This is a genomic window from Deltaproteobacteria bacterium (assembly GCA_020848745.1).
GTDB lineage: Bacteria > Desulfobacterota > Binatia > UTPRO1 > UTPRO1 > UTPRO1.
Genome location: JADLHM010000054.1, coordinates 1 through 57,383, shown reverse-complemented (window position 1 = coordinate 57,383; position 57,383 = coordinate 1). Strand labels below are relative to the sequence as shown.

Sequence of the window (57,383 nt, the reverse complement as noted above, 5' to 3'; positions counted from 1 at the left end):
CGGCTGACGATCGCGAGCGGGAAGGGCCGCGTCGCCGGCGGCGGCACCGCGCGTCTCGGCGCCGGCGGCGCCACCATGGATGCGCGCTTCGAAGCGAAGCGGTTCCCGTTGTTCACCAACGAATACGGCCGCGGCGCCGCGAGCGGCTGGCTCTGGCTGTCGGGCACGACGGCGGCGCCGGTCGTCGAGGGATCGCTCGAGACCGACGGCCTCGTCCTCCAGATTCCCGAGGCGCTGGCGGGATCGGCGCGTCCGCTCGATCCGACGATCGTGATCGTCGGTCCGGGCGCGCCGCCGCCGCCGCCCGCCGTGCCGAGCGCGCCGCCTCCCCCGTCGGTGCCGACGATCTTCGAGCGCGCCGCGGTGACCGTGCAGCTCGCGGTGCCGCGCGATGCCTGGGTGCGCCGCTCCGACGCCAACGTCGAGCTCCAGGGATGGATCACCGCGTGGAAGAAGCCCGGCGAGGAGCTGCACCTCGCCGGAGACGTGCGCGGCGTGCGGGGCTGGTATGCGTTCCAGGGGAAGAAGTTCACGCTCGAGGAGGGGAGCGTGCGTTTCAGCGGCCAGGGGTTCGATCCCGCGCTGGACATCACGGCGACGCACCGGACCGGCGAGTATCTGGTGCGTCTCGAGGTCGGCGGCACGGTCACCCGGCCGACCCTCGCGCTCGCGAGCGAGCCCGAGCTCGATCAGGCCGATGTGCTCGCGGTGCTCCTCTTCGGCGCGCCCGCGGATCGGCTGAGCCGCTCGCAGTCCGTGGGGCTCCGCGAGCAGGCGCTCGGCATCGCGGGCGGCTACGTGGCGTCGGAGCTCCGGGAGTCGGTCGCGAACGCGCTCGGCGTCGACGATCTGCAGTTCGATGCGGGCACGAGCGGGCTGCAGGACGCGCGGGTATCGGTCGGGAAGTACGTGGCCGACGACATCTTCGTGAGCCTCGCGCATCGGTTCGGGCAGAGCGTCGAGGAGCTGCGGATCGAGTACGTCATCCGTCCCGGGTGGAGCCTCGAGACATCGACGGACACGGTCGGACGAAGCGGCGTCGATCTGCTGTGGAAACGCCGCTACTGATGCGCCGGACGCTCGACACCCGACCCGATACCGGTCATAAGGCCCGGACGATGGCGACCAAGACACCCGCCAAGAAGGCGACCGCGCGCGGGAAGAAGACCGTGGCGCGAAAGACCGCGGCGCCGCGCGCCCGCAGGGCTCCCGCCGCAAAGACCGCGAAGGCGACGAAACCCGCACCGACCGCCGGCGATGCCGTGCGCGGACCGCGGCGCGCCGTCTTCATCGACGTCGAGAACACGAGCAGCGAGCACGAGCTCGCGCGCGTGCTCGACGAGCTCGAGATCGATCTCGCGGCGGGCAACACGGAAGTCACCGCGATCGGCAACTGGCGGGTGGTCGGCCAGCAGCTCGGGCGCTCGCTCGCGCAGCGCGGGGCGCATCTCGTGCACAGCGCGCCGGCGACCCGGGTCTCGGACTGGAGCGATCTCTGGATCGCCGTCCAGGCGGGCATCTGGCTCGGGCGCTCGCGCCCCGGCGACGCGATCGACATCGTGTCGCACGATCGCGCGTTCGACGCGGTCGGCGACGCCGCCGCGCGGCTCGGGGTGGCGTTCAACCGCATCACGTACCGCAGCGCGACGCCGAGCGCCGCCGCGGCCGAGCGGGCCGGCGAGGGAACCGGCGAGCGCCGTCGTCGCCGCCGGCGGCGTGGGGGCAGCGGGCGCGGAACAGGCCCGGCGTCGGCGTCGGCGCCGTCCACGGCGCGGCCGGCGAGCGCGCCGCCCCGGGCGGCCGCGCCCGCGGGGGACGAGCCGCACGCCGCTTCGCAGGAGCAGTTGCAGCACGTGATCGCGCGTCTCGCGGCCGCCGATCCAGCGCACACGGTGACCCTCGACGCGCTCACGGTCGCGTTGAAGGCGGCCGGGTTCCAACGGCCGCCGGGCTCGCCGCGACTCGTCACGCGCTTGCGTCGCATGAAGGACATCGCGGTGCTCCCGAACGGCCGGGTGCAAATGGTCGGCGGCGCGGCGTCCGCGAGCGTGGCGCCGCCCGGGTCGAAGGCGGAGCCGGAGGCCGCGGTGGACGAGCTCGAGGCCGTGGCCGATGAAGCGGAGGAATCCGCGCTCGACGAGGACGCTTCGGCGCCGACGAACGGCGAGAACGGGACCGCCGAGGGACCGGCGCGGCGCCGGCCGCGGCGGCGCGGCGGGCGGCGCCGCGGGGGCCGCGGCCGCACGGGCGGCGCCGCGACGCCGGCGCCCGCGACCGAGTAGCGGGCACCGCGGCGCGGGACGTTTCGCGCGACTACTCGGGGATGCCCGGCTTCGTCATGCGGAGCGGGTCGAGGAGGCGCGCGAGCTGATCCTCCGGCAGCACCCGCCGCGCCCGCGCGACCTCCCGGACGGTGCGGCCGGTGGCGTAGGACTCCTTCGCGATCGCCGCGGCCGCGTCGTATCCGATCACGGGCGCGAGCGCGGTGCACATCGCGAGGCTCCGCTCGATCGCGGCCGTGGCGCGCTCGCGCTCGGCGCGAATGCCGACCACGCAGCGCTCGGTGAACGCGCGCGCGGCGGCCGCGAAGATGCGCAGGCTCTCGAGCTGCTGGTGCGCCATGACCGGCATCATCACGTTGAGCTCGAAGTTGCCGGCCTGTCCGCCGAGCGTGACGGTGAGGTCGGCGCCGATCACGAACGCGGCCGCCTGGAGGAGCGCCTCCGCCATCACCGGGTTCACCTTGCCGGGCATGATCGAGGAGCCCGGCTGCGTCGCCGGGAGGGTGATCTCGCCGATGCCGCAGCGCGGGCCCGACGCGAGCCAGCGCACGTCGTTGGCGATCTTGGTGAGCGCGACGGCCGCCGTCTTGAGCGTGCCGGAGAGCTGCACGACCGCGTCCTTCGCGCTCTGCGCCTCGAAGTGGTTCGCCGCTTCGCGGAAGGGCAGGCCGGTGCGCTCCGCGAGGCGCGCGATCACGCGGCCGGCGAACTCGGGGTGCGCGTTCAGACCGGTGCCGACGGCCGTGCCGCCGAGGGCGAGCTCCTCGAGCCCGCGGCCGGCGGCGTCGAGCCGCGCGATCGCGAGCTCGACCTGCCGCGCGTGGCCGCCGAGCTCCTGGCCGAGGCGAACGGGGGTCGCGTCCTGCAGATGCGTGCGCCCGATCTTCACCACCCCGTCGAGCTCGCGCGCCTTCGCGGCGAACGCCGCGGCGAGGGCGCGGAGCGCCGGCAGCAGGTCGGACGCGAGCGCCTCGGCGGCGGCGACGTGCATCGCGGTCGGGATCACGTCGTTCGACGACTGGCCCATGTTGACGTGGTCGTTGGGATGCACGGCCACGCCGTTCGCCTTGGCGCGGTTCGCAATCACCTCGTTGACGTTCATGTTGGTGGAGGTGCCCGAGCCGGTTTGGAACACGTCGACGACGAAGTGCGCGTCGTGCGCGCCGGCCGCCACCTCGTCCGCGGCGGCTCGGATCGCGTCGGCGACCTCGGGAGCCAGGAGGCCGAGCGACCCGTTGACCTCCGCCGCGGCCGACTTCACGAGGCCGAGCGCGCGGACGAAGCCGCGCGGGAAGCGCCAGCCGCTGATCGGGAAGTTCTCGATCGCCCGCTGCGTCGACGCGCCCCAGAGCGCGTCGCGCGGCACCTGCACCTCGCCCATCGAGTCGCGTTCGATCCGCGTCGCGTCGTCGCCCATGTCGTGTGCTCCCGTTGGCGATCGTTTTGACACGGCGGGCGGACGATTCATATAAGCTCGGTCCGTGATCGCGCCCCGATCAGCACGTGTCGTCGCGATCATCCCGGCGCGCTACGCGTCGACGCGTCTCCCCGGCAAGCCGCTCGCGCCGATCGCCGGCAGGCCGATGATCCAGCACGTGTACGAGCGTGCGGCGCGCGCCGCGGGCGTCGCGCGCACGCTCGTCGCGACTGACGACGAGCGCATCGCCGCCGCCGTGCGCGCGTTCGGCGGCGACCTCGTGATGACCGGGACGCACGCGACCGGCACCGATCGGCTCGCCGAGGTCGCCCGCGGCCTCGACGCCGAGATCCTGGTGAACGTCCAGGGAGACCTGCCGCTCATCGATCCGGCGGCGCTGTCGGCGTGCGTCGCGGCGTGCGCCGACGATCCCGACGTCGAGATGGCCTCGCTCATGACGCCGATCCGCGACGAGGCGGAGCATCGCAATCCGAACGTCGTGAAAGTCGCGGCCAGGGCGGACGGATGCGCCCTCTACTTCTCGCGCAGTCCGCTCCCGTACTGGCGGGGCGCGCGGCCCCACGAGGCGCCGCTCGGGCGGCGCCACATCGGGCTCTACGCCTATCGCCGCGCGGCGCTGCTCACGCTCGCGGCGGCGCCGCGCTCGCCGCTCGAATGCGCCGAGGAGCTCGAACAACTGCGCGCGCTCGAGCGCGGCATGCGCATCCGGATGATCGAAGTTGACAGCGCGCCACCCGAGGTGGATACACCGGAAGACCTCGAACGGGTGCGGCGCTTGGTGGAGGGTCAGCGGTGAGCGCGAAGAAAGCCAAGACCAAGTTCATCTTCGTCACCGGCGGCGTCGTGTCCTCGCTCGGCAAGGGTCTCGCGTCGGCGTCGCTCGGCGCGCTCCTCGAAAGCCGCGGCCTCAAGGTCACGATGCTGAAGATGGATCCGTACATCAACGTGGATCCCGGCACGATGAACCCGTTCCAGCACGGCGAGACGTTCGTGACCGACGACGGCGCCGAGGCCGACCTCGATCTCGGGCACTACGAGCGGTACGTCTCGACCCCGATGACGCAGAAGAACAACATCACCACCGGTCGCGTGTACCAGAGCGTCATCGAGAAGGAGCGGCGCGGCGACTATCTCGGCGGCACGGTGCAGGTGATCCCGCACATCACCGACGAGATCAAAGCCCGGATCGCCGCCGCCGCCGAGGGCTTCGACGTGCTGATCGGCGAGGTCGGCGGCACCGTCGGCGACATCGAGAGCCTGCCGTTCCTCGAAGCGGTGCGGCAGTTCCGCGCCGACTACGGCCGCGAGAACGTCATCTACGTGCACCTCACGCTCGTGCCGTACATCTCGAGCGCGCACGAGCTGAAGACCAAGCCGACGCAGCACAGCGTGAAGGAGCTGACCGGCCTCGGCATCCAGCCCGACGTGCTGCTCTGTCGCACGGATCGCGCGCTCGACCAGAAGCTGAAGGCGAAGATCGCGCTCTTCTGCAACGTCGAGGACAACGCCGTGATCACGGCGCGCGACGTCGAGTGCATCTACGAGCTGCCGCTGGTCTTCCACGACGAGGGCTTCGACGACCGCATCGCCGAGCGCTTGAACATGTGGACGGGCGCCCCCAAGCTCGCGCGCTGGAAGAAGATCGTCTCCATCGCGAAGAGCCCGAAGGAGCGCGTGCGGATCGCGGTGGTCGGCAAGTACGTCGACGTCGTCGACTCCTACAAGAGCTTGAACGAGGCGCTCGCGCACGGCGGGCTCGCGAACGAGTGCGCCGTCGACCTCGACTACGTCGACTCCGAGGTGTTCGAACAGAAGGGCCTCGGCCTCTTGCGGGACGCCGACGGCATCCTCGTGCCGGCGGGCTTCGGCCAGCGCGGGACGGAGGGCAAGATCACCGCCGTCCGCTACGCGCGCGAGCAGCACGTGCCGTTCTTCGGCATCTGCTTCGGCATGCAGATGGCCGTGATCGAGTTCGCGCGGCACGTCTGCGGATTGGGCCGCGCCAACTCGGCGGAGGTCGATCCCGACACGCCGCATCCCGTGATCGATCTGATGACGATGCAGAAGAGCGTCGACCGGAAGGGCGGCACGATGCGTCTCGGCGCGTACGCCTGCGTGCTCGCCGACGGGTCGCTCGCGGCGAAGGTGTACGGGAAGAAGAAGATCTCGGAGCGTCATCGCCACCGCTACGAGTTCAACAATGCCTACCGCGACACGATCGAGGCGCACGGCATGCGCCTCTCGGGGCTTTCGCCGGACGGGTCGCTCGTCGAGGTCGTCGAGATCCCCGACCATCCGTGGTTCATCGGGTGCCAGTTCCATCCCGAGTTCAAGTCGAAGCCGCTCGACTGTCATCCGCTCTTCCGCGGGTTCGTTCGCGCCGCGCTCATGCGCCGGACCGCGGCGCGCGACACGCTGCCGCTCGGCAACCTGCGCGCGGCGCGCCGCTGACCCGTCGTCGCGGAGGAGGAACGGCGTCGTGAGCGAACGCACGGTCGCGGTCGGGTCCGTCGTCTTCGGCAACGCGCGGCCGTTCGCGCTGATCGCGGGCCCCTGCGTCATCGAGAGCCGCGACTCCGCGCTGTGGCACGCGGAGCGCATCCGCGACGTCGCGCGCGCGGCCGGCGTGCCGTACGTCTTCAAGGCGTCCTTCGACAAGGCGAATCGGACGTCGGGCGCGGGGTTCCGCGGGCCGGGCATGGACGAGGGCCTCGCCATTCTCGCGGAGGTGCGTCGCGATATCGGCGTGCCGGTCCTGACCGACGTGCACGAAGCGTCGCAGGTGCCGGCGGTCGCCGCGGTGGTCGACGTCATGCAGACGCCCGCGTTTCTCTGCCGGCAGACGGATTTCCTCGTGGCGGTCGCGGCGGCCGGGAAGCCGGTCAACGTCAAGAAGGGGCAGTTCCTCTCGCCGCCGGAGATGGAGCACGTCATCGCGAAGACGGGCGCCGGCGGCAATCAGCGGATCCTCGTCACCGAGCGTGGCGCGAGCTTCGGCTACAACAACCTCGTGGCCGACATGCGCTCGCTCGCGATCATGGCGCGCTTCGGCTACCCCGTGATCTTCGACGCCACCCACAGCGTGCAGCTTCCCGGCGGCGCCGGCGCCGCCTCGGGCGGGCAGCGCGAGTTCGTGCCGACACTGGCGCGCGCGGCGGTCGCGGTCGGGGTCGCGGGCGTGTTCATGGAGGTGCACGAAGATCCCGATCGCGCCAGGAGCGACGGACCGAACTCGCTGCGTCTGGACGACCTGCGGCCCGTGCTCACGACCCTCGTCGCGATCGACCGGATCGTGAAGGGGACGCCCGGCGCTGGAGCGCCGCGATGAAGCGGGCCGCCCGGACGCGTTCGGCCGGGCGTGCGGCGCGGAGCGCGCCGGCGCCGGCGAGCATCGAGCACGGCCGGCGCGTGCTCGCCGTCGAGGCCGAGGCGCTGTCGGCGCTCGCGGCGCGCCTCGACGCGCGGTTCGACGCCGCCGTCCGGTTGATCGCCGAGCGCGGCGGCAAGGTCGTCGTGACCGGGATGGGCAAGTCGGGGCACGTCGGCCGGAAGGTCGCGTCCACGCTCGCGAGCACCGGAACCCCGGCCTTCTTCCTCCACGCCGCGGAGGCGCTGCACGGCGATCTCGGGATGCTGGGACGACAGGATCTCGTGCTGGCCGTGTCGAACAGCGGCGAGACGTCCGAGATCCTGAAGCTCGTGCCGCACATGAAGCGCCTCGGGGTGCCGCTGATCGCGCTGGTCGGCCGCGTCGAGTCGACCCTCGGGCGGACGGCGGACATCGTCCTCGACGCGAGCGTCGGCGAGGAGGCGTGCCCGCTCGGTCTCGCGCCGACGGCGAGCACCACCGCCGCGCTCGCCATGGGGGATGCGCTCGCGGTGGCGCTCCTCGAGCACCGCGGCTTCCGGCCGGAGGATTTCGCGGCCCTGCATCCGGCCGGCACGCTCGGCCGCCGGCTCCTGCGCGTGTCGGACCTGATGCACGTCGGCGACGCGGTGCCGCGCGTGACCGTCGACAGTCGCATGGCGGAGGCGCTCGTCGAGATGACGGCCAAGCGTCTCGGGGTGGCGGCCGTGGTCGAGGACGACGGCCGGCTGGTGGGCGTCGTGACCGACGGCGACCTGCGGCGGGCGCTCGGGGCGGGCGAGGCGTTGATGACGCGGTCCGTAGGCGACGTCATGGGCCGCCGTCCGAAGACCGTCGCCGCCGACGCGCTGGCCGCGCTCGCCGTCGCCACCATGGAGCGACACGCGATCACGGTGCTCTTCATCGTCGACGCCCACGATCGCTTGACGGGCGTGATCCACCTCCACGATCTGCTGCGCGCCGGCGTGGTCTGACCCGTCGGGTCGGGCGTCGAGGCCGCGCGCCGCGAGCCTACAACCAAATCAAGTCTTTACTATCCCGCCGCGCATGGTATTTTTCTTGCATGCATCAAGGGTCGGCCTCGACTTTCAGCCGGCGGCGGGTACGCAGCCTGCTCGCGGTCCTCATGGTCGTCGCCGTCGGAGCCGTGGTCGTGCAGCTCGCCCGGAGCCAGTGGGCGCAGCACCTGCGCAGCCTCCGGACGCGTGAGCTGGATTTCCTCCCCCAGGTCTCGCAGCGCATCCAGAACTTCCGCCGGGTCAAGATGGAAGGGGAACGGAAGGTCTGGGAGATCGCGGCCCGCGAGGCCCAGTACTTCGAGGAGGACAAGCAGATCGTCGTCGACGACCCGGAGGTGAGCTTCTTCGTGAAGGACGATCAGGGGGTGGTGTCGGTAAAGGGGAAGCAGGGGAAGATCCTGCTCGACGGGCGCGAGATGGATCGGGTCGACCTCGAGGGGGGGATCGAGCTGCGCTTTCGCGACTACCTGGTCCAGACGGATCGGGCCGTCTATCAGCGCGCCGACGATTCCGTGGTGTCCCCCGGGACGGTTCGGGTGACCGGCGACGGTCTCTCGCTCAGCGGCGACCGCATGACGCTCGAGATGGGAACGCAGCGCGCGCGGTTCGAAGGCAACGTGCGCACCGTTCTCGAGCGGACGCCCGAGGAGACGGATGCGAATCGGTCGTGACGTGACGGCGGGCGCCGTCGCCTTCCTCGTGGCGATTGCCGGACCTGCGGCGGCCGAGGACGCGAAGCCGGCGGCCGCGGTCGCCAACCCGACCGGAGGCCTGTTCCAGAGCCTCTCGCTCGGCTCCGGCAAGGGGCCCGTGCGCATCGACTCCGACGTCCTCGAGCTCGACTACAAGGGCAGCAGCATCATGTATCGCGGCCACGTGCAGGTGACGCAGGGCGACGTCACGCTCAACAGCGACACGCTCTCGATCAGCTACGATCCGCGGGCGGTCAAACGGACGACCGAGCAGGAGCCGAAGACCCCCAAGGCCGCCGGATCCGGATCCGGGGCCGGAACCGACGCCGATCGGATCAAGGAGATCATCGCCGAGGGCAACGTGCGGATCCGGCAGGGGACGAAGCTCGCCGAAGGCCGGCGCGCGGTCTTCGACCAGGCCAAGCAGACCTTCACGTTGAGCGACGGCGCCGTCCTGCACGATGGTCCGAACCAGGTCGCCGGCGAGCGGGTCATCGTCTACCTCGAGGAGGAGCGCAGCGTCGTGGAGAGCGGCACGAATACCCGCGTGAAGGCCATCCTCTACCCCGGGAAGGAAGACGCCGCCGGGGACAAGGCGACGGCGCTGCCGATTCAAGCGGTCGCGACGCCTCCCCGAGTGGCGGGGACGCCCCCGCGCGCCGCCGCCACCCCCGCGCCGGCCCGGCCATGACCGAGTCCCTCCTCACCGCCGAGCGTCTCGACAAGTCCTTCGGGGGGCGCCGCGTCCTGCGCGACGTGTCGGTCCGCATCTCCGCCGGCGAGGTCGTCGGGCTCCTCGGTCCGAACGGCGCCGGTAAGACGACGACCTTCTACGTGATCGTCGGCCTCGTCCGCCCCGACGCCGGACGCGTCGTGCTGAACGGCGTGGACGTGACCGATCTCCCGATGTTCCAGCGTGCCCGCGCCGGGATCAGCTACCTGCCGCAGGAAGCGTCGGTGTTCCGCAAGCTCACGGTCGAGGAAAACGTGCTCGCGATACTGGAGACGTTGCCGATTTCTGCCGAGGAACGCCAGGGACGGCTATGGCGCCTTCTGGAGGAGCTCAGCATCGCGCATCTCGCAAAGACGAAGGCACACGCTTTGTCTGGTGGCGAACGTCGGCGCCTCGAGATCACGCGGGCGCTCGTCATCTCGCCCGCGTTCATGCTGCTCGACGAGCCGTTCGCGGGCATCGATCCGATCGCCGTGATCGACATCCAGAACATCATCCGACAGCTCAAGGAGCGGGGCATAGGCGTGCTGATCACTGACCACAACGTGCGCGAGACGCTCGGCATCTGCGATCGCGCCTACATCCTGAACGAAGGCTCGATCCTCGAGGAAGGGATCCCGTCGCACATCGCCCAGAGCCGCCAAGCGCGGGAAATCTATCTGGGCGAGCGCTTCAGTCTCTGAGCCATGGCCCTCGAAACCAAGCTCTATCAGAAGCTGACGCAGCAGCTGGTGATGACGCCCCAGCTGCGGATGGCGATCAAGATCCTCCAGGTCGGACGCATGGAGCTCGAGGCGCTCATCGTCGACGAGATGTCGCAGAACCCCGTCCTCGAGGAGATCGCGGAGACGACCGAAGAGCCGCAGAAGGTCGAGACGGCGTTCGAGACGGCCGAGGTGCCGACGGTCGACGGAACCGTCGCCACCACGGGCGCGGAAGAGTGGAAGCCGACGGAGGACGCGGCGCCCGAGGTGACGGCCGCGAACGCGCTCGGCGAGATCGACTGGAAGGACTACCTCGACAACTACGGCAACGACTTCCACAACGCGCCGTCCGGGTCGTCCAACGACCACGACGAGGACAAGCGTCCGGCGCTCGAGAACACGTTGGTGCGGACGAGCTCCCTCGTCGACCATCTGATGTGGCAGCTCCGGCTCTCCGACCTGAGCGAGCAGGAGCAGACCATCATCGGCGTCATCGTCACCAATCTCGACGGCGACGGGTACCTCCGGTTGCCGATCGAGGAAGTGGCGTTCATGGCCGGCGCGGACCTCGAGGAGACCGAGCGGCTCCTCAAGATCCTGCAGGGATTCGATCCCCCCGGGGTCGCGGCCCGCAGCCTTTCGGAATGTCTCCTCTTGCAGCTCGCGCAGCTCGGACAGGGCAATTCGCTCGCGGCGGCGCTGGTGCGCGACCACCTGCCCGCGCTCGAGGGCAAGCGCTTCGACAAGCTCGCGCGCGAGCTCAAGGTCACCACGAACGACATCGCCGAGGCGCAGAAGGTGATCGCGACGCTCGAGCCCAAGCCGGGACGCGACTACGGCGACGGCGACGTGCGCTACGTGACGCCCGACGTCTACATCCAGAAGGTGGGCGACGAGCTCGTGGTCACGCTGAACGACGAGGGCTTGCCGCGTCTGCGCGTGAGCCAGTTCTATCGGCGCGTGCTCGGCCAGGGGGACTCGACCGAGGCCAAGGGTTACATCCAGGACAAGATGCGGGCGGCCGCCTGGCTCATCAAGAGCATCCACCAACGCCAGCGCACGCTGTACATGGTGACGCAGTCGATCATCAAGTTTCAGCGCGAGTTCTTCGAGCACGGGGTGTCGCATCTGAGGCCGCTCGTATTGAAGGACGTCGCGAACGACATCGGCATGCACGAGTCGACCGTGAGCCGCGCGACGGCCAACAAGTACGCCCACACGCCGCAAGGCATCCACGAGCTCAAGTACTTCTTCACCTCGAGTCTGCGCGGGGCCGACGGCGAGGACGTGTCGGCCGAGAGCGTGCGCAAGAAGATCAAGGAGATCATCGGCGGCGAGGACCCGTCGAGCCCCTTCAGCGACCAATCGATCGCCGAGAAGCTCGCGAAGGACAACATCGACATTGCGCGGCGGACGGTGGCGAAGTATCGGGAGCTGATGGGAATCCTGCCGTCGTCCAAGCGCCGTCAGTTCGTCTGACGGCGGGGCGGGGCCGCGCCTCCGTCGGTGGAGGCTTCGGGAGGGAGCATGCGAATCAACGTCACCTTCAGGCACATGGAGGCGACCGACGCGCTCCGCGAGCATGCCGAGAAGCGCGTGCGGCGGGTCGCGAAGTACGTGCATCGGCCGATCGACGCCCACGTGATTCTCTCCGTGGTGAAGCGGCGGCACATCGCCGAGGTCATCCTGAAGGCCGATCGGACCACCATGACGGCGAAGGAGGAGACCGGCGATCTCTACTCGGCCATCGACCTCGCCGGCGACAAGCTCGAGCACCGCGCCCGCAAGCACACCGAGAAGATCTCGGATCACAAGCGCCCGCCGCGCTCGCGCCGCGCGCAGATCGCCGTGCGCGACGTGCCGCCGGCGTCCCCGGTCCGCGATGTCCCGGGCCTGCGCATGCACGTGCTGCGCGCCGACAGCTTCGGACGCCGCAAGGGTCCGGAAGTCGCACACACCAGGCGGCTGCCCGTGAAGCCGATGTCGGTCGAAGAGGCCGTCATGCAGATGGACCTCATGAGCAACGAGTTCCTGGTGTTCCGGAACGCCGCGACCGAGCGGCTCTCGGTCGTGTACAGGCGCAAGGACGGGGACTACGGCCTCATCGAGCCAGAAGCCGATTGACTTTTTGCCCGTGAGGTCGGGCTGCGGTATACGCACCCGAGTCGCCCATGAAGATCCTCGACATCCTCGCGCCGGACGCGATCCTTCCCGTGATGAAGGCGACGACGAAAAGCGAAGCGTTGCGGGAGCTCGCCTCCCTGCTCGCGACGCTCCACCCGGAGATCGACGGGGCGCGCTTGATGCAGGTGCTCCTCGACCGCGAAGCCCTCGGCAGCACCGCCATCGGGGAGGGCATCGCGATCCCGCACGGCAAGATGCCGGGCGTGACCAACGTGGTAGCGGCCTTCGGGCGCAGCGCCGCCGGCCTGCCCTTCGACTCGCTCGACGGGAGTCCGACGCGTCTCTTCTTCCTGCTGGTCGCGCCCGAGGACTCGGCCGGCATCCATTTGAAGGCGTTGGCGCGCGTGTCGCGTCTCCTCAAGGACAAGAGCTTCCGGGACCGTCTCGCGAGCGGCGGGTCGCAGGAGCAGCTCTTCGCGATCATCAAGGAAGAAGACGAGAAGTACTGAGCGCGGCGACGACGCGTCGGCTCGACGGAACGCCGAGGGTACGAGGCTCCGGCCAATGGTGACGATCAGCGAGCTGCTGCAGGCGCGTGGCGAGGCGTGGAAGCTGACGTTGGTCGCCGGCGCCGCCGGGCTCGGAAACGGGGTGGCGATCCCCCGCATCCAGAAGCCGGGCCTCGCGCTCGCCGGGTACCTGCCGCAGATCCACCCCGAGCGGGTTCAGGTGATCGGCCGGACCGAGCTCGGATATCTCGCGACGCTCGGTGACGAGGCCGCGCGCCGCGCGGTCGACCGTGTGCTCGGCGAGCGGCTCGCCTGTCTCATCGTCAGCAACGGCACGCCGCCGCCGGCGTACTTCGCGGAGGCCGCCGAGCGCCATCGCGTGCCGCTCGTCACGAGCGAGCTGAAGAGCTCCGAGCTCATCCGGAACGTGACGGCCTGGCTCGAGGATCGCCTCGCGCCGCACACGCTCATCCACGGCGTGCTCGTCGAGGTGTTCGGCCTCGGTGTCCTGCTGCTCGGCAAGAGCGGCATCGGCAAGAGCGAGGCGGCGCTCGACCTCGTGACGCGCGGGCACCGTCTCGTCGCGGACGACGTCGTCGAGGCGCGCGTCGTCGGCGCGGGCCGGGTGATCGGCTCCGGCGCCGAGCTCATCCGGCATCACATGGAGATCCGGGGCCTCGGCATCATCAACGTGCAGGATCTCTTCGGCATCATGGCGACGCTTCACGAGAAGGCGATCCAGCTCGTCGCCGAGATGTTCGATTGGAGCAAGGAGGAGCGCGCGGACCGGCTCGGGCTCGAGGACGAGACCCACGCCATCCTCGACGTCACCCTGCCGAAGGTCCGCATTCCCATCCGCCCGGGCCGAAGCGTGGCCACGATCATCGAGGTCGCTGCGCGCAACCACGTCCTGAAGCGTCTCGGGCGCCACTCCGCGCGCGAGGTCGCGGCGCGCCTCGACAGCGAGATCGCGCGCCGCCGACGTCGCGCGGCGCCCGACGAGACGGGCCCGCGCGCATCGGTCGCCAACCCGCTCGAGCGTACTCCGGGGGAGGGTCCGTGCACGTCGTGATCGTCACGGGCCTGTCGGGATCCGGCAAGAGCACGGCCATCCGCGTGCTCGAAGATCTCGGGTTCTACTGCATCGACAACCTGCCGGTCGTGCTGACGCCGAAGTTCATCGAGCTCTGTCAGAATTCGGAGGAGGACATTCCGCGAGTCGCGCTCGGGATCGACCTCCGCGAGCGCGCCTTCCTCGGCGACTACGCGACGGTTCTCGACGAGATCCGGCGCGCCGGCCATCGCGTCGAGATCCTGTACCTCGACGCGGCCGACGACGTCCTGGTGCGACGGTTCAGCGAGACCCGCCGGCCGCATCCGCTCGCCGACGGCTCCAACGTGGCGGCGGGCATCGTCCGCGAACGCGAGGGCCTGGCCGGCCTGAAGGCCCTCGCCGACCGGATCATCGACACGTCGGCCTTCACCGTGCACCAGCTGCGCGACGAGCTGCGACGATTGCTCGGGGACCTCTCCGGCGGCGAGGCCGTGATGCGCGTCCTCCTCCTCTCGTTCGGCTACAAGTACGGCCTCCCGACCGACGTCGACATCGTGCTCGACGTACGGTTTCTGCCCAATCCGTTCTTCGTCGAGGAGCTGCGCGCGCTCGACGGGACCGATCCGGCGGTCGCGCGCTACGTGCTCGAACGCACGGAGACCCAGGAGTTCCTGGCCCTCACGACGGCGCTGCTGGACTTCTCGCTGCCGCTGTACGTTCGCGAGGGCAAGCGGTATCTGACGGTGGGTCTCGGCTGCACCGGAGGCAGACATCGTTCGGTCGCGCTCGCGTTGGAACTGGAGCGGCGATTGGCGGGGCACGGATGTCCGGTGCGGGTGCAACACCGGGACGCGAATCGCTCGTCATGATCGGCATCGTACTCGTCGGACACGGGACTCTCGCTCCCGAGGTCCTGCGCAACATCGAAAGCGTGCTCGGCTACCCCGTCCCGAACATGGTGGCGGTCGGCGCCACCCTCGACGACACGCTCGAGACGTTGAAGGCGAAGATCGCGGCGGCGGCCGCGTCGGTCGAGCGGGGGGACGGTACGATCATCCTCACCGACATGTTCGGCGACACGGCGACCAACGTCAGCATGGCGCTTGCCCGCGAAGCGCGGATCCAGGTGGTGACGGGCTCGAACCTGCCGCTGATCGTGAAGGTGATCTCGGCGCGTCACGAGATGCCGATCGAGCAGCTCGCGACGTTCATCGTCGACTACGGGCGCGATCACATCCTGCGCGTGAATCCCCTGGACGGCGAGGGGCGCGCCGCGCCGACCCGACGATGACCCTGCTCCGCAAAGAGCGCCTCGACGCGGACACGGTGCGCGCCGACGTCGAGATCATCAACCAACTGGGGTTGCACGCGCGCGCCGCGGCCCGCTTCGTCGAGACCGCGAGCGCGTTCACCGCCGAGGTGACCGTGGCGAACGGCGACGAGTCGGTTTCGGGCAAGAGCATCCTCGGCTTGATGATGCTCGCCGCCGGCCAGGGGACGCAGCTGGCGCTCGTCGCCACCGGGCCCGACGCCGAGGAGGCGATCGATGCCCTGGCGGACTTGATCGCGCAGCGATTTCACGAGAGCGCGTGACCCGTGCGGGGCGCGCAGGCGTCCCGCGCCCGGCTTCCGCCGCATCCGCCGCTTCCCGCCTTGACGCTCCGCGAAACGCCTCGGTATAAGATCCCACCCACCTCAGGAGGATTTTCGCATGCCACTCAAGGATTTCATGTTCACCTCGGAGTCGGTGTCCGAGGGGCACCCCGACAAGATGTGCGACCAGATCTCGGATGCGATTCTCGACGCGCTGCTGACCGAAGATCCGCAGAGCCGGGTCGCGTGCGAAACGCTGGTCAAGACGGGGATGGCCGTGGTGGCGGGCGAGATCACCTCGAAGGCGGTCGTGCCGTATTCCGACATCGTGCGCGGCACGATCAAGGACATCGGCTACACCTCCTCGGACATGGGCTTCGACGCGGAGACCTGCGCCGTCCTGATCGCGGTCGACCGTCAGTCCCCCGACATCTCCCAGGGCGTCACCGAGGGCGAGGGCCTGCACAAGGAGCAGGGCGCGGGCGACCAGGGCCTGATGTTCGGCTACGCCTGCAACGAGACCGACGAGCTCATGCCGTTCCCGATCCAGATGGCGCACCGTCTGGTCGAGAACCTCACGGCGGTCCGCAAGTCCGGGAAGGTGGACTATCTGCGGCCCGACGCCAAGTCGCAGGTATCGGTCGAGTACAAGAACGGCCGGCCGGTGCGCATCGACTCGGTCGTCATCTCGTCGCAGCACTCGCCCGACGTCGCCCACGAGAAGCTCTCCGCGTTCGTTCTCGAAGAAGTCATCAAGAAGACGATCCCCGCGCAGTACCTCGACGCCAAGACGCGCTACCACGTGAACCCGACCGGACGGTTCGTGGTCGGCGGACCGATGGGCGACTGCGGCCTCACCGGCCGCAAGATCATCGTCGACTCCTACGGCGGGTACGGTCGGCACGGCGGCGGCGCCTTCTCGGGCAAGGATCCCTCCAAGGTCGATCGCAGCGCCGCCTACATGGCGCGCTACGTCGCGAAGAACGTGGTGGCGGCCGGCATCGCGACCCACTGCGAGCTGCAGCTCTCGTACGCGATCGGTCTCGCGGAGCCGCTCTCGGTCCTGGTCGATACCTTCGGCACCGGCGTGCTGCCCGACGACAAGGTCGCGGCGCTGGTGCGCGAGGCCTTCGACTTCCGCCCCGCCTCGCTGGTGAAGACGCTCGATCTCAAGCGACCCATCTACCGGTCGACCGCCTCGTACGGCCACTTCGGCCGCAAGGCCGACAAGGGCCTCTTCCCGTGGGAGCGCACCGACCGCGCCGAGGAGCTGCGCAAGGCCGCAGGGCTCGGCGCCGCCAAAGCAGCGGCGGGCGGCCGGTAGACAGGGTAAACGACTTCGAACCGTGTCGAAAGCCGGCGGCCCGTGCAGGGCGCGCCGGCTTTTCGATTTTTGGGGCCCCGTAGCCAAGGTTCTCCGCAAGCGAAGCGTGCGGCCGAGCGCCAGCACTCTCCGAGTACAAGCGAGCCGGGGGTCAAAGGCGGAGAGATCCCCCTATGTAATCAGTATCTGTAGTGGTCGGACTTGTAGGGGCCCTCGACCGGCACGCCGATGTACGCCGCCTGCTCGGGCGTGAGCTTGGTGAGCTTCACGCCGAGGTGCGCGAGGTGCAGCCGGGCGACCTCTTCGTCGAGGTGCTTGGGCAGCATGTAGACCTTCTTCTCGTACTTGTCGTTGTGGAGGTGCAGCTCGAGCTGCGCGATCACCTGGTTCGAGAACGACGCCGACATCACGAAGCTCGGATGGCCGGTGGCGCAGCCGAGGTTCAGGAGGCGCCCCTCGGCGAGGATCATCACGCTGTGGCCGTCGGGGAAGCGCCATTCGTCGTACTGCGGCTTGATGTTGATGCGCTCGATGCCCGCGATCTTCTTCAGGCCGGCCATGTCGATCTCGTTGTCGAAGTGGCCGATGTTCCCGACGATCGCCTTGTCTTTCATTTTCTTCATGTGTTCGACGGTGACGATGTCGACGTTGCCCGTCGTCGTGATGAAGAGGTCGGCCGTCGCGACGACGTCCTCGAGCGGCTTCACCTCGTAGCCTTCCATCGCCGCCTGGAGCGCGCAGATCGGATCGATCTCGCCGACGACGACGCGGCAGCCCTGGCCGCGGAGCGCCTGCGCGCAGCCCTTGCCGACCTCGCCGTAGCCGGCGACGAACGCCACCTTGCCGCCGAGCATGACGTCGGTCGCGCGGCAGATGCCGTCGGTGAGCGAATGGCGGCAGCCGTAGATGTTGTCGAACTTGCTCTTGGTGACGGAGTCGTTGACGTTGATCGCCGGGAAGAGGAGCGTCCCGGCCTCCTGCATCTGATAGAGCCGGTGGACGCCCGTCGTCGTCTCTTCGCTGACGCCGCGGAGTCCGCTCGCGATGCGATGCCACTGCTTCTTGTCCTGCTTCTGCACCTTGCGGAGCAGGTCGAGGATGACGCCCCATTCCTCGGGATCCTTGTCGGGGTCGAACGCCGGGATGGCCCCGGCCTTCTCGAACTCGAGGCCCTTGTGGACGACGAGCGTCGCGTCGCCTCCGTCGTCGACGATCAGGCTCGGACCGCTGCCGTCCGGCCAGAGGAGCGCCTCGTTGGTACACCACCAGTACTCCTCGAGCGACTCGCCCTTCCAGGCGAAGACCGGCGTGCCGCGCGGGTCCTCGACGGTGCCGCCGGTCTCCGGCCGCCCGACGACCACTGCCGCCGCGGCATGATCCTGGGTCGAGAAGATGTTGCACGACACCCAGCGCACGTCGGCGCCGAGGTCGACGAGGGTCTCGATCAACACGGCGGTCTGGATCGTCATGTGGAGGCTGCCCATGATCTTCGCGCCGGCGAGCGGATTCTTGCCTTTGTAGCGGGCGCGGAGCGTCATCAGGCCGGGCATTTCCTGCTCGGCGAGGCGGATCTCCCGGCGGCCGAAATCCGCCTGGGAGAGATCGGCGATCTTGAACGGTACCCGACCGTTGCGGACGGCGTCGGCGAACGCGGTCGAGGGTTTGGCGGCAGGCATGCTCATCGTGATTCTCCTTCGTCAGCTGTCGTTGGTGGGGACACGCGCGCCGCGCTGCGCTCACCGGGGCGCGTGAGGGTGGAACGCCGCGTGGCGGCGACGGCGAAGAGGGTGGGACCTTGCGCGCTCGGCTCGGGTGGCAGCGCGTGGATCCGCGGCGCCGTGAACCCGGCCTCGGTCAGATAGCGCCGGATCTCGGCGTCCGAGAAGCCGAGCCACACGTGGCCCATCTGGTGGCGATAGGTCTCGCGATCGTGCGGCATCATGTCGGTGAGGAGCAGCCGGCCTCCCGGGCGCAGCACGCGCGCCGCCTCGGCGAGCGCGCGCTCGGGCGCCGGAACGTGGTGCAGCACCAGCACGCACGTGGCGGCGTCGAGCGAGGCGTCGTCGATCGGAAGCGCTTCGAGGGAGCCACGCCGGACCTCGACGTTCGCGAGGGCGCGGACGCGTCGCTTGGCGGCCTGGAGCATCGCCGCGGACTCGTCGACGGCGATGACCCGCTTCGCCCACGGAGCGAGCGCTTCGACGACCTGGCCGGTGCCGCACCCGAGATCGCCGATCGTCCAGTTCGGATCGAGCAGGCCCAGCAGCGCCGCCAGATGGAACGAGCCGCCGAAGAGTTCCTCACGGAGCTTGTCCCATTGGCCCGCCGAGGTCGTGAAGAACTGCTGTGACTTGGAGCGCCGTTGGCGGAGGACGCGTTCGAGCCGGCGGCCGTCCTGGAGCGCGCTCGGCGTGTCGGCGACCTGCTCGCGCACGAGCTGCCAGAGGCGCTGCCCGGCGGGGTCGATCGCGTCGCGGCGGCCCCGGTAGATCCGGCTCGTGCCCTCCGCGCGCGCCGTCACCCAGCCGCCGTCGGCGAGTGATTTCAGGTGCCGGCTCACCGTCGACTGGGGAATCTGCATGACCGCGCAGAGCTCGGCGACCGTCAGCTCCTGGCCTTCGAGCAGGAGCAGGATGCGGCTGCGGGTGAGGTCGGCGAGCACCGGCAGGTGCGCGAAAACCGCGGGAGTCGCGCTGGCGTGCATGGGCAACATCCGTCGAGCCGGATGGATGGATATATTCGGCGCGGCCGGGCGTCAAGCCACGATGTTCTCGCGGGCTACGCGCCCGCTCCCCGACGAGCAAGGGGTGACGCGACGGTCGTGGGGGGTCAGCGCGCGCCGGCGGCGCGCGCCTCGCGGAGCATCGCGACGAGGACCGTGCGGGCCTGCTCGCCCGACCGCACTTCGGTCGGAAAGTTGATGCGCAGACCCCGCAAGCGGTCGCCGCTGCGGCTCCGGACACGGAAGCCCAGGCGGTCGACGCTCGTCATGGTGGCGCACTCCGCCTCGACGCCCGCGAAATGCCGGCACAAGGCGACGAGCGCGTCGGTGTGGTCGGTGTTCATGTGCTCGACGATCGCGGTTTCGACGTCGACCAGCGGATCGGGGGAGGCCGCCCCGTACTCGGCGGCGTCGACCCATCCCATCGTCCCGAAGCCGGCCACGTAGTAGACGTCGACCACGTCCATCGCGAAGAACGCGAAGTCGTCGAAATCGACCCAGTGCTCCGCGTTCGGATGGCGGGCGAGGTACGCGCCGCGGACGGCCTCGACGTTCTCGAGGCGGCGCGCCTCGCCGACGAGCGTGGCGCGCGCGCCCGCGAGGGGATCTTCGGTCCAGCCGGGTTGCGTCACGAGCAGGCTCGCGCGCGGGTCGGCGCCGAGATTCTGGGTGTGCATCGCCATCGTGCTGATCAGGAAGGTCGGCCGACCGTCCGCGTCGAGGCCGTAGGGCATGACCGAGGCGAAGGGGAACCCGCCGCGCTTGCGGGAATGCGTCGCGAGCGCGCCGGTGCGGCCGACGTGGAGCAGCGTCCGCACACGCTCCGCGAACGGCGGCTCGGGCAGCGCCGGCGCCGCCGACGGCTCGGCGTGTTGCGGGCGGGGCTCCATCGCCGGGCTACTGCGTGACGCGGATCTCGAACTCGCGATTCTTGGTGGCGCCCGCCTCCTTGCCGCCGTTCAGCGCGATGACTACGTGGTAGCGACCGAGCGGGTGCTCGCCCTTGGCGGGCGGGATGTGGAACTCGTAGCGCGTCGGCTTGGTGTTGTTGATGTCCTGCTTCTGATCGGCGAGCACCTGACCGCTCGGGTCGGTCCATTTGGCGGTGAGCGTCCCCTGACCGGTCCCCTCGATCGCGATCGACGCGTAGATCGTGCTCGTCGGCGCGAACGTCTCGCGGGCGGAGCGCGCCTCGTTGTGCTCGTCGACCTCGTGGGTCAGGTCGACTTGCGCGATCTTGAGCGGCTCGGCCGGCTTGGAGCAGGCGGCCATCCCCATCCCCATCCCCATCACCATCCCGATCGTCCACACGGCGGCACTCCTGCGAAGCGATGCGATCATGACGACCCCCTTTCGTATCGGCGCGTTATGTCACGAAAGGATCGGGGCCGAAAAGAGCGGGTGCGGCGTTGTGGCGCTCCGGTGGCGAAGGTAAGTAGGAGGCATGAGCTACGAACAGATCACGATCCGGCGCACGTGCGAGGCCATCCAGATTCCGCACGGCAACACCGTCACCATCGAAGAGGGTACGCTCGCGATCATCACGCAGGCGCTCGGCGACACGTACACGCTGCAGGTGCCGGCGATGGGCGGGCTCTTCCGCGTGCACGACCGCGACGCCGACGCGCTCGGCAAGGAGCCGCGGCGCGTGGAGGCCGCCGCCGAGGCGAGCGCCGACGGCCGGGCCAGCGAGGCGGCCGTGTGGGAGGCGCTCAAGGACGTCTACGATCCCGAGATCCCCGTGAACATCGTCGACCTCGGGCTGGTCTACGACCTCACGATCGCCGATGCTGCGGCGGGCGGCAGCACCGTCGACGTCCAGATGACCCTCACCGCGCAAGGCTGCGGCATGGGGCCGTCGATCGCGATGGACGCGCAGCGGCGAATCGAGGCGCTGTCGGGCGTCGTCGAGGCGCACGTGCAGGTCGTGTGGGATCCGCCGTGGAATCCCAACATGATCTCGCCCGAGGGCAAGGCCCGGCTCGGGATGGCGTGACGTCCGGCGGATCCGCGCCGCGCGGATCCGCCGTGGTTGCCTATGCCCGGCACGGGGCGCAGCATGTCCCGGATGCCGACGGCCGCGGTCGACCTCGCCTGGTGTCGCGACTGGTTTCGTCGCAATCGCGAACGCTCGCGGGCGTGGTTCGGTCTCCTGCGTGACGACGCGTACTTCGCGCGCCCGATCAGCCTCCGGCACCCCCTGGTCTTCTACGAGGGTCATCTCCCGGCGTTCAACGTCAACACGCTCGTGAAGCGCGGGCTCGGGCTCCCGGGAGTCGCTCCCGACCTCGAGACGCTCTTCGAGCGCGGGATCGACCCCGGCGACGGCGAGGCCGGCCCCGACGTGGCCTCCTGGCCGACGCGTTCCGAGGTCGGCGCCTTCGCGGCCGCCTGCGATCGGCTGGTCGAAGCGGCCTTCGAGGCCGAAGGGCTCTGCCGCGCGGACGACCCGATGCTGCATCGCGGCCTCGCGCTCTTCACGATCCTCGAGCACGAGGCGATGCACCACGAGACGCTGCTCTACATGTTCCATCGTCTCCCGACGTCGCTGAAGGTGGCCCCTCGCGGCTACCGGCCGATCGCCGGCGGCGAGCCACCGGCGCCGCGTACCGTCGAGATCCCCGCGGGCCGGGCGACGCTCGGCGTGTCTCCCGACGACGTCGTCTTCGGGTGGGACAACGAGTTCTCCGCGCACGACGTCGACGTTCCCGCGTTCGCGATCGACGTCCACGACGTCACCAACCGCGAGTTCCTCGCGTTCGTGGAGGGCGGTGGCTACGAGGATCCCGCGCTCTGGACGGCGGAGAACTGGGCGTGGCGGGAGCGCGAGGGCCTCCGGCACCCGAGCTTCTGGTCGCATCGCGAGGGGCGGTGGCATTGGCGTGGGCTCTTCGCCGACGTGCCGCTGCCGCCGGCCTGGCCGGTCTACGTGAGCCACGCGGAGGCCGAGGCGTACGCGCGCTGGCGCGGCGCGCGTCTGTGCACGGAGGCCGAGTACCATCGCGCGGCGTTCGGCGCGCCGACGGGAGGCGAGCGGGCGTTTCCCTGGGGCTCCGGGCCGCCGGGCGCGCGTCACGGCAACTTCGGTCTGCGTCATTGGGATCCGCTGCCCGTCGGCTCGCACCCGGAGGGCGCGAGCGCATGGGGCGTCCACGATCTCGTCGGCAACGGGTGGGAGTGGACCGCGACCGTGTTCGCGCCGTTTCCCGGCTTCACGCCGACGCCGTCGTACCCGCGATACTCGGCCGATTTCTTCGATGGAGGGCACTACGTCATGAAGGGCGCATCTCCGGCGACGGCATCCGAGCTCCTCCGGCGCAGCTGGCGCAATTGGTTCCGGCCGCGCTACCCGTATCCCTACGCGACGTTCCGGTGCGTGCGCTCGTGATCGCGCCGGCGGAGCTTCGCAGTCTCGCGCCGCGGGGCGCGGCCGCCGACGACGCGCGCCGCGAGTTCGCCGCCGACGTGCGCCGCGACCTGCAACTGCGTCCGCGCCAGTTGCAGGCGAAGTACTTCTACGACGCGCTCGGGTCGCAGCTCTTCGAGGCGATCTGCCAGCTGCCCTGGTATCGCATCCCGAGCGCCGAGCGCGCCCTGCTCGCGGGCCACGCCGAGACCATCGGCGGCCTGCTGCCGGATCTCACCACGATCGTCGAGCTCGGATGCGGGAGCGGGGCAAAGCTCGCGCTCCTCGTCGAGCGCATGCGACGCGCGCGTCCCATGCTCGTACGTCTCGTCGACGTCTCGGCGACCGCGCTCGAGCTCTCGGCGCGCACGCTCGGCCGCCTCTCCGAGGTCTCGGTCGTCGGCCATCGCGCGCCGTTCGGTCCGGGGTTGCGCGACGCGGTGGCGCGTCGACCCGCGCAGGGCTCGATGCTCGTGCTCTTCCTCGGCTCCAACATCGGGAACTTCCATCCGACGAGCGCGATCGCGTTCTTGCGCGAGGTGCGCGACTGTCTGCGTCCCGGCGACGGCTTCCTGCTCGGCGCCGACCTCGTGAAACCGGAGCAGGACCTCCTCCTCGCGTACGGCGATCCCATCGGCGTGACCGCCGCCTTCAACAAGAACCTGCTCGACCGCATCAATCGCGAGCTCGGCGGCGACTTCGATCTCGCCGCGTTCGATCACGTGCCGCGGTGGAACGCGGAGCTCTTCCGCATGGAGTCGCATCTGGTGAGCCGTCGCGATCAGATCGTGCGAGTGGCGCTCGCGGATCTCGTCGTCGCGCTGCGCGCCGGCGAATCGATCTGGACCGAGAGCTCCTACAAGTACGAGCCCGGCGGTCTGGTCGCGATGGCGCGCGCGGCGGGGCTCGTCTGTCGCGGCCAGTGGATCGAGCCTTCCGCGCGCTTCGCGCTCAGCCTCTTCGGCGTATGACGCGAAGGGAGCGGCGCGTCACATGAGGCGGGCGAAGATCGAGTCGGCGAGGAGCAGGCCGCGCTCGCTGAGGACGACCCGTCCGCCGTGGTCGACGAGCAGCCCGTCGGCGCGCAGCCCGGCGATCTCCGGGTGGATCTCCTCCAGGGGCGTCCCGAACCGCGCCGCGAATGCGGCCGGCTCGATGCCGCGCATCTCGCGCAGCCCGAGGAACACGAACTCCGCGGCGGCGGTGTCGAACGTCAGGGTCTCGGCGCTCGCGGTCGGGTCACCGCGGTCGACCGCGGCGATGTAACGCTCCGGGATCCGCTCGTTCGACCAGCGCCGGCCCCACGCGGGATGGCGCGCGTACGAGTGCGCCCCGGCCCCGAGACCGAGGTAGTCGACCCCGCGCCAATAGCTCTGGTTGTGACGCGCCTCGTGCCCCGGCCGGGCGAAGCTCGAGATCTCGTATTGCGCGTAGCCGGCCGCCGCGAAGGCGCGGCGCGCGTGCTGATACATCCAGAGCTCGTCCTCGTCGTCGAGCGGGGTGAGCGCGCCGCGCGCGCGCAGCGTGTGGAAGGGCGTGCCCGGCTCGTACGTGAGGTTGTAGGCCGACACGTGCTCGGGCGCGAAACGGACGATCTCGGCGACGTCGGCTTCCCACTGCGCCCGGGTCTCGCCGGGAACCGCGAAGATGAGGTCGAGATTCAGCTCGTCGAAGCCGGCGGCGCGTGCCGCGTCGATCGCCGCGCGCGCTTCGTCGGGATCGTGGATGCGGCCGAGCGTGGTCAGCAGGTCGGGTTGGAACGACTGGATCCCGAACGAGAGGCGCCGCACGCCGGCGCCGCGGAAATCGGCGAGACGTCCGCGTTCGACGGTCCCGGGATTGGCTTCGAGCGTGATCTCGGCGTCGGCGGCGACCGGGCACGTCGTGGCGATGCCGGTCAGCAGGCGCTCGATCGTGCGGGGCCGGAAGAGCGACGGCGTTCCGCCCCCGAAGAAGATCGTCGCGACGGCGGCGCCGGCGAAGGGGGGCTCGGCGGCGCGGCGTCGCAGCTCCGCGAGGAGCGCGTCGGCGTACGCGTCTTCCGGCCAGCGCGTCGCCGCGTACGAGTTGAAGTCGCAATACGGACACTTCGCCTGGCAGTAGGGAACGTGGACGTAGAGCGAGAAGCGGCCGGACATCGTGCCGCCGTCCCTACCGGATTCGGGACGGGCGCGACACTCGCCCTCAGAAGCTCGCGAGCAGCGAGGCGAGGTCGTGGATCGAGGCGATCGCGCCGTCGGCGGCAAGATCGGCGGCGGCGGTTCGCTCGCCGACCAGCACCGTGCGCATGCCGAGCGCGCGTGCGGTGGCGAGGTTGTCGGGGCGATCGTCGACGAAGACGCAGTCCGGACCGTCGACTCCGAGGCGCGCGAGCACGGTCTCGAACGCGACCCGTTCCGGCTTCGGGACGTAGGCGACGCTTTCGAGACTGAAGATCTGAGCGAAGTGCGCACGGACGTCGAGACACGTGAGGACGCGCTCGGCATGTTCCGCGGAGCCGTTCGTGAACACCGCCTTCGGCTGCGCGAGCGTCGTCAGCATCGCCGCGAGCGCGGCGTCGGCGGTGAGCAGCTCCTCGACGGCGATCTCGTGGATCGTGGTCAGATAGTCGTCGGGATCGATGGCGTGGTGGCGCATCAGCCCGCTCAGCGTGGTGCCGTAGGCGTCGCGATAGCGCGCGCGCAGCGGACCCGCGACGCCGGGTGCGATGCCGAGCCGCTCCACCATGTAGCGGTTGATGCGAACGTCGACGCGGTCCACGACGCCGCGGCTCGATGGGTAGAGCGTGTTGTCGAGGTCGAAGATGAGCTGCGTGAAGGGCACCGCCCTCAGGCCGCCGAGCGCCGCCGTTGCGGTTGGTACTTGCGCATCACCGCCGTCACGACGCCGCGGATCTCGACGTCGCTCGCGCGTGCGATGATCGGCGACAGGCTCTCGTTGGCCGGCTGCAGGCGGACCATCCCGCCCTTCTCCCGATAGAACCGTTTGACGGTGGCCTCGCCGCGGAGCAGCGCCACCACCATGTCCCCGTTGTCGGCGGTCGTGCGCGACTGGACGACGATGAAGTCGCCGTCGAGGATGCCTTCGAGCACCATCGACGTGCCTTTCACGCGGAGCACGAAGGTCTCGCCGCGCCCGACGAGCTCCTCGGGGACGGAGATCACGTCGTTCTGCTCGAGCGGCTCGATCGGCACGCCGGCCGCCACCCGGCCGACCAGCGGCAGCTCGACCGCGGCCGTCTTGCGTTGCTGGGGAACGACCTCGAGCGCCCGGCTGCGGTTCCACTTGCGGCGGATCATGCCCTTCCGCTCGAGGTTGGTGAGGTGTTTGTGGATGGTCGCGAGCGAACTCAGCCCGAAATGCTGTCCGATCTCTTCGAGCGTCGGCGCGTAGCCGGAACGCACGATGTACGCGTCGAGATAGTCCACCAGCTCCTTCTGCCGCTTGGTCAACATCGGCCCCGTCATGTGCGTGCGCCTCCCATCGCGGTCGCGGATTGTAAGCGAAAGGAAGGCGAAGTCAACCGAAACAAGGGGAGCCGACAACCGACATGCTCGGCGCACCTGCGGCCCCGGGGACCACCCGTGCAGACTCCCGATCTATCGGGAGCGGCGCTGGTACCGATCGACGGCCCGGTTGTGCTTGGGGAGGGTCTCGGAGAACTCGTGGGAGCCGTCGTTCCTCGACACGAAGTAGAGCGCGTCGGAACGCGCGGGGGCGAGGACGGCGTCGATGGCCGCGACGCCGGGATTGGCGATCGGCCCGGGCGGGAGCCCGCGCACCACGTACGTGTTGTAGGGCGTGGCGCGGGCGAGGTCGGCGCGTGTCAGGTCGCCGCCGAAGTCCGGGAGCCCGTAGATCACCGTCGGGTCGCTCTGCAGCGGCATGCCGAGGCGGAGGCGGTTCGCGAGTACGGCCGCGACCAGCGGCCGCTCGTCGGGCTTGCCGGTTTCCTTCTCGACGATCGAGGCGAGCGTGATCACCTGGTTCACCGTCCAGCCGAGCTCCGCGGCTCGACGATGGCGATCGGCGTCGAAGCGTTCGTGGAAGCGGCGGACCATCGTCTCCAGGATCTCCCCTGGGGCCGCCGTCGGCGCGAAGCGATAGGTGTCAGGGAAGAGATAGCCCTCGAGCTGCGGCCCCGGAACGCCCGCGGCGAGGAGGAACTCGGGGTCGGCGGCGAGGCAGCCGACGTCCGCGCGGCTCGCGAGCCCGCGCGCCGCGACGAGTGCGGTCACCTCGCGCACCGTCAGCCCCTCGGGCACCGTGATCTCGATCGGCTCGACGCCGGCGGCGAGCCGCGTCAGCACCTCGGGGATCTCCGTCGGCGCCGCGAAACGATAGGTCCCGGGTCGGAGGGCGCGGTCCCGACCGGACCAGCGGGCCCACACGCGAAAGAGGAGGGCGCTGCGCACGATGCCCGCCGTCGCGAGGCGGCGGGCGATCTCGCCGACGCCGTCCCCTTCGCGGATCATCACGACGGCGCCTGCCGCGGGTAGGCGCGGGGCGGTCGTGAGCACGCGCGCCGCCAGGAGCAGCGCGCCGAGCACGCCTGCGGCGACGAGCGCGACGGTCGCACGGCCTCGGACGCTCACGAGCGAGCGCGACCCTAACAGCGCGCGGGACGGGTCGCAACGCTTCGGGCGTACACCAGCGATCACCGCAACGCAGGCGACTTGACAACCCGCACCCCGGTTGGCAGGGTCGCCCGCGCGTCGCGTTCCCCCAGGGAGCGTTCCGGGTCGAAGCGGATGGACGAGCAACGAACCTCGACATCGCCACACCGACGTTCATGGTTGCTGGCAGCGTTGTTGGCGATCGGGTTGCTGTACGGCGCGCCCGAGACGCTGGCCTCCGGTGAGCTGCGCGCCGAGGCCCAGGGGAAGGCGCGGGGTGTCGGGACCGCCGCCGCGACCGTTCCGGGCGAGGACGGCGCGAAGGTGCGGCATCTCGTCGCCGAGGGCGAGACGTTCGCGAGCATCCTCGGCGGGCACGGGCTTCCCGCCGCCGAGGTGAAGGCGTGGGAGCAAGCGGCGGCGGCGGCGTTCGAGCTCGGCGCGATGCGGCCGGCGCACGCGATCGAGCTCACGTTCGTGAAGGACCAGGGGCGGCTGCTCGGCCTCGAGTACGAGATCGACCCGCACTCGGTGCTGAGCATGCGGCTCGTCCACGGACAGATTCAGGCCCGCCTCAAGGCGATGCCGCAGCTGGCGGCGGTCCGCGGGGTCTCCGGGCGCGTCGACGCCAGCCTCGCGACGTCGGCGTCGGCGGCCGGCGTCCCGGTGCGCATGATCTCCGAGCTCGCCGATCTCTTCGGCTGGCAGATCGATCTGCAGCAGGACGTGCAGCCGGGCGACGAGTTCCGGCTCCTGTACGCCGAGCTGACCGACGACGACAGCAATGCCTCCCGCCCCGGCGACATCCTCGCGGCCGAGATCACGAGCGGCGGCCGGACGCTCACCGCGATCCGCTTCGAGAACGAGCGCGGCGAGGCCGAGTACTACGACCTCGACGGCCGCGCGCTCGGCCGGCGCTTTCTCAAGTACCCGGTCGAGTATCGCAAGATCACCTCCAACTATACGGGCGCGCGCTTCCATCCCGTGCTGCGTCGCATCCGCCCCCATCGCGGCGTGGACTTCTCCGCGCCGGCGGGCACGCCGATCCGCGCCGTGGCGAGCGGCATCGTGACGTTCGCCGGCCGCAGCGGGCGGTACGGCAACCACATCGAGATCGAGCACCAGCAGCCGTACTCGACCTCGTATTCGCACCTGCAGAAGTTCGCGAAGGGGCTCCGCGTCGGAACGAGCGTGCGCAAGGGACAGGTGATCGGCTACGTCGGCGCGAGCGGCATGGCGACCGGACCGCACCTGCATTTCATGCTCTTCGAGAACGGCGTCTACGTCGATCCGCTCACCGTGAAGCTCCCGGCCGACGCGCAGATCTCCGGCGCCCGCTGGAAGCGCTTCGCGGCGCTCCGGAGCGACCTCGTCGCGCGCCTCGCGAGCCTCGGGAGCGCCGCGATGCCGCTCCAGTCGCTCTCGTTCTCGCCGGTGTCGCTGCTCGACATCCTGCGGCCGCACGCGAGCTCCTCGCTCCGCTGATCGAGGCGGTGGTGCGATTCGGTTTCGCCGGGGGGACACCGCGGCTGTTCGGGCATCGCGGCGCGGCGGGCGTCGCACCGGAAAACACCCTGGCGTCGTTCGCGCGGGCGCGGGCGGAAGGGGTCGACGTGTTCGAGCTCGACGTGCACGCGACGCGCGACGGCGAGATCGTCGTGCTGCACGATCCCACCCTGGAGCGCACGACCGACGGCGCGGGGCCGGTCGCGGCATTGACGTTCGCGGAGCTCGCGCGCCTGGACGCCGGACACCGTTTTTCTCCGGACGGCGGACGGACCCATCCGTTCCGCGGGCAAGGCATCCGGGTTCCCCGGCTCGCCGAGCTCCTGCGCGCCTTTCCCGACGTGCCCCTCAACATCGAGATCAAGCCCGAAGGAGCCGAAACCATCGCGGCGGTCGTCGCGATGGTGCGCGCCGCGCCGAGCCGCATCGTGCTCGCCGCCGAGCACGACACGATCATGCGGGCGATCCGCGCGGCGGCGCCCGATCTACCGACGAGCCTCGCGACGGGCGAGGTCGCCGCGTTCCTCGGGGCGGTGCAGGGCGGCGAGCGGCCGTCGTTGCCCGCCGGCGCCGTCGCGTTGCAGATTCCGCCGACGTACGGTGACGTGACGCTGGTGAGTCGGGAGAGCGTCGCGGCCGCCCATGCGCTCGGGGCAGAGATCCACGTCTGGACGATCAACGACGCCGACGAGGCGCGACGTCTGCTCGATCTCGGGTGCGACGGCATCATGACCGACGTGCCCCATGTGATCGCGCCCGCCGTCGCCGCGCGCCGCGCGGGGTCCGCCTGAGTGCGGCGCGCCGCCCCGGTCTTCCTCACGCTCGCGTTGATCGCGGCGGCGCACGTCGCCCGGGCGGGCGAGCGCGTCGACGTGACGGCGATGGACGGGGTGCAGCTGCTCGCGGAGCTCGACGGTACGAGCGGGCCCGGCATCGTGGTGGTCCACGACGCGCGCGAGGACGGACGGGTCTGGCGGGCGGCGAGCGAGGCGCTCGTCGGCCGCGGCTTCCGGGTCCTGCGGCTCGATCTGCGCGGCCACGGCGCCTCCGGCGGGGCGGTCGATCTCGCGGCCGCCGACCGCGACGTCGAGGGGGCCTGCCGCTACCTGCTCGGTCGCAAGATCCGCCCGATCTTCCTGATGGGGAAGGGGGCGGGCGCGTCGGCCGTCGTGGCCGTCGCGGGGCGGGTCCCGACCGCGGGCGTCGTGCTCGTCGGCGCGCCCGGCACCGACGCGACGAAGCTCGCGATGCCGGTCCTGCGTCTCGCGACGGTGTCCGACCCGGAGGCGCTCGCGCGCCTCACGAGCTGGCTCGCGGCGCCGGAGTGAGGCGCGGACGGCGCCGACGCCGTCTCGTCTATTCCATCGAAGCGCGAACGGCGCGGATGGTGTTCAGGATCGGGCGGTGCAGGAGCCCGTTCGACGCGATCAGGCCCGGCAGCAGCGTGTCGGCGTTGTTGAAGCGGATCGCCCGACCGTCGGGGTCCGTCACCATGCCGCCCGCCTCGGCGACCAGCAGCGCGCCGGCGCACACGTCCCACTCGTTCTTGGGCGTGAGCGTGAAGGTTGCGTCGTGGCGCCCCGCCGCGACCAGGGCGAACTTGTAGGCGACGCTGCCCGTGAGCTCGACCCGCATGCGCGACTGATAGGGCTCCCACTCGCCGCGCGCTTCCTCGCTGCGGCTCGCGAGCACGCTCGCGTGGCGGAGGTCGCTCGACTTGCTCACGTGGACCGCCGCCCCGTTGAGCGTGGTGCCGCCGCCCTTGCAGGCGGCGAAGAGCTCGTCGCGGACGGGATTGTACTCGACGGCGACGCGGGGCGTGCCGTCCTCGACGAGCGCGATGCAGACGCAGAACTCGGGGATCTCGCCGATGAACTCCTTGGTGCCGTCGAGCGGGTCGACGATCCACACGCGCTTCTGCTTCAGGCGCTCGTCCGAGTCGGCGGTCTCTTCCGAGAGCCAGCCGTCGCCCGGGAACGCGGCGAGGATGGTCGATTTCAGGAGCTCGTTCGATTCCAGGTCGGCGATGGTGACCGGGTTGTCGGCGCTCTTCTCGGAGACGCGATACGCGCTGCCGTAGTAGCGCAACAGGACCTGCCCAGCGGCCTTGGCGGCGCTGCGGGCGACCTCGAGCTCCCGTTCCATCTGCATGACGTCATTCTCTCCGCGCCACAGGGTGATCGCGCCGCGCTCCGCGCCATAGGGTTTGCGGGGCTTCCGCAGCGTCGGCGCGTAACGACCGCGCTTTGTTAGCATCTTTGCCGGACCGAGACCAAGAGGGTGGGGGCCGGCATGGATCCGTCATGCGATGTCGAAAGTACGTTGACATGATTCTGGACGCCCCGATAAGGTCGACGCGACTCCAGAGGCTTCGCTCGAACCTCTCGAATCGCTCTCCCCCTAGACGCATGCACGATCGTCTCTTCCGCCTTGGCGTTCTGGTCGCCGCGCTCGTCTGCTCGCTCGGCGCGACCCGCGCGGAAGCCGTCACGGCGACCTGCGGCCCCGACGCGTTGGTCAACACGCAGAACGTGCTCTGCGCCAACGGTACGTGCTCCGCCAGCGAAGTACACCTGACCGGCCCGGTCGACGTCACGGCGGGCGGCTGCACGTTCGATCTGAACGGCCGCGATCTCTTCGTCGAGAAGCTCTTCCAGATGGTCGGCAGCGGCTTCATCAAGGTCGTGAACGCCCGCGACGTTTCGGTCACGGGCGCCGGGCGCCTGCAGGCGCGGGGAGACTTCTACAAGCCGGACGGTTTCATCATCCAGGGCGGGCTCATCTCGCTGACCGCCTCGCGCCGCATCGTGATCGACGGCACCGGCTCCCTCGACGTCAGCGGCGACGGCGGGGGCACGATCTTCCTCACGGCGGGCGGCACCGACACCACGGTCGCGGGCCAGCCGCGCGCCGCCATTCACTTCCTCGGCGGTGATCCGGTCGTGCGCGCCAACGGCATCAGCTCCTTCGCCGACCTCGGCGATCGCTACACCGACGGCGGCGAGCTTTCCGCCATCGCCCAGAACGGCAGCGTGATCGTCGACGGTCCGTTGTCCCTCACGGGCCAGAACGGCGGCACGGGCGGCATCGTCGACCTGCAGGGCGCGGTGAACGTCGACGTCAAGAAAGCCGTCGATGTGAGCGGCGGCGGCGGCGGCGGCGGCGAGTTCGTGCTCACGGCCGGCGACGACGTCTTCGTACGGCGCTCGGTCACGGCGGACAGCACCGCCGGCGGCGGCGACGGCGGCGCGATGTCCTTTGCGGCCGGCGAGGACGGCATCGGCGGCGTCAAGGCCGGCGGCCAGCTGTTGTTCGACGGCGACAGCACGATCAGCCTCCTGGTGCGCGGCAGCGCGACCGACACCTTCGGCGGCTACGGCGGCAGTATCGACGCCACGTCGTTCGGCCTGATGCTGTTCGACAACGTGACCATGCGCCTCGACGCCGCCACCAACTTCGACGGCGACGGCGGCTTCCTCACGCTCGATTCGAGCGACGTCGACTTCTACCGTGTGAACCCGCTCGATGGCGACATGCAGTTCGTCGGCGGACTGATCTCGATGACGAGCGGCAACGCCGGAGGCGACGGTGGCTCGATCGACCTCACCGCCGGCCACGATCTCCTCCTCGGCGCCGACATCAACTCGCACGGCTTCGGCGCCGGCGGCGACGTCGCCGGCACCGCGGGACGCGCGGTCGCGATCAGCGGCATCATCGACTCGACGGGCGGCAGTGCGAGCGGCGAAGGCGACGGCGGCTACGTCGACTTCGAGTCAGGGCTCGCGACCGACGAGGGCGCCTCGGGGAACATCAGCGTCACGAAGAACGTCCTGGCGTTCGGTGGCGCGCTGAGCGGTACCGGCCAGACCATCACCTTCGCGGGCTGCGGGCTCACGATCGGCAGCTCGGTCAAGATCGACGGGCACGCCGGGGTGAACGCGCAGAGCGTCGCCGGCGGCTCGGACATCGAGCTCATCTCGCGCCGCGCGATGTCGCTCGGGAGCTCTTCTCAGTATCTGGCGAATCCGGGTGGTTCCGTCACCCTGACCCAGCCGCCGGGCGTGACGCCGGTCATTCCCGGCAACGTCGTCTTCAATCCTGCGAAGGGGACGCGCGCCCTCACCGAGGGTGGACCCAACTGTCCCGTGTGCGGCGACGGCAAGCGGCAGGCCGGCGAGATCTGCGACAAAGGCGCCGCCGCGGATGGCGCGTGCTGCAACGAGACCTGCGCGGCCTTCACGTGTCCCACCGTCACGGCGACCCCGACGCCGACGCCGACCCGCACGCCGACGCCGACCCGGACGGCGACGCCGACCCCTACCCGGACGGCGACGCCGACCTCGACGGTGACGCCGACCCGGACGGTGACCCCCACGCGGACCACGACCCCGGTCGCCGCGACGCCGACCGCCACCAGGACCGCGACGCCGGTCGTGACCGTCACGCCGACCGCCACCAGGACCGCGACGCCGGTCGTGACCGTCACGCCGACCGCCACCAGGACCGCGACGCCGGTCGTGACCGTCACGCCGACCGCGACCCGCACTGCGACGGCAACCTCGAGCGCGACGCCGACGCCCTCGGGCACCTCGGGCGGGACGTCCACGCCGAGCGTGACGCCGACGGGCGTCGTCACGGCGAGCGCGACACCGTCCGCCACACCCGGTAATCCGCCCTCCGCAACGGCCACCGGCACGCCCTTCGTCGGTCCGACCGGCACGCTCGTCCCGACGCCGCTGCCCACCTCGATCGTCGTCGAGCTCGGGGGGCTCGCGGACGCGACCGCCGCCAAGAACGCGACCAAGTGCCAGCAGGCGATCGGCAAGGCGGGCGTCGGCTTCCTCTCCGCCCGCCTGAAGCAGCTCGATGCCTGTACGAACGGCCTCCTCAAGTGCATCCAGACGAAGCCGGACGACGCCGCCTGCGTCGGGAAGGCGAGCGCCAAGTGCGTGAGCCTCGGCGGCGCGGCGTCCGCGGCGCGCGCCAAGCTCCTCGCGACCGTCGGCGGCAAGTGCGGCGGCGCGCTCGTCGACGCGAACGATCTGCGCGGCGCGAGCGGTCTCGGCTATCTCAACGTCGACGACGACTGTGAGGACGAGCTCGGGCATCCGGCGGCGAGCGCCGCCGACGTCGCGGAGTGCATCGCGCGGCGGTATGCCTGCGGAGCGGGCGTCGTGTACGGCACCGAGGCGCCGCGTGCGGGCGAGCTCCACCGGATCGCCGGCGTCGCGGGCGCCGCGTGCCTTCCTGATTACGACGGCGACGGCGAGGGCATCGGCGATGCCGTGCAGGGCAAGGCGCTCCATGCCTGCGCCTCGGCGATCACCAAGACGGCGCGCGGGTTCCTCACCAAGAAGCTCGCGAGTTTCACCAAGTGCGTCGACAAGGTCTTCGCGTGCATCCAGACGAAGCCCGGCGACGCGGCGTGCCTCGCGAAGGCCGACGCCGGCTGCGCGAAGGAAGGCGCGAAGATCGCGGCGGCGCGGGCCAAGGTCGGTCCGGCGATCGAGAAGAAGTGCGCCGGCATCGACTTCGACCAGCATCTGCGCCCGCAGCGCGCCGCGAACCTCGACGCGCTCGCCGCGACGCTGCGGGGTGCCGGTACGCTCGCGACCCTCACCAGCTACGAGGCGGCGTTGCGGCTGGACCACGATTGCGCCGCCGACGATCTCCTGCGGGTGATCGCGCCGCGCGCGGCCGGTTTGTTGCCGGCGCTCGCGCCCTCGTTGCCGATCACCACCGCGGGTTGCACGGCGCCCTGATTGCGTGACACGACCGGGTCCCTCGTGGATCGCGTCGTGCTCTTCCTCGCCAGCGGGTCGTACGTCGGCTACGTACCGGTCGCTCCCGGGACCTTCGGATCGCTGCTCGCGCTCCCGCTGCTCGTGGGACTCGGCCACGCGGGCCTGCCGGCGTGGGTGGTGGTGGCGCTGGTCGCTGCCGCGAGCCTCGCCGCGATGCCGATCTGCGGGCGGGCGGGGCGGATCTACGGTCAGGCCGACAGCTCGCGGATCGTGCTCGACGAGGTGTGCGGCATGCTGATCGCCGGCGCCCTGGTGCCGCCGACGGCGCGCGCGCTCGCGATCGCCTTCGCCGCCTTCCGGCTGTTCGACGTGGTCAAGCCGTTTCCGGCCGGGCACTTCGACCGCCACGTCAAGAACGGCGTCGGCGTCGTCGCGGACGACCTCGTCGCGGGCATCTACGCGCAGCTCGTGGTACGGGTCCTCGCATGATCCAGGCCGCCATCATCAGCACCGGAGACGAGCTCACCACCGGCCGCACGACCGACACCAACGCCGGCTTCATCGCCGATCGCCTGCTCGAGCTCGGCATCGACGTCGTCGCGGTGCTCACCGTGGGCGACCATCCCGAGCGTCTGCGGTGGGCGTGGAGCGAGGCGCTTCGGCTCGCGCCCGTCGTGATCGCGACGGGCGGCCTCGGTCCGACGGCCGACGACCTCACGACCGAGACCGTCGCGGCGCTGATCGGCCGAAAGCTCGTCCACGACGAGCCGGTCGCCGAGCGCATCCGCGAGCTCTTCCGCCTCTTCAACCGGCCGATGCCCGAGAACAACCTGAAGCAGGCGGCTTTTCCGGAGGGCGCCGTGATCGTACCGAACGGGCTCGGCACGGCGCCCGGGTACCGCGTCGAGCTCGGACCGCCCGACGCCCGCCGGCACCTCGTCGTGCTGCCGGGCGTGCCGCGCGAGATGAAGCCGATGCTCACCGACACCGTGCTGCCGTGGCTCGCCACGCTCACGGGTGCGGCGCGGGTCGGACACCGGACGTTCCAGACCTTCGGCATCAGCGAGTCCGGGCTCGACGAGATCATCGCCGGGGTTCCGGGTGAAGGGCGGTGGTCGTTCCGGGCGAACTTCCCCGAGGTCTCCGTCCGGGTGGTGGTGCGCGGCGACGACGTCGATCGGCGGCTCGACGCGTTCGGGCGCGAGGTCTACGCGCGGCTCGGCCAGTACGTCTACGGGGAGGGCGACACGAGCATGGAGCGCGTCGTCGGCGAGCTGCTGGCCGCGCGCAAGGTCACCGTCGGCTTCGGTGAGTCCTGCACCGGCGGCCTCGTCGCGCACCGCCTCACCAACGTACCCGGCTGCTCCACGTACTACCGGGGGGCCGTCAATGCCTACGCCAACGACGTGAAGGAGCGGGTGCTCGGGGTGCCGGCGAACGTCCTCGCGGCCCGCGGCGCGGTGAGCGAGGAGGTCGCGGGCGCGATGGCCGAGGGGGCCAGGCGCGTGCTCGGCGCGGACATCGCCGTCGGCGTCACGGGCGTTGCGGGCCCGGACGGCGGCACGGCCGAGAAGCCGGTCGGGACCGTGTGCTTCGGGCTCGCGGCGGCGGGCGCGCCGACGGTCACCCGCCGCTATCAGCTCTGGGGCAACCGCGAGTGGGTGAAGCTCCTGTCGTCGCAGATCGCGCTCGACTGGGTGCGCCGGCACCTGCTCGGCGCGCCGCTCCTCGAGGTCGGGCGGCGCGGGGCCGCGCCGGCGAGCGCCAAGGCCGAGAGCGTCGCTCCGGGGTGATCCGGTGCCCGCCGGAGCGGACGAGCGCTGGCGCTGTTTCGTCGCGATCGACCTCGAGGACCCCGCGCGGAGGGCGGTCGGCGCGTATCTCGGCGACCTGCGCGCGACGATCCCCGGCGTCGCCTGGACGCGGCCGGGGAATCTGCACCTCACCCTCGCGGTCCTCGGCGACGTGCCGGCGACGTCGGTCCCGGACCTGGCGGCGCGGCTCGCGCGTGCGCTCGCGGGCACGGCGTGCTTCACGGCACGGGTGGTCGGGGTCGGGGCGTTTCCGAGCCTCGCCCGACCGCAGGTGCTCTGGGTCGGGGTCGCCGCTCCGCCGCTCCGCGGGCTCGCGGACGCGGTCCAGCGGACGTGCGAGGCGGCGGGCTTCCCGCGCGAGCGTCGGCCGTTCCGGCCGCACGTGACCCTCGGGCGGGTGCGGACCCGGACACGCGGCGCCGGGTCGGATCTCGGACTGCTCGGGCGCGACGGCGATCGCGATTTCGGCGCGGCCCCCGTCGGCCGCGTGACCCTCTACCGGAGCGAGCTCGCCAAGGGTGGGGCGCGCCACGCGCCGCTCGCGACGTTCGCGCTCGCCGGCGGAGGCGGACTTCCTTGACGATTCCCCCCGATTCGCCTAATCTTCGCCCGGTGCGAACGGGTCGCGCACGAGGCGCAGCGCGCGCCGCCGACAGCGGTTGCCGGACGGATACTCGTCACCGTGCCTCTCGGTGTACGACGCACTCACCAGCGACTAAGAGCACGCACACATCGGGAGGACGACACCCGCGTTCGACCGCAACTCGAGGTGAAAGGGAGGGGGTATGGCAACCATGGCAGCAGAAGTGAATCGCGATCGCGCCATCGATCTCGCGGTCAGCCAGATCGAGAAGCAGTTCGGCAAGGGCGCCATCATGAAGCTCGGCGAGGACGCGCTCATCCGCGACGTCGAGACCATCTCCACGGGCTCGCTCGGGCTCGATCTGGCGCTCGGGGTCGGCGGACTGCCGCGCGGCCGCGTCATCGAGATCTACGGACCCGAGTCCTCCGGCAAGACGACGCTCGCCCTCCAGGTGATCGCGCAGGCGCAGAAGAAGGGCGGCATCTGCGCCTTCATCGACGCCGAGCACGCGCTCGACGTCGTCTACGGGCGCAAGCTCGGCGTGAAGACCGAAGACCTCCTCATCTCGCAGCCCGATCACGGCGAGCAGGCGCTCGAGATCGCCGAGACGCTCGTACGGAGCGGCGCCATCGACGTCCTCGTCGTCGACTCCGTCGCCGCGCTCGTGCCGCGCGCCGAGATCGAGGGCGACATGGGCGATCCGCAGATGGGTCTCCAGGCGCGGCTCATGTCGCAGGCGCTCCGCAAGCTCACCGGCACCATCGCCAAGTCCAACACCATCGTCGTCTTCATCAACCAGATTCGCATGAAGATTGGCGTGATGTTCGGCAACCCGGAGACCACGACGGGCGGCAACGCGCTCAAGTTCTACTCGTCGGTCCGGCTCGACATCCGCCGCATCGCCGCCATCAAGCAGGCCGACCAGATCGTCGGCAGCCGCACCAAGGTGAAGGTCGTCAAGAACAAGGTGGCGCCGCCCTTTCGCGAGGCCGAGTTCGACATCCTCTACGGCACCGGCATCTCCAAGGAGGGGGAACTCGTCGACATCGGCTCCGAACTCGGAATCGTCGAGAAAAGCGGGGCTTGGTACTCCTTCGAAGGCGAGCGGATCGGTCAGGGCCGCGAGAACACGAAGGAGTTCCTCAAGGAGAACCGCGAAACGGCCGATGTCATCGAGCGGAGGATCCGGGAGAAGTGCGGCCTCGCAGCTCCGGCCAGCGCCGGAAATGGAGGGGCCGCGGACTGACCGGACAGACCGCATGGAACTTGACACGATTCTCGGGCACGGCATCGCGATCGAGGCTTCCGACGTCCATCTGAAAGTCGAACGGCCGCCCATGTTCCGGGCTCATGGGCGGCTCGCTCCGATGGAGGGGGTCGGTGCTCTCAGTCGCGAAGACATGGGGGGCTTCCTCGCTCGCTTGCTCGACGAGCATCACGAGGTCCAGCTTCGGGAGCGTTTGCAGGCCGATCTGGCGTACGCCAGCCCCGGGAACGGCCGGTTCCGCGTCAACATCTTCCACCAGCGGGGCGAGATCTCGATCGCGCTCCGCGTGATCCCGCCGCAGGTCCGTACGATCCGCGACCTCAAGCTGCCGCCGGTGGTCGAGCAGATCGCGCTCGAGCATCGCGGCCTCATCCTCGTCACCGGGACCACGGGCAGTGGCAAGAGCACGACGCTCGCCTCGATGATCCATCACGTCAACATCACCCGCGATCGTCACATCATCACCATCGAGGATCCGATCGAGTACACCCACACCGACGAGCTCTGCATCATCAACCAGCGCGAGATCGGCTACGACTGCCGGACGTTCGCCGACGGGCTGCGTGGCGCGCTCCGTCAGGACCCGGACGTGATCCTGGTCGGCGAAATGCGCGATCTCGAGACGATCGAGACCGCGATCCTCGCCGCCGAGACGGGGCACCTGGTCATGAGCACGCTGCACACGCTCGACGCGCGCGAAACCGTGACGCGCGCGATCTCGGCGTTCCCCGAGCACCAGCGCGACCAGATCCGGCTGATCCTCTCGTCGGTCGTCAAGGGCATCATCAGCCAGCGCCTCGTGAAGCGCGCCGACGGGAAGGGCATGGTGCCGGCGGTCGAGGTGCTCTTGTCGACGGCCCTCGTGCGCGAATGCATCGCGCAGAAGGAGCGGACGCACGAGCTCACCGACGCGATCGCGCGCGGTCACGCCACCTACGGCATGCAGACGTTCGACCAATCGTTGATGGCGCTTTTCCGCGAAGACCTGATCACGTACGAAGAGGCGCTTGCGCAAGCGACGAACCCCGACGACTTCGCCCTCAAGGTCCGCGGCATCGCCTCCACGAGCGACGCCCGCTGGGATCAGTTCGACAAGGGCGAGCGCGCCGACGCCGGCCAGGGCGCGGCGTTCAAGATCGACCGCTTCTGAGTCCGGGTTGCCCGAGGCGCCGGCCGACTCCCACGCAGCCGCGTTCGCGGCCGCGGTGGCGTTCCTGGCGCGGGCGGCGCATTCGGAGGCCGAGGTCGCAAAGCACCTGGCGGCGCGACGGATCGCTCCTGATCTCGTCGCGGCGACCCTGGAACGGCTCGTCGAGCTCGGCTACGTCGACGACGATGCCCTCGCCGAGCGCCGAGCCGAGGAGCTTCTGCTCCGACGGGGCGCCGGGCGCTTGAAAGTCGCCCACGAATTGACTCGCAGGGGGCTCACCGATAGCGTCGTCGATCGTGCGATTGCCGGGGTCCTCGAAGGCCGCAGCGAGGTCGCGCTCGGGCGCGCGGCGCTCGGACGGCGGTTCGGGACCGCGGCGCCGGCATCGCGGGCCGAGCGATCCAAGGCGTTTCGCTTCCTCCTCGGTCGCGGACATCCACCGGACATCGTGAGCGAGATTCTCGGAGAGGACGACTAGCGCCAAGTGCCGACTGGTAGAGAGATTCGAGCGGGCTTCCTGGACTTCTTCGCGGCCCGTGATCACCGGGTGGTACGAAGCGCTCCGATCGTTCCCGAGGGGGATCCGTCCCTGCTGTTCACCAACGCCGGGATGGTCCAGTTCAAGCAGATCTTCCTCGGACAGGCGGCTCCCACGCATCCACGGGTCGCCGACGCGCAGAAGTGCCTGCGGCTCTCGGGCAAGCACAACGACCTCGAGCAGGTCGGTCGCGACACCTACCACCACACGCTCTTCGAGATGCTCGGGAACTGGTCGTTCGGCGACTACTACAAGGCCGAGTCGATCGCGTGGGCCTGGGATCTCCTGGTGAAGGAGTGGAAGCTTCCCCAGGACAAGATCTGGGCGACGGTCTACACGACCGACGACGAAGCCGAGAAGCTCTGGAGGAAGATCACTCCGCTGCCGGCTGATCGCGTGCTCCGCTTCGAGCGCGAGAACTTCTGGGAGATGGGCGAGACCGGCCCGTGCGGTCCGTGCTCGGAGATCCATCTGGATCGTGGTCCCGCGGCCTGTGACCATCAGGGCGTGCCGCACGCCTGCCGCGTGAACGGCGATTGCGCGCGCTACATCGAGCTCTGGAACCTGGTCTTCATCCAGTACAACCGCGAGGCCGACCAGAGCCTGCGCGAGCTGCCGTCGAAGCACGTCGACACCGGCATGGGCCTCGAGCGCGTCACCGCGGTCCTGCAGAACGTCTTCAGCAACTACGACACCGATCTCTTCCGCGGCATTATCGACGCCACCGAGACCCTGGCGCACCGTCGCTACGGCGCCGACCCCGAGGCCGACGTCTCGTTCCGGGTCATCGCCGACCATGCCCGCGCCGTCAGCATCATGGTCGCCGACCACGTGCTGCCGTCGAACGAGGGCCGGGGCTACGTGCTCCGCCGCGTGCTCCGCCGCGCGGCCCGCCACGGCAAGATGCTCGGCCTCGACGACCCGTTCCTGACCCGCCTGGTCGACGCCGTGGCCGGCATCCTCGGCGACGCGTATCCGGAGCTCCGCGAGCGGCAGGCCTTCATCGCGGAGGTCGTCAAGACCGAGGAAAGCCGCTTCGCCGAGACGCTCGACAAGGGGCTCGGGCTCCTCGAGAGCGAGATCGCGCATCTGCCGGCGAAAGACGGGGTGCTGTCCGGCGGCGTGGCCTTCAAGCTCTACGACACCTACGGGTTTCCGCTCGATCTGACCGAGGACATCGTACGCGGTCGCGGCCACACCGTGGACGGCGCCGGATTCCGGCGCGCGATGGAGGAGCAGCGTGCCCGCGGCCGCGAGCACAAGAAATTCGTGGCGCAGAGCGCGGCGAGCGGCGACCGTCGCTCCCGCTTCGTCGGCGACCGGATCTACGAGTGGGAGTCGACGGTGACCGCGGTCGCGACCGCCGAGGGCGAACGTCCGGGCGGCCTGCGCGCGGGCGAGACGGGCGAGCTCGTCACCGAGGAGACCCCGTTTTACGGCGAGTCCGGCGGTCAGGTCGGAGACGTCGGCCGGATCGTGACCGCGCGCGGCGACAGGCTCGAGGTGCTCGACGCGCTCCGTCCGGGGCCCGATCTCGTCGTCCACCGCGTCCGCGTGCTCGAGGGCAGCATCGCGCCCGGCGATCACGTGCGGCTCGAGGTCGATGCTGCGCGCCGCGAGCGGATCCGCTTGAACCACTCGGCGACCCACCTCATGCACGGCGTCCTGCGGGAGCGTCTCGGAACGCACGTCCGCCAGGCGGGCTCGCTCGTCGCGCCCGAGCGGCTGCGGTTCGACTTCAGCCACACCGGCCCCATCTCGGGCGAGGAGCTCGGCGCGATGGAGGACGAGATCAACGCCCGCATTCGCGCCAACGTCGAATGCCTGAGCGCGGAGATGTCCTACGACGATGCGATGAAGCGCGGCGCGCTCGCTTTCTTCGGCGACAAGTACGGCGATCGCGTCCGGGTGCTGCAGATGGGGGCCTTCTCGACGGAGCTCTGCGGCGGCACCCACGTGCAGCGCACCGGCGACATCGGGCTCTTCAAGTTCCGCACCGAGGGCGGCGTGGCCGCCGGGGTGCGGCGCCTCGAGGCCATGACCGGCGGCGGCGCGCTCGACTGGGTGCAGGAGCGCGAGCAGCGCTTGCGGCAGATCGGCGCGGCGTTGAAGGCGTCGGAGGAGGAGGCGGTCGAGCGTCTCGAGCGTCTCGTCGCGCAGGGCCGCGAGCTCGAGCGGCGCATCGAGACGATGCAGCGCGAGCAGGCGAAGGTGCAGAGCGGGGACCTGCTCTCGCACGCGGTCGAGCGGAACGGGGTGAGGGTGCTCGCCGCCCGCGTCGACGGCCTCGACGACAAGGCGCTCCGTGAGCTCGCCGACCGCCTGAAGGAGAAGCTCGGGAGCGGCGTCGTCGCGCTCGGCGCCTTCCACGACGGCAAGGTGAGTCTCGTCGCGGCCGTGAGCAAGGATCTCACCAAGCGGTTCCACGCCGGCGACCTCATCAAGCGCATCGCGCCGCTCGTCGGCGGGAATGGCGGCGGCCGGCCCGACTTCGCGCAGGCCGGAGGCAAGGACGCGGCGCGCCTCGACGAAGCGCTCGCGATGATCCCCGAGCTGGTTGCATGAAGCCGCCGCCGCCGTCCGGACGCGCCGGGGCCGCGTCCTCGGCGGACGGCCCGTCCGTCGGCGTGCGAGCCGAGCGGCGCGGCGCGCTCGCGGCCGGACCGGACGTCGTGCAGCTCGAGTTCCAGGATCACCGGCTCTTCCACGAGCTCCTCGGCCGCCACGACGAGCACGTGAAGGCGATCGAGAAATCGCTGGGCGTCCGGATCGGCGTCGCCGGCAAGGCGGTCTCGATCAGCGGCAATCCGGTCGACCGCGAGCTCGCGGGCCGGGTGATGACGCAGCTCTACGGCGTGCTCGAGCGCGGCTTCCCCGTGTACGCGAGCGACGTCGACTACGCGCTCCGCATCCTCGCGAGCGACCACACCGCGAACGTCCGGGACATCTTCCTCGACACCGTCTACATCGCGGCGCAGAAGCGCGTGATCACGCCGAAGAGCGTGATGCAGAAGTCCTACATCGACTCGATCCGTACGCACGACATCGTGTTCGCGATCGGACCCGCCGGTACGGGCAAGACCTACCTCGCGATGGCCATGGGCGTGGCCGCCGTGCTCAAGCAGGAGTTCACCCGCATCGTGCTCACGCGGCCGGCGGTCGAGGCCGGCGAGAAGCTCGGGTTCCTACCCGGCGACCTCGCGGAGAAGGTGAATCCGTATCTGCGTCCCCTGTACGACGCGCTCCACGACATGGTCGACTTCGACCGCGCCCGGAAGATGCTGGAGCGCGGCACGATCGAGGTCGCGCCACTGGCCTTCATGCGCGGCCGCACGCTGAACGACTCGTTCGTCATCCTCGACGAGGCGCAGAACACGACGCCGGAGCAGATGAAGATGTTCCTCACCCGGCTGGGCTACGGGTCGAAGGCGATCGTCACGGGCGACGTCACCCAGACCGATCTTCCCGCCGGCAAGATTTCCGGCCTGAAGGAGGCGCAGCACGTCCTCAAGGACATCGACGGCATCAAGTTCGTGCGCTTCAGCGAGCGCGACGTCGTCCGCCATCGGCTGGTGCAGGACATCATCACCGCCTACGAGCGCGCCGAGGACGCGTCGGCCCGGAACGAATCCTGACCGTTCCGCGCCGCCCGCATGCCCGTCGCCTTCGCCTGCCGCGCGCCCACCGGCGCCGTCTGGAGCCGATATCTCGCCACCCGGGCCCGGCAGGTGCTGGGCGTGCTCGCCATCCGCCGCAGCGAACTCAGCGTGTCGCTCGTGACCGATGCGGAGATGCGCGCGCTGAACCGCGACTATCGCCGCAAGGACCGGCCGACCGACGTGCTCGCGTTCCCGCTCCACGAGCCTCCGGTGCCGCCGGACACGGCGAGCCTCGGTGACGTGGTGATCTCGTTCGATACCGCGGTGTCGGCGGCGCGCGAGCGTCGACGTCCGCTCGCGGCGGTGCTCGACGAGCTCCTGATCCACGGCATCCTGCATCTCCTCGGGTACGACCACGAGATCTCGCAGGCCGAGGAGCGCCGCATGGCGCGCAAGGCGCGGGGGGTGCGAGCAGCGATCGGCCCCATGACGCCGCCCGTGCGGGCGGCCGGCGGGCATGCGACCGTGTCCCGCGGGCCGCGTCCGCGGGCGCGCGCGGCGCGCGCGAGGCGCGCGTGACCGGGAACGGCGGGCCGGCGCCCGTCGGCCGGGAGGCGATCGTACCCGGGGCTCCGGTCTTCGAGGGACGGCGGGCGCTCGCGCTCGCCGCCATGAGCGGCGCCGCGCTCGCGCTCGCGTTTCCGATCGTCGATTGGGGTCCCGTCGCCTGGATCGCTCTCGTTCCGCTCCTCCTCGCGGCGCTCGGGCGCGGCACCGGCGCGGCGTTCCGCGCGGGATGGCTTGCGGGCGTCGTGTTCTACCTCGCGACGCTCTATTGGCTCGTGTTCACGATCGGCACCTATACGAACCTGTCGCCGCTCGTGAGCGTGGGACCGCTCCTGCTTCTCTGCGCGTTCCTGGCGCTCGGCTTCGGGATCGTCGCCGCGGCCTGCGAGTGGGCGCGGCGCGCCGGCGTCGAGCTCGCGCTCGTGGCCCCGCCGGCCTGGGTCGTCGTCGAATGGATCCGCACCTACGTGCTCGGGGGTTTTCCATGGGTGAGCCTCGGCTACTCGCAATACCGCGCGACCTATCTCGTACAGTTCGTGGAGGTGACGGGCGTCTATGGACTCTCGGCGCTGGTCGTGCTGGTCAACGTCGTCGTCTACACGGCGGTCCGTCGTTGGCTCGCGGGCGAGGCGCCGAGCACGCGCGCGATGCTGGCGCTCGCGTCGCTGCTGGCGATGCTCGTCGGCTGGGGCTACTGGCGCGTGCACGACCTCGCCGCGCGGCCGGCCAAGGGGACGCTTCGTGTCGGCTTCATCCAGGGTAACGTTCCCCAGGACGTGAAGTGGGATCCGGCCTATCAGGAAGCCACCATCGCCCGGTACGAGGCGCTCACGCGGGAGGCGGTCGCCGGGGGCGCCGAGCTCGTCGTCTGGCCGGAGACCGCGGCGCCGTTCTTCTTCCAGCAGGAGAGCGACCTCCGCGACCGTATCCTCGACCTCGCGCGCCGGCTGCGCGTGTGGCTGGTCGTCGGGAGCCCGGCGTTCAGCTACGACCACGCCGTTCTCCGGATGCACAATCGCGTGTATCTCGTCGGACCCGACGGCACCGCCGACCAGTTCTACGACAAGATGGAGCTGGTGCCCTTCGGCGAGTACGTGCCCCTGAAGTCGCTCTTCTTCTTCGTCGACAAGGTCGTGGAGGGCGTCGGCGACTTCCGGGCCGGCGACACGCCGGTCGTCTTCCGGACGACGCGGGGCAATTTCGGGACGCTCATCTGCTACGAGGGCATCTTCCCCGACCTCACGCGCCGCTTCGTGGACGGCGGCGCCGACTTTCTCGTCAACATCACGAACGACGCCTGGTTCGGCCGCACGTCCGCTCCGTACCAGCACCTGGCGATGGCGACCCTCAGGACGATCGAGAACCGGGTGCCGCTCGTGCGCGTGGCGAACACCGGCTTCTCTGCTATGGTCGACAGCGACGGGACGATCCGCTGGCGCACCGGGCTCTTCGAGTCGGCGTGGCGCGTCGACACCATCAGCTGGGTCGGGATCCATACGTTCTATACCCGCTTCGGTGACGTGTTCGTGTACGGGTGCCTCGCGCTGCTCGTGCTCGTCGCGGTCGTCGGCAGGGGCGGACGCGCGGACGTCGCGATGGAGGAAACATGAGCACGACGGCGCAGATCACCAACAACGAGCTGAAAGAGCGCCTCACGTCGCTCGAGCGGCGACTCGAGACGCTTCGGGGGCATCTTTGACGTCCCGGGGACGGAGGCGCGTCTGCGCGCGCTCGACGAGCAGGTGGGCCAGCCGGACTTCTGGAACGACCACGAGCGGGCGCAGAAGGTCCAGCGCGAGCGCTCGCGGCTGACGTCGGCGCTCGACGGCTGGCGCAAGCAGCGCGGCGAGCTCGACGACGCCAACGTCTTCCTCGAGCTCGCCGTCGAGGGGGATCCCGACGCGCTCGCCGAAGGCATCGCCAAGGCGGACGTCGTCGACGAGGGGATCGGCAACCTCGAGATGCGGCAGATGCTCGGCGGCGAGCACGACGCCGGCAACGCGATCCTGAGCATCCATCCCGGCGCGGGCGGCCTCGAAGCCCAGGACTGGGCCGAGATGCTCTTCCGCATGTACCTCCGCTGGTGCGAACGGAAGGGCTACAAGGTCGAGATCCTCGAGCAGCAGGAGGGCGAGGGGGCCGGCATCAAGAGCGCCACGATCACGATCGAGGGCGAGTACGCCTACGGCTACCTCCACGCCGAGTCGGGCATCCATCGCCTCGTGCGCATCTCGCCGTTCGACGCCAACGCGCGCCGACAGACGTCGTTCGCGTCGGTCTTCGTCTATCCGGAGATCGAGGACGACATCGAGGTCGAGATCGACGAGGCGGACCTCCGCGTCGACACCTACCGGTCGAGCGGCGCGGGCGGGCAGCACGTCAACAAGACCGACTCCGCGGTTCGCCTGACGCACATGCCGACCGGCATCGTCGTCGCGTGTCAGAACGAGCGCTCGCAGCACAAGAACAAGGCGATGGCCATGAAGATCCTGCGCGCCAAGCTCTACGACCTCGAGATGGAGAAGCAGAAGGAGAAGCTCGACGCGTTCAGCAAGACGAAGAAGGAGATCGGCTTCGGAAGCCAGATCCGCTCCTACGTGCTGCACCCCTATCGCATGGTGAAGGACCACCGGACGAGCTGCGAGGTCGGCAATACCGACGCCGTGCTCGACGGCGACCTCGACAAGTTCATCCAGGCGTACCTGCTCTCGAAGATCGGCGGGACGCCGGGGTAGAGAACCAGCGCTTCCCTAGGCGCGGAAGCTCGTCCGTCGCAGGTCTCCGAGCGCCGCCTCCATCGTGGCGAGCGCGAGCTCGATCTCGGCGCGTCCGATCACGAGCGGCGGCGCGAGTCGGATCACGGTGTCGCGGTGCAGCGTCCAGTTGACGATGAGGCCGCGCGCGAGGCAGGCCGCGGCGAAGCGGCGGGTCGCGATCGGCGTCGCCAGCTCGACGGCGAGCAGGAGACCGGCGCCGCGGACCGCGCGGATGACGGCGTGGCGGGCCGCGAGGTCCTGGAGGCCGCGGAGGAAGACGCGGCCGCTCGCGGCGGCGCGGCCCGGGAGGTCGCGGGCGACCGTCTCGTTCAGCGCCGCGAGCGCCGCTGCGCACGAGAGCGGATGACCCCCGAAGGTCGTCACGTGAGCGAGGGCGGGCCGTTTCGTGAGCGTTGCGAGGACGCGCCGCGTGCCGAGGAACGCGCCGAGCGGCAGGCCGCCCCCGAGCGCCTTCGCGAGCACGAGCAGATCGGGGCGGACGCCGCATCCCTGGAAGGCGAAGAGGGTGCCCGTGCGGCCCATGCCCGTCACGACCTCGTCGAACACCAGGAGCGCGCCGACCTCGTCGCACCGCGCGCGCAGGAGGCTGAGATACGCCGGGTCGGCGACCCGCACGCCGCCTTCGGCCTGGACCGGCTCGATCACGACGGCGGCGGTGCGGCGATCGATGGCGCGCAGCGCCCGCGCGTCCTGCCACGGCAGGATCGTCGCGTTCGGAAGCAACGGCAGGAAGGGGTCGCGATACAGCGGATTCCCGCCGATCGAGAGCGCGCCGAAGGTGTCGCCGTGGAATCCGAGCGCGAACCCCACGAGGCCGCTGCGCCCCGTGTGCTTGCGGGCGGTCTTGAGCGCGCCCTCGATGGCTTCCGTGCCGCTGTTCGTGAAGTAGCAGCTCTCGAACGGCGGACCGGCGAGCGCGGCGAGGCGGGTCGCGAGCTCGACTTGCGCTGTCAGCACGTACTCGCCGTACACCATGACGTGGAGGTGGCGGCGGAGCTGCGCGAGGGACGCCCGGATCACGGCGCGGTTGCCGTGGCCGAGGTTCACGACCCCCATGCCCGAGAGCAGGTCGAGATAGCGCCGGCCGCCCCCGTCCGTGAGCCACGCGCCGCGCGCCTCGGTGACGACGATGCCGAGCGGTGCGGTCGAGGTCTGGGCGACGTGCAGGCGGAAGTCGCGAGCGAGGGCGGTGGCGTCGCGCGCCTCGCCGCGGCGCCTGCGGCGTCGGTCGGGGCGCCGGGTCACGCGAAGGGCAGCGCCGGCGCGACCGCGTCGTCGTGGGCGAGGAAGCTCGCGAGGCGGCGATGGCCGCTCTGGCGCCACGCGAACGGCGGCGCCTGGAGGCGCTCCAGCGGACAGAAGCGATGGGCCCCGGCCGCCGCGGCCACCGCGGCCGCCTCCGCGAGGCTCTCGACCGGCCCCGCGTAGCCGACCGCCTCTATCGTGCCCGCGAGACGGCGCAGCGGCTCGGCGGCTCCGGCGAGCGTCGCGACGGGTATCAGCACGAGGTGTCGGAAGCTCGGACCCGTCGACCAGTCTGGCGTCCGATCGCAGACCACGCTCCCCGCGCCGTCGCGGCCTCCGTGCACCGACACGTCCGCGCCTTCCTGCGCGCGCCAGCGCTCGCGCTCGAGCCACCGCCAGACGCTCGCGCGCGCGCCGAGCTCCGGGGGGATGCGCGGGAGCTCGTGCTCGAGCACGCCGAGCTCGGCCGCGACCAGGGCCGAGAAGAGGTCGACGTCGCGCCGGTCGGCGTCCTCCACGAAGACGACGCGCGGCGAGAGGCACCCCTGCTGGTCGTAGAGCGCGGTCTGGTACGCGAGCGCGCGCGCAGTGCGCGGGCCGAGCGCGGCGCGGGCCACGAGGGCGATGCTCGTGCGGTCGCCATGGCGGAGGAGACGCGCCGGCTTGCGGGCGGCGATACGGGAGAGCGTCTCGTCCCGACCGTAGGCGAGCACGAGGTCTACGGCGCCGAACGCCGCGGCATCGAGCGCTTCGCTTCCACCGCGCCATGGTGCGACGGCAATGGCGGGTCGCAGCTCGGGCGCGAGCGCCGCGATCGACTCGACGAGGAGGGCCGGCAGGAAAGGCTCGCGGGCAGCGGGCTTCACGAGGCTCGGGACGCCTGCGAGGAGCGCCGCCGCGATGCCGAACACGCCCACGCCCGGCACGTTCCCCGCGAGAACGTGCAGGGCGACGTCCGGCAACCGGCGGAGATCCGCGTCGGCGAGCTCGCCCCTCACGGCGGCCGCGAGCTCGGGCGCGCGGAGCGCGTGCCAGAGATGATCGAGGGCGGCGTCGATCACGGGGGCCGGGTGTCCGGTGGACATGGCGAGCTCGGCGCGGGCGCGGGCGCGCCACGGCGAGTCGGCGGGGAGCCACGCGGCCGCGAGCCGATCGATCGCGGCGATGCGCGCCTCCAGGGGCAGCGCACGGAGTCCCGTCGCACCGGCGCGCAGCGTTCGCGCCAGCGCCCGCACCCGCGCCGGAACGAGCGGCGTCCGTGTCGGCGTCAAACGCTCGTCGAGGCCGATCACGCGGCTCCCTCGTCGGCGAGGAGCGAGCACCCGCGCGCGACGGCTCCAGGCGCCCGGCCGAGCAGCTCGATCCCGCCGTCGCGGACGCGTCCGACGTCCTCGGTCTGGATTGCCAGGACCGAGCCGAGGTTCGCGAGGTCGAAGAAGCGGAGGCATCCCACCGCGCCGGGCGCGACCTCACGGCCGCTCGCCAGGTCGCAGACGAGGACCCGCAGCCAGGGCGGCGCGCGCAGCGGGCCGTCCCCCGTAGCGTAGAGCTGCGAGGCGAGCTCCGTCATGCCGTACTCGTTCACGATCTGCTCGGTCGCGACGTCGAGGATGCGCCGGTAGCGCGCGAGCACGTCGGCGCGCGCGAGATCCTGCGCGTACCCCTTGCACCCGCCGGTGTCGACGACGAGGCTGCCGGCCGGCAGGGTGAAGCGGCGCCGCCGCGCCTCGGCCCAGTCGGCGAGCCGCAACAGCGCCGACGTGACCGCGATCAACACGATCGGTCCGCCGGTGCCGACGCGATCGAGCGTGTGCGCGAGCCGCTCGACGTCGACGCCGCCGGCGGTGAGGCACGAAGGCACGCTGTCCGTGTCCGAGCTCTGGCGAAGCCAGGTCACCATCTCGCCGAGGGACGACGCGGGATGGCTCGCGCGCTCGGGAGCCGCGACGACGAAGCGGCGGCGCGTTCCGGACGGCAGAACCGCGCGCGCGAACCCGGCGAGCGCGGAGGCGCGGTAGACGTCGACGTCCGGCACGTGGTGTGCGGCGCGTCGGCCGGGGCCGGCGGTCGTGCCGCTGCTGCGATAGACGCGCTCCGCCGGCCCGCAGGCGAGCACGCTCATGCGAAACGCCTCCGCCGGGACGGCGGGAATCTCCCGCCAGGCGCCTGGCGCGGCCGCGCCGAGGCGGTCCGCGAAGCGCCGGTACACCGGATTCACCCGATACTGGTAGTGATGGATCTCGAGCGCGAGACCGTCAAAATCGTCGTGGGAGGGCCGAGCGATGAAATCGAGGACGCGCGCACGCAGCGCATCGTTCGTCGGATCGGTGGTCGGCGTGGGTTCGATCGTCGCTGGGTTCACGTTCGGCTCAGCGTCTTCGGCGACCGCCGACGTGCGGGTACGTTTCGTCAACGGCCGTGAGCTCGTCGTTCGCGAGCATTGGTTCGCGGGATCTGAGGTGTGGTTCACGCGCCAACGCGGCGCGGTCGGAGTTCCCCGGACGTTCGTGGCCGCCATCGAAGCCGTCGATGCGGAGCGCCCAGCAATAGGGACCGGTCCGCGGCCTGTCAACGCGGCGCCGCTTGTCGCTCCGAGGCCGATTCGTTAGGTTCCGGAGCCATGCCGAGCGCCGAAGAGCTCTACGATCTGGCCGTCGATCACGTGGCCGAGGGCCGCCTCGAGGAGGCGATCGCCGCCTATCAGGAGGCCCTTGCGGTCGATCCCGCCTTCACCGACGCCATCCTTGGGCTCGCGATGGCCTATGCCGACGCGAAGCGGTTCGACGAGGCGATCGAGCAGGGGAAACGCCTCGTGGAGCTGACGCCGGACGACACCCTCGCGCACACGAGCTTGTCGATGTTCTACCAGCGCAAGGGCATGATCGCCGAGGCCGAAGCCGAAGGGGCGAAAGCGCGCGTCCTCGACTGGAAGCGGCAGCTGGCCGAGCAGAACGAGCAAGAGAAGAAATAAGTCTCGGAACGCTCGGCGGAGAGACGAGCAGACCGCCGTGTCCACGGCGGCCTGCTCCGACCATGCGCTTTAGTGGCCCGCCGCGGCCTGCTTCTGGCAGAGTTCCTTGTCGCGGGTGCAGAGCGCGAGCTGGCTCTTCAGGGTCTCGCGCTCGTTCTTCAACGTATTCACCTGCTCGGTCGCCGCCGAGAGATCCCGTTGCAGCGAGCTCGCGTTTCCCCAGAGCGTGTAGCCGATGAAGACCCCGGCGCCGATGCAGATGAGAAGGATGACCGTCCAACCTGCATACGTCCACACGACGTCTTTCACTTCTTCCGCTTCGTGGCCTACCTGTGTCATGTCGTGAACCCCCTCCTTACGCGCTCATGCTTGTCGTCTGGTTGTCGGCATGCGGCTCGGGTCCGAGGTACTCGCCGACCAACCGCTCTCCGCGGCGAAGCGCGTCGCCGAGGTCGCGAAAGAGCTCTTCGCGCACCCAATCTCCCCGGATCCAACAGTCGAACGATGAAGCCTCGCCAAGCGTGAATTCGAGCACTCGCTCGCCAACGGGATCACCCGTGAGGACGAAGCGGGCCGAACGGCCGGAGTCCACTATCACGCCCCGCGCGCCGGGGGGAAGGGGGAGTCGGCGCTTGATGCGCTCGATCTTTTCCGCCGGAACGGACTCGTTCGGGACCAAGTGGATCGTCCGCCACTCGTTCACCGGAGGACGGGCCTCGGCCAGCAGCTTCAAGTTGGCGTCGGTGAGGCGCTGCTTGGCGCGCTCCTGATCGAAGTCGTAACCGATGGTGAAGAAGAGGCTGCCGATCGGGGGCCGTGCGCCCTTCGCGCCCTTGTCCTCGCCCTTGTCGGCGTCGACCCACCACCGATTCGCGATCGTCGGCCCGCCCTCTCGTGCTCGCGCCATGCTCGCCGATGCCTTACCAGCCCCAGGGAAGGAAACGCAAGAAATCCAGTCGGTTGTCGATGCGGGTCGCTTGCTTTATGGTCCGCCCCCATGGCGGACACGGCGGGACGGTGGGCGCTCATCCTCGGCGCTTCCAGCGGCTTCGGCGAGGCGACCGCGCGGACGCTGGCGGCGCGCGGCATGGACGTGTGCGGTGTGCACCTCGATCGTCGCGCCGGTCTCGCCCACGTCGACGAGATCACCGCGGCGATCCGCGCGGCAGGACGCGACGCGCTTTTCTTGAACATGAACGCAGCCGATCACGAGAAGCGGCGGCACGTGCTCGATGCCCTAGCGCAGCGCATGGCCGAGAAGGGCGGTGGAGCGATTCGCGTCCTGATGCATTCGCTCGCCTTCGGGAGCCTCACGCCCTTCGTCGGCGCCGAGCCGGCCCGGTTCGCGACTCCCGCGCAGATCGAGATGACGATGAATGTGATGGCGCACAGCCTCGTGTACTGGGTCCAGGACGCCGCCGCGCGCAATTTGCTGGTGCGGGGCAGCCGCGTCGTCGCGATGACGAGCGCCGGATCGACGCGCGTCTGGCCGGGCTACGGTGCCGTCTCGGCCGCGAAGGCCGCGCTCGAGGCGCACGTGCGCCAGCTCGCCGTCGAACTCGGGCCCATGGGCGTCACGGTGAACGCCATTCGCGCCGGGGTCACCGACACGCCGGCCTTCCGGAAAATCCCGGGCTCGGAGCTCATGGCCGGGCACGTCCGGGCCCGCAATCCGAGTGGCCGGATGACGGAGACGGGCGACGTCGCGCGTGTGATCGCCATGCTCGCCGGCGACGACGCGCAGTGGATCACCGGGACGGTGATCGGCGTCGACGGCGGCGAAGACGTCGCGACCTGAGCGCTCAGCAGACCGCGGAGCGCCGGCGGGCGACGCTCCGCTGTTGGCCGGTCATGCGCATGCGTGTCATCGGCTTCGGTCGCGCGCGCGTCCGCTGAGTTGCGTCGCTCACGCCCGACATCATGTTGTCCGCGAAGAGGTCGGCCTTACGCTCGGCGTCGGCCCAGAAGAGGTAGTGGCCGAACTCGTGGTGCACGGTGTGGATCCACTGGCGCATGCCGTTGTATTTTCGCCCGCGCTTCCAGTTCTCGGGGTGTACGAGCCCGATCTTGCCGTCGTCCCACGTCCGGCCAGCGCCCTTGCCCCAGTCCAGGTATTCGTACCACTCGATCGTCGGCCGCTTGACGCCGTAAAAGCGACAAATGGTGTTCATGAACCGACGGAATTCCGCGTTGCGATACGTAGCAAAAAAATTTTGCAATGCACGATCGACGTCGCGTCGCGCGCGCACGCTCGGAAGAATCATTCGCATGATCGGAGCCTCGAGATGTCGAACCGGAAGCGTGGAGCGGTAAACCTTAGAAGGGAGAAAATTGGCTGTCAACTCGGGAGGCGCGATCGCGTGATGCTATAGCCGACGCGGCCGTTCGGGAGCGGTGGGATCGAGGCGCCGCTTCGGAAATGGCGTGCTGGAAAATGGAGCAGGAGGCGGGACCGGAGCGCCTCCGGTCCCGCCTTCGCCGTACGCTGCCGATTCAGGAGGCCCGTACGTACCGAGTGCCGCGCCGTGTGCCCGTGCGCTTCAGCTTCTTCTCGTTCACCCAACCGGTGAGGCGCTGGGACAGGGTGCCGGCGGCGACGCCGGGAACGAGCGCTCGTACGTCACTGGCTTTGAACGATGTTTTGGGCAGCTTCGCGAAGATTCCGTCCCAATCGATGCGCTTTTGAGTGCCACCCGTCGTCCGACGGCCGGATCCCCGTCGGGCGGCTCCCGCCCCGACGGCCTCGCCGATCTCCGCGAGAAGCGCCTGACGCTGTTTGTTCAACCGATCGATCTGACGCTCGAGGGCCCGCACCTGTTGCATGCCGGCTCGGCGCAAGCGACCCATCATCGCCTCGGCGCGTCGCCGCAGGATGGCCAGCGTCCCGGCCGACTTCCCACGGGAGCGTACGGCTCGCCTTTTCGTCGTCATATCTGACCCCCCATCGAAAGATTATGGTGATTGGCAAAAGCCGTGTGATCGATACCAATAGGAATGCGTAGAAGCAACCCAATATCTCGAAGTCATACGGGTTTCCCGTTTACGGCTATCGGATATTGAGACTCGGGGAGTTGGGGAATGTCCATGTTTGCGGCCGGGAGCACGCGGACGCGCGTGGCTGCCCGAGAACGTCGCCGTGTCGCGAGGGGGATCATTCCGGCGACGAGCGCTGCCCCGACGATCCGTTTCCGCTTCGGGCCGATCTTCATGGCGTTCCCCCGATGGACGAGTCGAGCGGCGGCTTCCGTGTTCCGTGGTCTCCCGAGGACCGGCAGGCTCCCGAACACCCGCCCGGCTACGACAGCCGTGAGCGAGAACGGAAGGTCGAAGAGCGAGTCGAGGAGCCGTCTCAGCGCGCGCCAGGCGTGGATCCGACCCGGTCGTTCCGGGTCGTGATTCGGGCCGGGAGGGGGAGGATCTTCGATAACCAACCACAATCAAAAGGGATTGGTGCCCCCTTGTTCTCCGCGTATCATTTCGTCATCATGTCGCCGTGTCGCAAAGCGTCAACCGCTTGATAGGATTCGTGGATGTAACGAGTAGAACGGGTACACGAGTAGAACGAGTAAGGAGGACACTTATGGGGAATGTTACGAAGAGGGGTCTCGCGGCGGCGTTGTGCGCCGCTGTCGTCGGCCTCGGCAGTACAGTCTACGCCGACGGCCCCGAAGTCGGCGTGAACGCCGGTATGGCTTTTCCGCTCTCGAAATATCGCCGCACGATCGATCCGGACATCGGCGGCACCGTCGGCATCGAGGGCGGGTATCGTTTCAATCTCACCGACAACTTCGCGCTCTCGATCATCGGTAACCCGCAGTTCTTCCTCTACGAGGGGGAGAATCACTGCTGTGACGGCCATTCGTCGAACGACGACCTGGCCAGCGTCTTCTCGATCACGGGTGGTCCGCGTTTCTCGCTGCTGACCGGTCCCGTCGAGTCGTACGTCGAAGCCAAGGGCGGATACTACCGTGACATGAGCGGCATCATGAGCGACGACGGCGCCGGCTTCAACGCCGGTGGCGGCATCGCCTTCGAGGTCGCGCCCAACACGACCCTCGGCTGGTTCGGCCGTTACGACTACGCGAACATGGTCGCGCGTCCGGGCTCGGACGTCGCGCGTCAGTGGGCGTCGACGGGCATCACCGTGCAGCACGTGTTCCAGCCGGAGGAAGAGCCGGCCTACGTGCCGCCGCCGCCGCCGCCGGCACCGCCGCCGCCTCCGCCTCCTCCGCCGCCGCCGCCGGTCACCCAGCGTCGTGGCGGCTGAACCGAACGCCGTCGCATCGATCTGAACGGAAACGCCACGGGCGGCGAGGTCTCGACGGGCCTCGCCGCCCGTTTCCGTTCTGGCTACGGTGACGTCGCTGGCGTGGCCGACCGCTCCCCGCTCGCGTTCAGGACGACCTCCGTATGACATTTCGACGACCCCGTGGCGTGGTGGCGCTCCTCGGTGTCGGGCTGTTGGTCGCCGCGGGGGCGGGCGGGTGTGGTCGCCCCGCTCCGAAGGCCGATCACGAGACCGCGGCTCGTCTCACAGTTCCGGCGCCTCCGGCCCGGCCGACCACCTACCTGGTCATCCGCGTCACCGCGCGCCGACTCGACCTCATGAAGGAGGGCGTCGCCGCACCGATCGCATCGTTCCCGATCGCGGTCGGTCGCCCGGGTCACGAAACGCCGACGGGCCGCTTCCGGGTCGAGGAGATGGTGGAGCATCCGGATTTCCATCGATTCGATCCGAAGGATCCGACCCGCGTCCTCGAGCGGGTGCCGCCCGGACCCTGGAACCCGCTCGGCGAGCGCTGGATCGGCTTCGCGCACGGCGAGGGGTGGACGGTCGGTATCCACGGGACGCCGCACCCGGAGCTGCTCGGTCGGGCGGTGAGCGGGGGCTGCGTCCGCATGCGGAACGCCGACGTGATCCGTGTCTACGACGAGGTCGTGCTCGGCACCCCCGTCATCGTGCACCACTGACCGGTACCGGCGTCATTCCTCGACGACGACCGCCGTGCCGAGCTTCACGCGTGGGAAGAGGTCGACGATGTCCGGATTCGCCATGCGCACGCAGCCGTGGCTCACGGCCAGCCCGAGCATCTGCGTCTTGGCGGTGCCATGGAAGCCGACCTGCCAGCCATGCGCATGGGCGAAGCCGATCCAACGCAATCCGAGCGGGTTGTTCGGCCCCGGCGGGATGCGGCCGCGATCGGGCTTCTTGATGTCGTTGAAATCGAAGGCCAGGAAGTCGGGATTCTCGACCAGCTCGTTGACCTGGAATCGGCCGGCCGGCGTCGGCCACTTCGGCTGTCCGATCGCTACGCGATAGCCCTCGGCCGGATGCTTGACCTCGTTCTCCACCAGGTAGAGACGGCGCTCTTTCAGGCGCAGCAGCAGGTAGGCCTCCGGCGCGGCGGTGGGCCGGGGCATCGGCGCCGGCGGCGGCACCTGCAGGCCTCCGAAGAGCCCGCATCCGCTCACGACCAACATCGACACCAGGGAGACCAGGAGCAATCCCGACCGCCCACTCCACCCACCCCTCGACTCGTCCGCAAGCATGCCACCGTATGCCAGGACCACACGCGCTTTTGAAGCCCGGCGGCGGAAAAGCGCGCGCCGCCGGGCAGGCGGTCGCGCTCGCCGCCCGTCCGGCGCCCCCACGCCGCGGCCGGAGCGACTCAGAAGCGCCGGCGGCGGGGCGGGCCGAGGAGCGCGCCCATGAGGCTGCGCGTGAGCTGCGTCGCGACCGAGCGCGTGAGCGGTGACTTCAGGATCTTCTCGAAGGCGCTCGGCTCCTCCTTCGCGCGCGCCGTCCGACCGCCCGCGGAAGCGGTGCTCGGCGGGGCGGCGGCGGACGTCGCTCCGCTCGCGCGCTCCGCGAGTGTTTCGCGGGCGCTCTCGCGGTCGACCGCGCGCGCGTACTTCTTCACCTGGCGCGTCGCGAGGTGGGGCGCGAGCTCGGCGTCGGTGAGCGGTCCCATGCGCGACGCCGGCGGGATCAAGCGGGTCGCGAAGGGCGGCGTCGGAGCGCCATTCGCGCCGAGCACG

General features: G+C 70.2%; 58 protein-coding genes (1 of these 58 running past the window's edge). 39 read left to right on the top strand and 19 right to left on the bottom strand.

The features are described 5' to 3' along the window. On the top strand, positions 1-1,068 hold the 3' end of the coding sequence (locus IT293_07145) for a translocation/assembly module TamB domain-containing protein (protein MCC6764424.1). Its footprint begins 2,709 nt before the window's first position; the window shows 1,068 of its 3,777 coding nt (coding positions 2,710-3,777); its start codon lies beyond the left edge, outside the window; the stop codon is at positions 1,066-1,068. 50 nt (positions 1,069-1,118) lie between these two features. Then, entirely contained in the window at positions 1,119-2,282 is a 1,164-nt protein-coding gene (locus IT293_07140; protein MCC6764423.1) for a hypothetical protein, read from the top strand. Positions 2,283-2,313: 31 nt separating this feature from the next. Here IT293_07140 and IT293_07135 read toward each other — a convergent pair whose 3' ends face one another. Next, on the bottom strand, positions 2,314-3,699 hold the full coding sequence (locus IT293_07135) for a class II fumarate hydratase (protein ID MCC6764422.1): 1,386 nt from the start codon (positions 3,697-3,699) through the stop codon (positions 2,314-2,316). Positions 3,700-3,766: 67 nt separating this feature from the next. Here IT293_07135 and kdsB point away from each other — a divergent pair, with 67 nt between their 5' ends. The 15 genes from kdsB (at position 3,767) to IT293_07060 (ending at position 16,839) form a co-directional block, all read left to right on the top strand. Then, on the top strand, positions 3,767-4,516 hold the full coding sequence (kdsB, locus tag IT293_07130; protein MCC6764421.1) for a 3-deoxy-manno-octulosonate cytidylyltransferase: 750 nt from the start codon (positions 3,767-3,769) through the stop codon (positions 4,514-4,516). Beyond that, positions 4,513-6,171: a CTP synthase gene (locus IT293_07125; GenBank protein ID MCC6764420.1), complete on the top strand. Its 1,659-nt coding sequence runs from the start codon at positions 4,513-4,515 to the stop codon at positions 6,169-6,171. Before kdsB ends, IT293_07125 begins: the two co-directional genes overlap by 4 nt. A gap of 28 nt (positions 6,172-6,199) precedes the next feature. Then, positions 6,200-7,048 (top strand): 3-deoxy-8-phosphooctulonate synthase, encoded by an 849-nt coding sequence (kdsA, locus tag IT293_07120; protein ID MCC6764419.1) that lies wholly within the window; start codon positions 6,200-6,202, stop codon positions 7,046-7,048. After that, on the top strand, positions 7,045-8,061 hold the full coding sequence (locus IT293_07115) for a KpsF/GutQ family sugar-phosphate isomerase (GenBank protein ID MCC6764418.1): 1,017 nt from the start codon (positions 7,045-7,047) through the stop codon (positions 8,059-8,061). Before kdsA ends, IT293_07115 begins: the two co-directional genes overlap by 4 nt. A 152-nt stretch (positions 8,062-8,213) precedes the next feature. Next, positions 8,214-8,777, top strand: coding sequence for an LPS export ABC transporter periplasmic protein LptC (gene lptC / locus IT293_07110; GenBank protein MCC6764417.1), 564 nt, complete (start codon positions 8,214-8,216; stop codon positions 8,775-8,777). Beyond that, positions 8,761-9,489 (top strand): hypothetical protein, encoded by a 729-nt coding sequence (locus IT293_07105; protein MCC6764416.1) that lies wholly within the window; start codon positions 8,761-8,763, stop codon positions 9,487-9,489. The genes lptC and IT293_07105 overlap by 17 nt, the downstream gene beginning before the upstream one ends. After that, positions 9,486-10,214, top strand: coding sequence for an LPS export ABC transporter ATP-binding protein (lptB, locus tag IT293_07100; GenBank protein ID MCC6764415.1), 729 nt, complete (start codon positions 9,486-9,488; stop codon positions 10,212-10,214). Before IT293_07105 ends, lptB begins: the two co-directional genes overlap by 4 nt. A gap of 3 nt (positions 10,215-10,217) precedes the next feature. Further along, positions 10,218-11,714 carry an RNA polymerase factor sigma-54 gene (gene rpoN, locus IT293_07095; GenBank protein MCC6764414.1) on the top strand — a complete coding sequence of 499 codons (1,497 nt, stop codon included), beginning with the start codon at positions 10,218-10,220 and terminating at the stop codon, positions 11,712-11,714. Positions 11,715-11,762: 48 nt separating this feature from the next. Next, entirely contained in the window at positions 11,763-12,359 is a 597-nt protein-coding gene (raiA, locus tag IT293_07090; protein MCC6764413.1) for a ribosome-associated translation inhibitor RaiA, read from the top strand. Positions 12,360-12,406: 47 nt separating this feature from the next. Then, entirely contained in the window at positions 12,407-12,868 is a 462-nt protein-coding gene (locus IT293_07085; GenBank protein ID MCC6764412.1) for a PTS sugar transporter subunit IIA, read from the top strand. 55 nt (positions 12,869-12,923) lie between these two features. After that, positions 12,924-13,940: an HPr(Ser) kinase/phosphatase gene (gene hprK, locus IT293_07080; GenBank protein MCC6764411.1), complete on the top strand. Its 1,017-nt coding sequence runs from the start codon at positions 12,924-12,926 to the stop codon at positions 13,938-13,940. Continuing rightward, positions 13,928-14,791 carry an RNase adapter RapZ gene (gene rapZ, locus IT293_07075; protein ID MCC6764410.1) on the top strand — a complete coding sequence of 288 codons (864 nt, stop codon included), beginning with the start codon at positions 13,928-13,930 and terminating at the stop codon, positions 14,789-14,791. Before hprK ends, rapZ begins: the two co-directional genes overlap by 13 nt. Continuing rightward, positions 14,788-15,213 carry a hypothetical protein gene (locus IT293_07070; GenBank protein MCC6764409.1) on the top strand — a complete coding sequence of 142 codons (426 nt, stop codon included), beginning with the start codon at positions 14,788-14,790 and terminating at the stop codon, positions 15,211-15,213. The genes rapZ and IT293_07070 overlap by 4 nt, the downstream gene beginning before the upstream one ends. Then, entirely contained in the window at positions 15,210-15,515 is a 306-nt protein-coding gene (locus tag IT293_07065) for an HPr family phosphocarrier protein (GenBank protein ID MCC6764408.1), read from the top strand. Before IT293_07070 ends, IT293_07065 begins: the two co-directional genes overlap by 4 nt. Positions 15,516-15,633: 118 nt before the next feature. Further along, positions 15,634-16,839, top strand: coding sequence for a methionine adenosyltransferase (locus IT293_07060; GenBank protein ID MCC6764407.1), 1,206 nt, complete (start codon positions 15,634-15,636; stop codon positions 16,837-16,839). A gap of 179 nt (positions 16,840-17,018) precedes the next feature. Here IT293_07060 and IT293_07055 read toward each other — a convergent pair whose 3' ends face one another. The 4 genes from IT293_07055 to IT293_07040 form a co-directional block, all read right to left on the bottom strand. After that, a complete protein-coding gene (locus tag IT293_07055; protein MCC6764406.1) occupies positions 17,019-18,527 on the bottom strand; it encodes an adenosylhomocysteinase in 1,509 nt (502 codons plus the stop codon). Further along, positions 18,518-19,552 (bottom strand): ArsR family transcriptional regulator, encoded by a 1,035-nt coding sequence (locus tag IT293_07050; protein MCC6764405.1) that lies wholly within the window; start codon positions 19,550-19,552, stop codon positions 18,518-18,520. The genes IT293_07055 and IT293_07050 overlap by 10 nt, the downstream gene beginning before the upstream one ends. A gap of 116 nt (positions 19,553-19,668) precedes the next feature. Next, a complete protein-coding gene (locus tag IT293_07045) occupies positions 19,669-20,451 on the bottom strand; it encodes a DUF2470 domain-containing protein (GenBank protein ID MCC6764404.1) in 783 nt (260 codons plus the stop codon). Positions 20,452-20,458: 7 nt separating this feature from the next. Next, positions 20,459-20,872, bottom strand: coding sequence for a hypothetical protein (locus tag IT293_07040; protein MCC6764403.1), 414 nt, complete (start codon positions 20,870-20,872; stop codon positions 20,459-20,461). Between the two features lie 133 nt (positions 20,873-21,005). On the opposite strand from IT293_07040, the gene sufT reads away from it, so the two are divergent. From sufT to IT293_07025, 3 genes are all read left to right on the top strand, one after another. Further along, the gene (gene sufT / locus IT293_07035) at positions 21,006-21,557 is read left to right on the top strand and encodes a putative Fe-S cluster assembly protein SufT (GenBank protein MCC6764402.1); all 552 of its coding nucleotides are present in this window, start codon (positions 21,006-21,008) and stop codon (positions 21,555-21,557) included. 72 nt (positions 21,558-21,629) lie between these two features. Beyond that, positions 21,630-22,949 carry an ergothioneine biosynthesis protein EgtB gene (egtB, locus tag IT293_07030; GenBank protein ID MCC6764401.1) on the top strand — a complete coding sequence of 440 codons (1,320 nt, stop codon included), beginning with the start codon at positions 21,630-21,632 and terminating at the stop codon, positions 22,947-22,949. Beyond that, on the top strand, positions 22,949-23,938 hold the full coding sequence (locus IT293_07025; GenBank protein MCC6764400.1) for an L-histidine N(alpha)-methyltransferase: 990 nt from the start codon (positions 22,949-22,951) through the stop codon (positions 23,936-23,938). Before egtB ends, IT293_07025 begins: the two co-directional genes overlap by 1 nt. Positions 23,939-23,956: 18 nt before the next feature. Here the strand turns inward: IT293_07025 and hemW are convergent, their stop codons facing one another. The 4 genes from hemW to mltG form a co-directional block, all read right to left on the bottom strand. Continuing rightward, a complete protein-coding gene (gene hemW, locus IT293_07020; GenBank protein ID MCC6764399.1) occupies positions 23,957-25,105 on the bottom strand; it encodes a radical SAM family heme chaperone HemW in 1,149 nt (382 codons plus the stop codon). 46 nt (positions 25,106-25,151) lie between these two features. After that, a complete protein-coding gene (locus IT293_07015; GenBank protein ID MCC6764398.1) occupies positions 25,152-25,790 on the bottom strand; it encodes a pyrimidine 5'-nucleotidase in 639 nt (212 codons plus the stop codon). 5 nt (positions 25,791-25,795) lie between these two features. Further along, positions 25,796-26,422 (bottom strand): transcriptional repressor LexA, encoded by a 627-nt coding sequence (gene lexA / locus IT293_07010; protein ID MCC6764397.1) that lies wholly within the window; start codon positions 26,420-26,422, stop codon positions 25,796-25,798. Between the two features lie 144 nt (positions 26,423-26,566). Next, positions 26,567-27,562, bottom strand: a complete 996-nt coding sequence (gene mltG, locus IT293_07005; protein ID MCC6764396.1) for an endolytic transglycosylase MltG — start codon at positions 27,560-27,562, stop codon at positions 26,567-26,569. Between the two features lie 201 nt (positions 27,563-27,763). On the opposite strand from mltG, the gene IT293_07000 reads away from it, so the two are divergent. The 3 genes from IT293_07000 to IT293_06990 are packed head-to-tail and all read left to right on the top strand — an operon-like array spanning position 27,764 to position 30,417. Continuing rightward, the gene (locus tag IT293_07000; GenBank protein MCC6764395.1) at positions 27,764-29,068 is read left to right on the top strand and encodes a peptidoglycan DD-metalloendopeptidase family protein; all 1,305 of its coding nucleotides are present in this window, start codon (positions 27,764-27,766) and stop codon (positions 29,066-29,068) included. Positions 29,069-29,079: 11 nt separating this feature from the next. Beyond that, positions 29,080-29,880: a glycerophosphodiester phosphodiesterase gene (locus tag IT293_06995; protein ID MCC6764394.1), complete on the top strand. Its 801-nt coding sequence runs from the start codon at positions 29,080-29,082 to the stop codon at positions 29,878-29,880. After that, positions 29,881-30,417, top strand: coding sequence for an alpha/beta fold hydrolase (locus IT293_06990; GenBank protein MCC6764393.1), 537 nt, complete (start codon positions 29,881-29,883; stop codon positions 30,415-30,417). 28 nt (positions 30,418-30,445) lie between these two features. On the opposite strand, the gene IT293_06985 is transcribed toward IT293_06990, so the two are convergent. Continuing rightward, complete coding sequence (locus IT293_06985; protein ID MCC6764392.1) at positions 30,446-31,240, bottom strand: 3'(2'),5'-bisphosphate nucleotidase CysQ; 795 nt, start codon at positions 31,238-31,240, stop codon at positions 30,446-30,448. 257 nt (positions 31,241-31,497) lie between these two features. Between IT293_06985 and IT293_06980 the strand changes: the two genes are divergently transcribed. The 12 genes from IT293_06980 to prfB all read left to right on the top strand — a co-directional run bounded on the left by IT293_06980 (position 31,498) and on the right by prfB (position 47,086). Next, entirely contained in the window at positions 31,498-34,851 is a 3,354-nt protein-coding gene (locus IT293_06980; GenBank protein MCC6764391.1) for a hypothetical protein, read from the top strand. Positions 34,852-34,875: 24 nt separating this feature from the next. Continuing rightward, the gene (locus tag IT293_06975) at positions 34,876-35,322 is read left to right on the top strand and encodes a phosphatidylglycerophosphatase A (GenBank protein ID MCC6764390.1); all 447 of its coding nucleotides are present in this window, start codon (positions 34,876-34,878) and stop codon (positions 35,320-35,322) included. Further along, positions 35,319-36,626: a competence/damage-inducible protein A gene (locus tag IT293_06970; GenBank protein ID MCC6764389.1), complete on the top strand. Its 1,308-nt coding sequence runs from the start codon at positions 35,319-35,321 to the stop codon at positions 36,624-36,626. The genes IT293_06975 and IT293_06970 overlap by 4 nt, the downstream gene beginning before the upstream one ends. Positions 36,627-36,630: 4 nt before the next feature. Beyond that, positions 36,631-37,227, top strand: coding sequence for an RNA 2',3'-cyclic phosphodiesterase (gene thpR, locus IT293_06965; GenBank protein ID MCC6764388.1), 597 nt, complete (start codon positions 36,631-36,633; stop codon positions 37,225-37,227). A gap of 214 nt (positions 37,228-37,441) precedes the next feature. Then, the gene (gene recA, locus IT293_06960; GenBank protein MCC6764387.1) at positions 37,442-38,476 is read left to right on the top strand and encodes a recombinase RecA; all 1,035 of its coding nucleotides are present in this window, start codon (positions 37,442-37,444) and stop codon (positions 38,474-38,476) included. A 13-nt stretch (positions 38,477-38,489) separates the two neighbouring features. Beyond that, positions 38,490-39,647, top strand: coding sequence for a PilT/PilU family type 4a pilus ATPase (locus tag IT293_06955; protein MCC6764386.1), 1,158 nt, complete (start codon positions 38,490-38,492; stop codon positions 39,645-39,647). Positions 39,648-39,654: 7 nt separating this feature from the next. Continuing rightward, positions 39,655-40,125, top strand: coding sequence for a RecX family transcriptional regulator (locus IT293_06950; protein ID MCC6764385.1), 471 nt, complete (start codon positions 39,655-39,657; stop codon positions 40,123-40,125). Positions 40,126-40,131: 6 nt separating this feature from the next. Further along, positions 40,132-42,750, top strand: a complete 2,619-nt coding sequence (gene alaS, locus IT293_06945) for an alanine--tRNA ligase (GenBank protein MCC6764384.1) — start codon at positions 40,132-40,134, stop codon at positions 42,748-42,750. Next, a complete protein-coding gene (locus tag IT293_06940; protein ID MCC6764383.1) occupies positions 42,747-43,820 on the top strand; it encodes a PhoH family protein in 1,074 nt (357 codons plus the stop codon). The genes alaS and IT293_06940 overlap by 4 nt, the downstream gene beginning before the upstream one ends. Positions 43,821-43,838: 18 nt before the next feature. Next, a complete protein-coding gene (gene ybeY, locus IT293_06935; GenBank protein MCC6764382.1) occupies positions 43,839-44,363 on the top strand; it encodes an rRNA maturation RNase YbeY in 525 nt (174 codons plus the stop codon). Further along, positions 44,360-45,961 (top strand): apolipoprotein N-acyltransferase, encoded by a 1,602-nt coding sequence (lnt, locus tag IT293_06930; protein ID MCC6764381.1) that lies wholly within the window; start codon positions 44,360-44,362, stop codon positions 45,959-45,961. The genes ybeY and lnt overlap by 4 nt, the downstream gene beginning before the upstream one ends. A gap of 81 nt (positions 45,962-46,042) precedes the next feature. Next, the gene (gene prfB / locus IT293_06925; GenBank protein ID MCC6764380.1) at positions 46,043-47,086 is read left to right on the top strand and encodes a peptide chain release factor 2; all 1,044 of its coding nucleotides are present in this window, start codon (positions 46,043-46,045) and stop codon (positions 47,084-47,086) included. Between the two features lie 15 nt (positions 47,087-47,101). On the opposite strand, the gene IT293_06920 is transcribed toward prfB, so the two are convergent. From IT293_06920 to IT293_06910, 3 genes are all read right to left on the bottom strand, one after another. Further along, positions 47,102-48,295: an aspartate aminotransferase family protein gene (locus IT293_06920; GenBank protein ID MCC6764379.1), complete on the bottom strand. Its 1,194-nt coding sequence runs from the start codon at positions 48,293-48,295 to the stop codon at positions 47,102-47,104. Between the two features lie 74 nt (positions 48,296-48,369). Then, positions 48,370-49,665: a hypothetical protein gene (locus tag IT293_06915; protein ID MCC6764378.1), complete on the bottom strand. Its 1,296-nt coding sequence runs from the start codon at positions 49,663-49,665 to the stop codon at positions 48,370-48,372. Next, positions 49,662-50,735: a hypothetical protein gene (locus IT293_06910; protein ID MCC6764377.1), complete on the bottom strand. Its 1,074-nt coding sequence runs from the start codon at positions 50,733-50,735 to the stop codon at positions 49,662-49,664. The genes IT293_06915 and IT293_06910 overlap by 4 nt, the downstream gene beginning before the upstream one ends. A gap of 258 nt (positions 50,736-50,993) precedes the next feature. Between IT293_06910 and IT293_06905 the strand changes: the two genes are divergently transcribed. After that, entirely contained in the window at positions 50,994-51,344 is a 351-nt protein-coding gene (locus IT293_06905; GenBank protein ID MCC6764376.1) for a tetratricopeptide repeat protein, read from the top strand. Positions 51,345-51,413: 69 nt separating this feature from the next. Here the strand turns inward: IT293_06905 and IT293_06900 are convergent, their stop codons facing one another. Together IT293_06900 and IT293_06895 are read right to left on the bottom strand one after the other, a co-directional pair. Then, entirely contained in the window at positions 51,414-51,683 is a 270-nt protein-coding gene (locus IT293_06900) for a hypothetical protein (GenBank protein MCC6764375.1), read from the bottom strand. A 16-nt stretch (positions 51,684-51,699) separates the two neighbouring features. Then, the gene (locus tag IT293_06895; protein ID MCC6764374.1) at positions 51,700-52,251 is read right to left on the bottom strand and encodes a hypothetical protein; all 552 of its coding nucleotides are present in this window, start codon (positions 52,249-52,251) and stop codon (positions 51,700-51,702) included. Positions 52,252-52,341: 90 nt separating this feature from the next. Between IT293_06895 and IT293_06890 the strand changes: the two genes are divergently transcribed. Next, entirely contained in the window at positions 52,342-53,142 is an 801-nt protein-coding gene (locus IT293_06890; GenBank protein ID MCC6764373.1) for an SDR family oxidoreductase, read from the top strand. A 4-nt stretch (positions 53,143-53,146) separates the two neighbouring features. Here IT293_06890 and IT293_06885 read toward each other — a convergent pair whose 3' ends face one another. Next, positions 53,147-53,515: a hypothetical protein gene (locus IT293_06885; protein MCC6764372.1), complete on the bottom strand. Its 369-nt coding sequence runs from the start codon at positions 53,513-53,515 to the stop codon at positions 53,147-53,149. 322 nt (positions 53,516-53,837) lie between these two features. After that, entirely contained in the window at positions 53,838-54,182 is a 345-nt protein-coding gene (locus tag IT293_06880; GenBank protein MCC6764371.1) for a hypothetical protein, read from the bottom strand. 742 nt (positions 54,183-54,924) lie between these two features. On the opposite strand from IT293_06880, the gene IT293_06875 reads away from it, so the two are divergent. Together IT293_06875 and IT293_06870 are read left to right on the top strand one after the other, a co-directional pair. Continuing rightward, the gene (locus IT293_06875) at positions 54,925-55,611 is read left to right on the top strand and encodes an outer membrane beta-barrel protein (GenBank protein ID MCC6764370.1); all 687 of its coding nucleotides are present in this window, start codon (positions 54,925-54,927) and stop codon (positions 55,609-55,611) included. Positions 55,612-55,754: 143 nt separating this feature from the next. Continuing rightward, positions 55,755-56,315: a L,D-transpeptidase gene (locus IT293_06870; GenBank protein ID MCC6764369.1), complete on the top strand. Its 561-nt coding sequence runs from the start codon at positions 55,755-55,757 to the stop codon at positions 56,313-56,315. A gap of 12 nt (positions 56,316-56,327) precedes the next feature. On the opposite strand, the gene IT293_06865 is transcribed toward IT293_06870, so the two are convergent. Then, positions 56,328-56,831, bottom strand: coding sequence for a L,D-transpeptidase (locus tag IT293_06865; GenBank protein MCC6764368.1), 504 nt, complete (start codon positions 56,829-56,831; stop codon positions 56,328-56,330). Between the two features lie 182 nt (positions 56,832-57,013). After that, positions 57,014-57,383 (bottom strand): DUF853 family protein (locus IT293_06860; protein ID MCC6764367.1); only part of this gene is annotated, 370 nt, incomplete at its 5' end.

Bases quoted from the DNA above. Each gene is read 5' to 3' on its own strand.
- IT293_07085 (MCC6764412.1), top strand. From the start codon at position 12,407: ATGAAGATCCTCGACATCCTCGCGCCGGACGCGATCCTTCCCGTGATG.
- IT293_06940 (MCC6764383.1), top strand. From the start codon at position 42,747: ATGAAGCCGCCGCCGCCGTCCGGACGCGCCGGGGCCGCGTCCTCGGCG.
- IT293_07070 (MCC6764409.1), top strand. From the start codon at position 14,788: ATGATCGGCATCGTACTCGTCGGACACGGGACTCTCGCTCCCGAGGTC.
- egtB (MCC6764401.1), top strand. From the start codon at position 21,630: ATGCCGACGGCCGCGGTCGACCTCGCCTGGTGTCGCGACTGGTTTCGT.
- IT293_07050 (MCC6764405.1), bottom strand. From the start codon at position 19,552: ATGTTGCCCATGCACGCCAGCGCGACTCCCGCGGTTTTCGCGCACCTG.
- IT293_07045 (MCC6764404.1), bottom strand. From the start codon at position 20,451: ATGGAGCCCCGCCCGCAACACGCCGAGCCGTCGGCGGCGCCGGCGCTG.
- IT293_07140 (MCC6764423.1), top strand. From the start codon at position 1,119: ATGGCGACCAAGACACCCGCCAAGAAGGCGACCGCGCGCGGGAAGAAG.
- IT293_06895 (MCC6764374.1), bottom strand. From the start codon at position 52,251: ATGGCGCGAGCACGAGAGGGCGGGCCGACGATCGCGAATCGGTGGTGG.
- recA (MCC6764387.1), top strand. From the start codon at position 37,442: ATGGCAGCAGAAGTGAATCGCGATCGCGCCATCGATCTCGCGGTCAGC.
- rpoN (MCC6764414.1), top strand. From the start codon at position 10,218: ATGGCCCTCGAAACCAAGCTCTATCAGAAGCTGACGCAGCAGCTGGTG.
- IT293_07115 (MCC6764418.1), top strand. From the start codon at position 7,045: ATGAAGCGGGCCGCCCGGACGCGTTCGGCCGGGCGTGCGGCGCGGAGC.
- IT293_06955 (MCC6764386.1), top strand. From the start codon at position 38,490: ATGGAACTTGACACGATTCTCGGGCACGGCATCGCGATCGAGGCTTCC.
- hprK (MCC6764411.1), top strand. From the start codon at position 12,924: ATGGTGACGATCAGCGAGCTGCTGCAGGCGCGTGGCGAGGCGTGGAAG.
- IT293_06905 (MCC6764376.1), top strand. From the start codon at position 50,994: ATGCCGAGCGCCGAAGAGCTCTACGATCTGGCCGTCGATCACGTGGCC.
- IT293_06870 (MCC6764369.1), top strand. From the start codon at position 55,755: ATGACATTTCGACGACCCCGTGGCGTGGTGGCGCTCCTCGGTGTCGGG.
- IT293_07105 (MCC6764416.1), top strand. From the start codon at position 8,761: ATGCGAATCGGTCGTGACGTGACGGCGGGCGCCGTCGCCTTCCTCGTG.
- IT293_06875 (MCC6764370.1), top strand. From the start codon at position 54,925: ATGGGGAATGTTACGAAGAGGGGTCTCGCGGCGGCGTTGTGCGCCGCT.
- IT293_07135 (MCC6764422.1), bottom strand. From the start codon at position 3,699: ATGGGCGACGACGCGACGCGGATCGAACGCGACTCGATGGGCGAGGTG.
- sufT (MCC6764402.1), top strand. From the start codon at position 21,006: ATGAGCTACGAACAGATCACGATCCGGCGCACGTGCGAGGCCATCCAG.
- hemW (MCC6764399.1), bottom strand. From the start codon at position 25,105: ATGTCCGGCCGCTTCTCGCTCTACGTCCACGTTCCCTACTGCCAGGCG.
- IT293_06980 (MCC6764391.1), top strand. From the start codon at position 31,498: ATGCACGATCGTCTCTTCCGCCTTGGCGTTCTGGTCGCCGCGCTCGTC.
- lexA (MCC6764397.1), bottom strand. From the start codon at position 26,422: ATGTTGACCAAGCGGCAGAAGGAGCTGGTGGACTATCTCGACGCGTAC.
- IT293_07065 (MCC6764408.1), top strand. From the start codon at position 15,210: ATGACCCTGCTCCGCAAAGAGCGCCTCGACGCGGACACGGTGCGCGCC.
- lptB (MCC6764415.1), top strand. From the start codon at position 9,486: ATGACCGAGTCCCTCCTCACCGCCGAGCGTCTCGACAAGTCCTTCGGG.
- ybeY (MCC6764382.1), top strand. From the start codon at position 43,839: ATGCCCGTCGCCTTCGCCTGCCGCGCGCCCACCGGCGCCGTCTGGAGC.
- IT293_06900 (MCC6764375.1), bottom strand. From the start codon at position 51,683: ATGACACAGGTAGGCCACGAAGCGGAAGAAGTGAAAGACGTCGTGTGG.
- IT293_06885 (MCC6764372.1), bottom strand. From the start codon at position 53,515: ATGAACACCATTTGTCGCTTTTACGGCGTCAAGCGGCCGACGATCGAG.
- IT293_06985 (MCC6764392.1), bottom strand. From the start codon at position 31,240: ATGCAGATGGAACGGGAGCTCGAGGTCGCCCGCAGCGCCGCCAAGGCC.
- IT293_07060 (MCC6764407.1), top strand. From the start codon at position 15,634: ATGCCACTCAAGGATTTCATGTTCACCTCGGAGTCGGTGTCCGAGGGG.
- raiA (MCC6764413.1), top strand. From the start codon at position 11,763: ATGCGAATCAACGTCACCTTCAGGCACATGGAGGCGACCGACGCGCTC.
- lptC (MCC6764417.1), top strand. From the start codon at position 8,214: ATGGTCGTCGCCGTCGGAGCCGTGGTCGTGCAGCTCGCCCGGAGCCAG.
- IT293_06970 (MCC6764389.1), top strand. From the start codon at position 35,319: ATGATCCAGGCCGCCATCATCAGCACCGGAGACGAGCTCACCACCGGC.
- IT293_06890 (MCC6764373.1), top strand. From the start codon at position 52,342: ATGGCGGACACGGCGGGACGGTGGGCGCTCATCCTCGGCGCTTCCAGC.